We start from the raw sequence: 55,920 nt of genomic DNA, 5'->3' as shown, positions 1-55,920 counted from the left end.
TCAGGATCGTCCTTCCCATTCACAGTTTCGAGCCCGGCGGCGTCGAGCGGGTCGCGTTGGGACTGGCGCGCCATTGGCAGGATCTGGGCCACGAGATCGTGGTCGTGCTGGGGCGGGACGAGGGGCTGGACCGGGCCAATGCACCCCGGACGCTGGATTACCGGATCCGTCCCAATCGATCTCCGCTCCGGTTTCCGACCGCGCGCCTCGAAACGCTGTGGATGATATGGTGCCTGTTCCACCATCTCCTCCGCAACCGCGCAGACGTGATCTTCTGCCCCGGCAATACGTACACGATCGTCTGCGTGGTGATGAAACTCTTGCTGCGCGGGCGCTGCCCGCCGGTAGTGGTAAAAGTCAGCAACGACCTTGTTCGGGCGGACAAGACGGCGTTTCGGCGCCGATGGTATCGGTGCTGGCTCAAGATCAACGGCCTGCTGCTCGAACGCTTCGTTGGGCTTGCCGAGCCGATGTTCGAGGAGATCGTCGAGGGCATGGGCGTCGGCGATCACCGGGTCTCTACCATCCACGATCCGGCGCTTGACCGGGCCCGTCTCGAACGGCTGCTCGCCATCGAGCGGGAGCGCAAGCAGGGTCACGGCCATCGCTTCGTCGCGGTGGGGCGATTGGCGGCCCAGAAGAACCTGCCGCTGCTGCTCATGGCCTTTGCCGAGGGTTTTCGACCCGGTGACCGGCTCACCATCGTCGGCGAGGGCTGCGGCCGGGCCGCGCTGGAGCGGCAGGTGCGGCAACTGGCTTTGCAGAACCATGTCACGTTCGCCGGTCACGTGGCCTGCCCCGATCCTTTCCTGCGCGATGCCGATTGCCTGATCCTCTCATCCAACTACGAAGGCGTGCCCGCCGTGGTGATCGAGGCAATTGCGGCGGGCCTGCCGGTGATCGCCACCGATTGCTGTTCCAGCATGAAATCGCTGCTCGGCCACGGAACGCGCGGCGTGATCGTGCCGGTGGGGGATGCGCAGGGGCTGGCAGCGGCGATTGCCGGTTGCGCGGCCCTGCCCAGGCCCTGCGCCGTGGAGCGCGGCTATGCGGCGCACTTTACGCTCGAACGCGCCGCCGCCGCCTACCTCGCGACGATGCGTGAGGCTATCGCGCAAGGGCGTGAAGCCCGCTTCGCCGCCGCGGCCGACCCGGCCTAGCGGTCTTGTTGCGGCATATTTCAAAAAAATTTCGGACCCGGGTGCGGAATCGGTGAGGGCGCGGCGTCCCTGCACCATGCGCATCGGATTCCTCTTCAACCACGACCAGATTCACCAGGTCGCGCACAGTCTGCCCATTGCCCTGGCCATGGCGGACGGCGGATTTTCGGGCGAACTGGTGGTTGCGACGACCAACGCCGCGCTCGCGGCCGAAGTCCGCAGGCTGGGCGGGGACCGCATCGGCACGCGCATCGAACATGTCGAGCTTTCGCCCTCGGCGTTTTCGAAGCGCATGGATTCGCTGCTCGGCCGGGTTGTCCCGGCGGCGAAGATCCTGATCTATCGTGACAATCTCGATTTCTTCCGCAGCCTCGACGTGCTGGTGGTGGCCGAGAAGACCTCGCTGATCCTCAGGAATCGCTATGGCCTGCGCAACCTTGCCTTCGTCCATACCCGCCACGGTGCGGGCGACCGGGCGATCGGCTTCGACAAGGCCAGCGCCAGCTTCGATCACGTGCTCTGCTCGGGCCCCAAGATCCGCGACCGCCTGATTGCCGAAGCGGGAGTCGACCCCTCGCAGATCAGCATGGTCGGCTATCCCAAGTTCGACCTCCAGCGCGATGCCGCGCCCAAGCGGTTCCTTCCCACGGCCGAAAAGGTCGTACTCTACAATCCGCACTGTTCGCCGCACTTGTCGTCGTGGTATCGCGACGGGCATGACGTTTTCGAACACTTTCTGGGAGACGAGCGGAACGGGCTCCTGTTCGCGCCGCATGTCATGCTGTTCCAGCGGCAGTTCGTCGTGACCATCGATAAGCTGACCGTCGAGAAGGCCGGGACGATCCCGCCGAAGTTCCTGCGCGGCGAGAACATCAAGATCGATCTTGGCAGCCGCGCCTCTACCGACATGACCTACACGATGTCGGCGGACATCTACCTTGGCGACGCCAGCAGTCAGGTCTATGAATTCCTGCTGCGGCCGCGTCCCTGCATCTTCCTGAACAGCCACGGCCATGCCTGGCGCGACGATCCCAATTTCCATCACTGGACCGCCGGAGAGGTCATTTCCGGGCCCGAGGAACTGCCCGGTGCCATCGCGCGCGCGGAAGATCTGCACGAAAGCCATTACCGCCGCGTGCAGGAAGACCTGTTCGCAGAGAGCTTCGACTTGCAGTCCACTCCCTCTTCGGTTCGCGCGGCGCGGGCCATCGTCGATTTCGCGAACGGTTGCGTGCGAACGCTCAGGCCGCTTCAGCGCGCTTCGGCCTGAGGCGGGCGATATCATGTTCGCCAGACGAATGGCCCGGTCACAGGACGAAATCGTCCCGAACGATGTTGCGCACGAGGTAGGGCATGCAGCCCGGCCGCACGGAATCGTCGGCCGGATCTTCACATCGCTGGGCCTCGTGCTGGGCGGCAAGGCTGGGGCGGGGATCATCAGCCTTGGCTATCTGCTGTTGGCCACCCGTTTCCTCGGCCCGACCGAATATGGCGTGCTGGTGCTGGTCCATGCTTATGTCACGACCGTCTGCGGCATCGTCGAGTTCCCCTCATGGCAGGCCGTCGTGCGCTATGGCGCGGAGGCCCAGCAGAAGAACGAGCCGCATCGTCTGGTCCGGCTCCTGCGCTTCGGCGCGAAAGTAGAGCTGATCGGCGGGGCTCTGGCCATTGTTTCGGCCATGTTGTTGGTGCCGCTTGTCGGGCCGCATCTCGACTGGCCGCCCAAGGCGATGGCGTTCGCGCCGTTTTATGCTTTCGCGGTTCTCGGATCAGTGCGCTCGACACCGGCAGGCTATCTCCAGCTATGCGGTCGTTTCGACCTGCTGGGGCTGCACAATCTCGTTCAGCCGGTCGTCCGGTTGGGCGGGGCCCTGATCGTGATCGCCTTCGGCTGGGGCCTGCGCTCGTTTCTGGTGGCATGGCTGCTGGCGGCGCTGGCCGAATTCGCGGTGCTCTGGGCCATGGGCCTGTGGGTTGCCGCGCGTGAGTTGGGCAGCGCCTTGTGGGATCCGGAACAGGGTGACCCGGCAGAGGAAAATGAAGGAATCTGGCGCTTCCTGATCGCCAGCAACGCTGATGTCACGCTGGGCGAGTTGACCGGCAGAGTGGCGCCGCTGGTCGTGGGTTGGGTGCTTGGTCCGGCCATGGCGGGCCTGTTCTCGGTGGCGCAACGGGCCACCGTTATCATCGCGCAGCCCGCGCAGATCCTGGGCAATACTGCTTACGCAGAACTGTCCCACGTCGTCGCGAGCGGGCGGGGCGGCAAGGCACTGCGCCGTATTCTCGGCAAGATCGTGGTGATCGGGCTGCTGGCGGCGGCTCCGGTGGTGCTGGTCGTGGCGCTGTTCCCGCAGCAGATCCTGCATCTTCTGGCCGGCAAGGCATTTACCGAGGCGGCCGGGGTGATGATCGTGCTCGTGCTGGCCCGCGCCATCGCGCTGATCGGCCCGCCGTGCAGTTCGGCAATCTCCGCGCTGGGCCATCCCGTCCGGTCGATGAGTGCGAACCTGTTCGCCAGCCTAGTCTTCCTCTCGGCCATGCCGTGGCTGCTCCACCAGTATGGCCTGATGGGCGCGGGTATTCAGGCGCTCGGGCAGGCGATCCTTGCGAGCGGACTGCTTGTTTTCCTCGTATGGCGCAGCAGCCTGCAACGGTGAGCGCGATGCGGATTGCCTATATCATCAACTCGGTGGAAGGCGGCGGGGCGGCGCTGCCGGTGCCGTCGGTCGCGCGCGTGCTGGCCGAGGCGGGCGCCGAAGTGCGCGTCTTTGCGCTTACCCGCCGGGACGGCCGTGCCTTGCCGGCGATGGAGGCGGCGGGCCTCGATCCCCGTGTTCGCGACGGCGGAGAAAAGGACCACGCCCGGGCCCTGCACTGGATGATGCACGAGGTGCGCGCCTGGCGGGCCACGCACTTGTGGACCTCGCTCAGCCGCGCGACGCTGCTGGGCCTGATTGCCGGACCGTTGATGAACCTGCCGGTGATTTCATGGCAGCACGCCGCGTTCCTGAAGCCGTGGAACTTGCGCCTGCTGCGCCTGCTTCAGTCGCGGGCTTCGTTGTGGGTGGCGGATTCCCGCTCGGTCGCAAGGTTCGCGACGCAGCGCCTCGGCGTATCGGAACAGCGGCTGGAGACCTGGCCGATCTACGCCGTCGATCCCGCCATGCCGGTTGCGCAGGGCTGGCGTCCGGGTGAGGTGCTGCGCCTCGGCAGCCTTGGCCGCCTGCACCCGGTCAAGGGCTACGACGTGCTGATCGAGGCGCTGGCGCGGCTGCGGCAGGGCGGTTTCGTGCCGCCCGTCCCTTGCGAGGTCGTGATTGCCGGCGACGGCGCCGAGCGCGAGCGGCTTGAAGCGCAAGCCCGGACGTTGAGTGTCGAGAACCTGCGCCTTGCCGGATACACCGAGGAGCCGAAACGCTTTCTGGCCGACTGCCACCTCTATCTCCAGCCCTCGCGTTCGGAAGGATTCTGCATCGCCGGACACGAGGCATTGACGGCAGGGCTGCCGGTCGTGGCATCGCGCGTCGGGGAACTGGCCCATTCGATCCGCTCGGGCGAGACCGGCTGGCTCGCCGCGCCCGGAGACGCCGGAAGCCTTGCCGAAGGCCTGCGCGCCGCGCTGGGCGATCCGTCGCGGCTATCGGCGCTGGGCCGTTCCGCCCGCGCCGATATGCTGGACCGCTTCTCGCCTGAGCGCTTTTCGCGCGCCGGCAACGCTATCTATCAGCGTATCGCCCAAGGCTCCGCCTGAGGTCGAGCGCGATCCCGGCCAGCGACCGGTCGATGGTCTTGACGTCGAACAGCGTGACATCGCCCCAGCCGCTCAGCGTGTGCATGCCCTCGAACTGCGCGGGAAAGGCCAGCGGATCGCCTTCGCGCGCTTCGAAGGCGGTTTCGTCCAGCCGGTCGATCCACAGCGGCCGGATCGCCCCGCCGTAAGTCCGCGTGCAGTCCTGCGTGGGCAGCACGATCGTCCCATTCACGAGCACCGGTACGCCGCCCGGCCGAGCCGAAGCGCGGCTGCGGCGCACCGGATTGCCGGGATGCGGGGTCCATGGCCCGGTTAGCCGTTCCGCCCATGCCACGTGGAGCGAGCCGAGCTTGGTCTCGCGGCTCTCGCCTGAGGAATAGAACAGCCACCAGCGCCCGTCGTGGCGAAGGATCGATGCGTCGACCGGTAGGCAATCGAGTTCGATCGCGCATTCGGCCCGCCATTCGTCGAGCGCCGCATTGCCGCGATAGAGCGTGAGTTTCCCGGAGCGATGCGCCTCGGGCAGCATCCAGACCGCGCCTTCGCCCTCGAACACTTGCGGGTAGGACAAATGCCACGGCTCGCGCAGCACCAGCCGCCGGTCGACGAGGCTGAATGCGCGGTCGAAGCTCAGGCGCTCGATCGCGCCGTGGCGGGTGCGATAATCGTACTGTTCGGCGAAGACGTGAAAGTGCACGCCATCGTCGAAGCCGAACGGGTCGGCCAGAAAGGTGAAGGCGGGCTCGGGCGGAAACCATATCGCGCTTTCCGGTGAGAAACCCCGGGAAAGCACCTCGTCGAGAGGACGGGTAATCAGCCCGCACTGCCAGATATCCTTGCGTCGCGGCATCGGGCTCTCATAGCCTGATGCCGCGCATTGACAACCGGCATGACACCCGGACGAAGGCGGCACTCCCTTCATCATCGAATGACGCGACCTGCGCTTTTCCGTTGCTCGAAAGTTTTGGCTTATATTTCAATCTGTAGCGAAAGCGTCACACGCGCATGGAATAGGCGCCCCCCGAGGCGCCGCGGGCTCAGGGTCACGCGGCGCTTTCCAATTCCATGGGGGCATTCGTGTTACAAAAATCGGTTCTCGCCCTGGCGGCCGCCGCCAGTTTTACGGTTTCCGCTCAGGCAAAGGCAGAAGACGCCGCGCCGGCGGAGACGGACAGCAATGAAGTCCGCGATATCGTCGTCATCGGCAGCGGCCAGACCCGCTCGGTTTCGACGCTCCTGCCCGCGAACCTCGATGTCCTGCCCCCGGGTACCAGCGTGCAGAAGGCGCTGAACTTCCTTCCCGGCGTCAGCGCGCAGTCGATCGACGCACTGGGTCTCAACGAGCAGTCGCTGTCGCTTCAGGTGCGCGGCTTCAGCACCACGCATCTCGGCTACACGCTCGACGGCATGCCGCTGGGCGATGGCGCCTACAACAATTACAACGGCCTCTCGATCAGCCGCGCGCTGATTTCGGAGAACCTCGGCGAGGCCAATCTCGCGACCGGGATCGCCGGCCTTGGCATCGCGTCGACCAGCAACCTTGGCGGCGCATTGATCTACCTCAGCAGCGCCCCCCACAAGGAAATGGGGCTGATGGCCAGCCAGAGCTTTGGCAGCCAGGACAGCCTGCGCACGTTCGCGCGCTTCGATACGGGCGAGCATGGCGGTTTCTCGGCCTATGTTTCCGGACAGTACAGCGAGCAGGACCTGTTCGTGAACCAGCGCGCGTGGAACCGGTCCACCGGCAAGCAGCTCAACGGCAAGGCGCAGTACGAATTCACCGGCGGAAAGATCACCGCCTTCGCGGACATTTCGCGTACGAATCAGGCCGATGATCCCTATCTGTCGAAGGACATGCTTGGCCGCCTCGGCTGGGATTGGGGCGGTTATGCGCCGGACTGGCAGTCCTACCTCGGCGTCGCCTATTGCACGGTGACCGGCCCGACCGCACCGGGCAAGTGCGTCAATGCACCCAAGCCGCAAAAGAACGCCGACGTTACCTATACCAACGGCCAGATCCTGCGTAACGACAACCTGTTCTATGTTGCCGGGGACTTCGACGTCACCAAGTCCCTAACCGCCCATCTGCAGGTCTATCACCACACCGACAAGGGTGCGGGCAACAACTGGATCGTCGGCTGGTCCAAGCAGGGCACGGCGACCACTGACGACGACGTGCCGGTCCAGATCCGCGACACGCGCTACACCATCAACCGCACCGGCGGGCTCGGCAGCCTCACCTGGGACGTCGGCTTCAACCAGTTCCAGGCGGGCTTCTGGCTGGAGGAAAACAAGAGCAGCGCTGCGCGCTATATCTGGGCGAATGTCACCGGTCCGTTCGATCTCGGCCAGTTCCTGCAAGGCCAGCCTGACACGGCCCAGTGGGTGCAGGAAACCAAGTGGAAGACGCGCCAGTTCTACGTGCAGGACACGATCAAGCTGCTCGATGACGCGCTAACGATCGATTTCGGCTTCAAGGGCACCTATTCGCGGTCCGATGCCGAGGCGCAGGACGGTATCGCCAAGACGCCGCCGCCGGCCTCCAGCCAGTTCGCGACGGGTTCGCTCACCGCCAAGGACTTCTTCCTTCCGGAGGCGGGTGTGCACTGGCAGGTTGCGGACCACCACGAACTCTATGCCAGCTATGCCGAGAACATGGCGATGTTCCAGGGCGGCTTCAAACTCGGCCCGCAGTCGGTGACGCAGCCCGTCTGGGACGCGCAGGGCAAGACGCTGAAGCCCGAGACATCGCGCAGCTTCGAAGGCGGCTATCGCTATGTGAACGGCCCGGTTCAGCTCGCACTGAGCGGCTACTGGGTCAATTTCGACAATCGTCTGCTGCAGTACAACCCGTGCCCGACCAACCAGCAGCAGAATCCGGGCTGCGGCAATTCCTTCCACAATGCCGGCGGTGTCACCAGCCGGGGCGTGGAACTGGGCGTATTGTGGAAGCCGGCGCCGTGGCTGACCTGGTACAACTCGGCATCGTACAACAAGTCCACTTATGATGACGATCTCAACTGGTGCACGACCACTTGCGTCGTCAAGGCAACCGCCGGCAAGCGGCAGGTGGATACGCCGAAGGAGATGGTCTCCAGCGTGCTGACCGTGCGGCAGAACGGCTTCTCGGCCTCGCTTCAGGGCAAGTATACCGGCCGCCGTTACTACACATACACCAACGACCAGAGCTTCGGTGGCTACACCACCTTCGATCTCGGCGTGGGGTATGACTTCGGTTCGGTCGGCGTGGTGAAGGGCGCGAAGCTTTCGTTCAACGTCACCAACCTGACTAACAAGCGCTATGCGTCGAACTTCGACAACAGCGTGTTTGCACCGGATGACGCTGCCGGGACGCTGCTGGTGTTCCACTCGTCGGCGCCGCGCCAGATCTTCGGAACGCTGGGCGTTGCCTTCTAAGCCTTTGTAATACCCTCTCCACCCTTCCCCGTCGCGACAGGCGGGGAAGCGTCGACATCAGGCCGAACGAGTGGGCCGGGTCTCGGGGATCATCGCAAAGACCGGCAAAACGCCGAGGGCGACAGCGGCGATCATCAGGCCCGGAACGGCTTGCCACCCGGTCAGCGCAACCAGCCAGTGGGCAACGAATGGCGCAAGACCGCCGAATATCGCCGTTGCCGCAGTTGCTCCAAGGGCAAGCCCCGAAAGCCGGCCTTCTCCGGGAAACAGTTCGGCCGTAGCCACTGCCCCTACGGCGCTGACCGCACCGCCCAGCGCCGCCAATATCAGCGCGCCGATCAGGGCAGCGCCGTATGAGCCCATGCCCATCGCCGCGAAGCAACTGGCGGGCGCCAGAACCGAAAGCACGCCCACTCCCAGCAGCACCGGCCGCCGTCCGATCCGGTCGGAAAGGGCGCCCACGAAAGGCGTCACGAAAATCACCATGACCGCCGCCGCCGTAGAGAGCCACAGCGCCTGGCTCTCTACCATCACGCCCGTTCCCGTGATGAACACGGGCACATAGGTGATGCCGACATAGTAGGTGATCGAACCCAGCGCGGAAATGGCGAAGCCGCGCGCGATTGCCGCGCGGTGGCGGGAAAGGACCTGACGCAGCGGCTGCTCGGGAACTGTGCGGTGGATGACTTGCCGCTCGAACTCGGGCGATTCTTCCAGCGTGGCGCGCGCCAGCAGCACGGCTCCGGCCAGAACCGCGCCGAACAGGAAAGGTATGCGCCAGCCCCATGAATCGAGTGCGGCCGGAGCCAGTGCATTGACCACCAGTGCGGAAAGTCCCGCTGCCAGCAGCCCGCCCAACTCGCTCGCCGCCGCGGCGGAGGAGGTAACAAGCCCGCGCCGCCCGCGATGCGCGCCTTCCATCAGGTAGGCGACCACGCCGGTATATTCGCCGCCCACCGAAAATCCCATTATGCAGCGCAGGAACAACAGCAACCAGCCAGAGGCCGGGCCGATGCTCGCATAAGTGGGCAAGGCAGCAGTGGCGAGCATGGCCGCCGTCATCAGTGCCATGGACATCAGCATCATTCGCCGTCGTCCATATCGGTCTCCGACATGGCCGAAGACTGCGGCGCCGAGGGGGCGCATCAGATAGGCAATCGCGAAACCGCCCAGTGTGGTCGAAAGCGCGGCTTCATTGCCACCGAAGAACACCCGCGACAGGACGGTGGCCAGATAGAGATAGAGTGTGAAATCGTACCATTCGACGATCGTCGAAAAGGCGGCGATCGCCATGGATTGCCTCGACAAAGGCGCGTGTTCGCGTGCCCCGTCTCCAGCGTTCATCGGCCGGGGCGGCCCGTGCGATTTCCAAACGACATGAAGGGCATGATAACCCGTTGCCCGGTCTTGGCAATCGCAGGACTTCAGTAGCTCAGAGGTGTGGCCGCGAGGGAATAGTCAGAGCGCGCTGGCAAGATGTCCCAGCGTCAAGGCGACACCGGCGCAAGAGATGACCGCTCCCAAACCAAGCTGCACGGGATTGGACAATTGCCGAATGGGCAGGGCGAGCGTGTTTTCCAGTGTTTTCATGCCCTTTTTGTAGTCCGGTTCGGGGTGGGCAATGAGTGGGAAATGCCGCTCACTCTGATTGCCCATGGCGATTTCCGCAGGTCGCAGCCAACGGCTGTCGGTCGGCGCAAAACTAAATATCCGAGTATACGCCGCGAAATCAAAGACAAGGACAGTCTTGAAGCGCCCAGGTCATTGTTGAGAGTCGTTCGCGTGGAACAAGGGGGCGGCCATAGTCATTGAAGGCGCAAACATCCATGACAGGAACTCCACCATGGCAGGCAAAGTCGAGGAACGCAGCGCCTTTCTGACCGACGTCAAGACTCTGCGCGCACGGGCGCGCAAGTCGCTGGACGATGGCGCGGTGATGCCCAGCTATCACGGCGATGTCGCAAAGACGATCGAGCTGTTGCAGAACGTGGTGGCGACCGAACTCGTCTGCGTGTTGCGATACCAGATGCACGCGATCACGGCGGACGGCATCACCTCCAAGAGCGTCGCCGCCGAATTCGAAGAGCACGCCGCGAGCGAGCACGAGCACATGATGATGGCCGCGAACCGCATCGACCAGCTTGGCGGAGTACCGAACCTCAACCCCGAAGGCTTGGCCTCGCGCGCCGCTACGGAATACGGAAACGGCGGCAATCTGGTTGAGATGATCAAGCAGAATCTCGTGGCTGAGCGGCTGGTGATCGAGCACTATCAGGAACTGATCCGCTATTTCGACGATCACGATCCCACCACGCGCATCATGCTGGAACACATTCTGGCCGACGAGGAGGATCACGCCTCGGACATGCACGATCTGCTCGTCGCGCATGAGGGCCGCCCATTTTTGTAATATGACGTCACCGGCCTTGTCGATGACGTGCCCGCAAGTCGGGGGATGGAAAGGCATCAGTCATGGCCAATGGCTGGGCGCCGGACGGCGCCGTTCAGGACCAGATAGAAGACAGCCTGAAGGACGCGATATCGGCCGCGAGGGCGCGAATGCCTTATGGCGAAGGCCTCGCGGAATGCGAGGACTGCGGCGATCCCATCCCGGACGCGCGGCGTCAGGCAATGCCCGGTGTCCGCACTTGCGTTGTCTGTCAGGCCTGGCGCGACAAGGTGCCGGTCCATGGGGGCATCAATCGGCGCGGGAGCAAGGACAGCCAATTGCGTTGAATGGAGGAAGGGCCTCCGGGGGGGCGGAGCGGTCCAACGGGAACGCGTCAGGCCTTGAGTAGTTGGGGGAACACGATTGCCATCTTTCGAAACGGGAGCTTTTTCATGAAAAATGCCGCTCTGTTCGCAATCCCGCTTGCGGTTCTCGCCTTGGCGGGGTGCAAGAAAGAATCGCCCCAGCCCGCCGAGGCGACCTCTCCCGCGGCCCCGGATACCGCGATGCCGCCCGCCGTGGTGCCCACCGCTACAGAAACCGTTGCAGAGGTCGTGAGCCCGGGGCAGGCCTTCGCCAACACCGCTGCCGCCAGCGACGCCTTCGAAATCGCCGCATCCAAGCTTGCCGCGACGCACGCCCAGTCGGCTAACGTCAAGCATTTTGCCGAGCAGATGATTACGGCCCACACCAAGTCCACCACCTTGCTGAAGACCGCTGCCAGCGCTGCGATTCCGGCGATCACGCCCGATCCGACGCTCAGCCCCGCGCAGCAGCAGACGCTCGACACGCTCGCCACCAAGTCGGGTAAGGACTTCGACGAGGCTTTCGCCAAGGCGCAGGTGGATGGTCACCAAGCGACGCTTGATGTTCTGAAGGCCTATTCCTCGACCGGAGACGTGCCTTCGCTGAAGGCTTTCGCGGATCACGTGATTCCGATCGTGGTTGCCCATCTCAACATGGCCAAGGCCCTGTAAGGCGGCGCTGGTTGTCCGGCTACGCGGCGAATGCGCGGCGTAGCCGGATAAGCGGTCAATCCCCGAGGAACAGTTCCGCGACGGCATCGATGATCGCATCGGCATCGAGGCGATATTCGCGGTAGAGATCGATCAGGTCGCCGGTCTGCCCGAAGCGGTCGGTTCCGAGCGGACTGACCCGCATTCCCCTGACCCCGCCCAGCCATGAGAGCGCCCCTGGCGATCCGTCGAGTACGGTCACGAGACCCGCGCTAGGCGCGAGTGCCGACAGCAGTGTTTCCGCATGGCAGGGCCGAGCCTCGCCGCCATTCCAGCGCGCTGCCCGGCGCTCTGACCAGCCGCGATGCAGCAGGTCGGGCGATGTGACGTTGAGCAGCCCGATCCCGGGCAGGTCGTCGGCAAGCTGCTCCCACGCGGACAGCGCTTCCGGGGCGACGACGCCGGAAAAGACGATCGCCGCCTCTGCGCCGGGCCCGGGTTTCCGCAGCCAATACCCGCCCTTGAGCGCATCGCCCTCCCATGCCGCGTCCTCGCGCGTCACTTGCGGAATCGAGCGCGTCGAAAGGCGCAGATAGACCGAACCGCCGTCCGCCTCCTGCATATGTGCGAAGGCCCAGCCCATGATGAGCGCAAGCTCGTCCGCAAAGGCGGGATCGAAATAGGTCAGGTTCGGCTGCCCCATGCCGATCAGCGGTGTGTTGATGGACTGATGCGCGCCGCCTTCCGCCGCCAGCGTGAGGCCGGAGGGGGTGCCGACCAGCAGGAACCGCGAATCCTGATAACACCCGTAATTCAGCGCATCGAGCCCGCGCGCGATGAAGGGATCGTAGACCGTGCCCACCGGCAACAGTCGCGTGCCGAAATGCGGCGCGGCAAGCCCCAGCGAGGCGAGCATGATGAAGAAGTTGTTCTCGGCAATGCCCAGTTCGATGTGCTGTCCGGCGGCATGTCCCTGCCATTTCTGCGCGGAGGGGATTTTCGCTTTCTGGAACACGTCCACCAGTTCCTGACGGCGGAACAGCCCGCGCTGGTTGACGAAGCCGCCCAGATTGGTGGTCTGCGTCACATCCGGCGCGGTGGTGACGATGCGGTCGCCCAGTTCCTCACCGGACTTGGCGATGTCGAGCAAGATGCGCCCGAACGCGGCCTGTGTGGATTGCTCGGTGCCATCGGGAGTGATCAGTGCCGGAACCGCGACGGAGGGCGCCACCGGCTCGGCAGGCTTTCTTGCGAGCGCGGTGGTCTCGATGAAAGCCTTGAGCCGGGCTGCAACATTATCGCCCAGACCGCCCCACGGCTCCCATTCCTGCCCTTCGGCAATGCCCATGCTGGCGCGGAACTGCTCCATCTGGGGCTTGTTCATCATCCCCGAATGGTTGTCCTTGTGCCCGGCGAGCGGCAGCCCGTGCCCCTTGACGGTATAGGCGATGAACAGCGTGGGCCGGTCATCGTCGCAGGCATCGAATGCGCTGGTCAGAGTGTCGATGCAGTGGCCGCCGAGGTTGGTCATCAGCGCGGCCAGACTGTCGTCGTCGAAGCTCTCGATCAGTTGGCGTACATGGGCCTTCTCGCCGATATCGGCCATGAGCCGCGCGCGCCAAGCCGCTCCGCCCTGATAGGTGAGCGCAGCGAATTCCGCATTGGGGCAGCCGTCGATCCATTCCTCGATCGCCTTGCCACCGGGCCGCGCGAAAGCCTCGCGCTGCAACTTGCCGTACTTCAGCGTGACCACGCGCCAGCCGCAAGTCTCGAAAATGTCGTCGAAGCGGCGGAACATGCGGTCCGCCGTCGTGGCGTCCAGCGACTGGCGGTTGTAGTCGACGATCCACCAGCAATTGCGCAGATCGTGCTTGTAGCCTTCGATCAGGCACTCGTAGATATTGCCCTCGTCCAACTCGGCATCGCCCATCAGCGCGATCATCCGGCCTGCGTCTTCCTCGCGCACCTGGCCGTGGGCGATCAGATAGTCCTGCACCAGACTGGTAAAGGCCGTGACTGCCACGCCAAGACCCACCGATCCGGTCGAGAAATCCACCGGGATCGCGTCCTTCGTCCGCGAGGGGTAACTCTGCACGCCGCCCAGCCCGCGAAAGCGCTGCAAGTGGTCGAGGCTCTGGTTGCCCAGCAGATAGTGAATCGCATGGAGCAGCGGTCCGGCGTGCGGCTTCACCGCAACCTTGTCTTGCGGGCGAAGTGCATGGAAATAGAGCGCAGCCATGATCGCCGTCATCGAGGCGCAGCTTGCCTGATGGCCGCCCACTTTCAGTCCATCGCGCTTCTCGCGAATGTGGTTGGCGTTATGGATAGTCCAGGCGGAAAGCCACAGCAGTCGCTTTTCCAGCGCCTCAATCGCGCTGACGATTTCGGCCCGATCATGTTCGACGATAGCCGCCATATTTCCGTCTCTCCCGTACTTATTGCGAAGGAGAATAGGCCGGATCGCTGAGGCAGGTCCTTGCAAAACCATGCGCGATGCGCTGCACGGGTGGCAGATAGTGCCAAATCTAGATAGCCGGAGAGAATTATATGCCAAATTCGTCGCTCGATCACTTCGACAGGCGTATTCTCGACGAAGTGCAGATCAATGGCCGCGTGACCAATCAGGACCTGTCGGATCGGATCGGGCTGTCCCCTTCGCCGTGCCTGCGGCGCCTGAAGCAGCTCGAAAGCGACAACGTGATTACCGGCTATGTTGCGCTGGTCGATCCGGAGGCTGTCGGCTTGTCGGTAACCGCCTTCGTCCGCGTGCGGCTCGATCAGCAGGACGATCACCATCTGGCATTGTTCGAAGACGCGGTGACAAGCTTTCCGGAAGTCATGGAATGTTATCTGATGACCGGGGAAGCGGACTATCAGCTTCGCGTTCTGGTGCCGTCGCTGAGCGCGTTCGAGGATTTCCTGCGCGCGCGGCTCACCCGGATCAAGGGCGTGGCGCAAGTGACGACCAGCTTCGCGCTGCGTCCCGTCGTATACCGGACCGCGCTGCCGACCACGGCGTGAGCCTGCCGGACAGGGGCGAGCGGTTCATCCTCCGCGAGGAACGGAATGTCTTTGCGCTGGCCCACAGGCCAATCGTGGATATTCTCCGCACCAAGGAGAACCACGATGCCGACCACTTCCGAGAAGCGAGCCGCGTTCCGCAAGCTGCATGAGAGCGGGTTCTTCATCATCCCCAACGCCTGGGACGGGGGGAGCGCGGTGCGTCTCGCCAAGCTGGGTTTCAAGGCGATTGCCTCCACCAGCGCGGGCGCCGCGTGGGCTGCCGGCAGGGACGATGGCCAGCTCAGCCGTGACGAAGTGCTGGACCATCTCGGCATGCTGGTCGCCGCGACCGACCTGCCGGTCAATGCCGACTTCGAGAACGGTTTTGCCGACTATCCGGACGAGGTGGCCGCGAACGTCGCGCTGGCGGTGGATACCGGCGTTGCGGGCCTATCCATTGAGGATTGGTCGGGCCATAGCATGTACGACCTTGGCCTTGCGGTAGAGCGCATTGCCGCCGCGCGGGCGGCAATCGATGCGATCGATCCGGCTGTCATGTTGATCGGCCGCAACGAGAATTTCCGGGTGCCGGGCATGACTGCGAAGGAGAGTATCGCCCGAGCGGTCGCCTATGCCGAAGCCGGCGCGGATTGCCTGTTCGTGCCGTTCATCCTCGATCTGGGCGCCGTTGCCGAACTGGTGTCGGCCGTTGCGCCCAAGCCGGTCAATGTCGTCATCCACGACTACGATGCGAGTATTCGCGCTTTCGCGGATCTGGGCGTGCGGCGGTGCAGCGTCGGGGGGAGCCTTGCCAAGCGCACCTGGACGGCATTCGACGAAGCCGCCGCAGCGCTCAGACGGTGCGAGCCGTAAGCGCCCCGAACACATCTCCTCAGCCCGAAAACATCGCCGGAACAATCCGAAACGCGCTTCCTGCCCTTGCGTCCGCCTGCGGGGCAAGTTAGCAGGCGCCGTCTTTCCGCGTCCTGTGGACCGGAAGGGCAAGATCGCGCCGGTGCCTTGAAAGAGGCTTAATAGGGAACGCGGTGAGGGGGCTCGCCCCTGAATCCGAGGCTGTCCCTGCAACTGTAAGCGGCGAGCGCGATGCACATCGCGGCAGGGCAAGGACGCCTGCCGCAGCCACTGGGCCGGACGCTAAGTCATGCGGGGCCTGGGAAGGCCGTGCATCGTGCCGTGACCCGTGAGCCAGGAGACCTGCCGGCGTCTGGTCGCTCTCGCTTTGGCCCAGGGGATGGCCGGGGCCCGGTGATTTTTCCGTCTGAGCGACGAACGAGCGGTGGAGACCGCATCGGTTCGCGTAACGGTCGCCTCGGGCGTCCGGCCGTCCACGCGCGCCGACCGTCGCAGGCGGCAGGTCTCTGCCGGTAGTCGCAAGACGCCGGGGAAATATTGATGACTTTCCGTATAACTGCATTTTGCGCATGCGTGGCCCTGTGCGCGATTGCTTCCACTCCTGCCCTTGCGGAGGACGCGCCTTCCGCGTCGGACGCTGGAACCGCCGAAGAAATCGTGGTCTTCGGCCGCGGCGAGGCGAAGATCGGTGAGGCCCATGCCGCCAGTGAGGGCAGCGTGGCAGGCTCGGACTTGCTGGTCCGCCCCCTGCTTCGCGTCGCCGAATTGCTGGAAGCCGTGCCGGGCATGGTCGCCGCCCAGCATTCGGGCAGCGGCAAGGCAAACCAGTACTTTTTGCGGGGCTTCAACCTCGATCACGGGACCGATTTCACGACCTATATCGACGGCGTGCAGATGAACTTGCGCACGCACGGCCACGGGCAGGGCTATCTCGACCTCAACGGCCTGATCCCCGAGATCGTCGCCCGGGAGGATTTCCGTAAAGGGCCCTATCGCGCGGATGGCGGCGATTTTGCGCTGGCGGGCGCGGCCTACATGACCACTATCGATGGGTTCGACCGGCCTTGGGTCTCGGTGGAAGGCGGTTCCTACAATGCGGGGCGTCTCGCAGCGGGCGGCACGATCAAGGATCTGGGCAGCGGCGATCTCACCCTTGTCGGGCAAGCCAAGCGCTATGACGGGCCCTGGGAAGAGGCCGAGCATCTGCGCCATTACGCGGTTTTCGCGAAGTACGCGGTGCCGCTTGGCGAGGGAAAGCTGGAAGCCTCGCTCCACGCCTATCACGCCACCTGGCGGCCGACCGAACAGATCCCCGAGCGCATCATCGGCTCGGACATCTGCCCCGATGTGTTTTGCTCGCCCGATCCTTCCGCGCGCGGGCGGACCACGCGTTTCGTCGGCAATGTCGGCGTGACGCAGGCCAGTTGGAGCGCAAACCTCTACGCCCAGTACTACGACTGGAACATGTACTCGAACCCCACCTACAGTGACCCGGACGGCACCAGCGCGCAGATCGAGCAGTACGACAAGCGCTGGGTCACCGGCCTCACCGCGCGCAAGCAGTGGGAGCTTGCAGATAGCCTGCAATTCACTGTCGGAACCGAAAATCGCTACGACCACATTGGCAGCGTCGGCGTGAATCGCACGGCGGATCGAGAGCTGCTCTATTCGCTCGGCCGCTATCATGTCGAAGAGCTTTCCGGTGCGCTCTACGGCGAAGCGATGTGGAAGCCGCTGCCCGGCCTGCGCCTGACCGGCGGGCTGCGCGGCGATTACTATCACTATTCGGTGCGCGCACGCGATGCGGCGGCCGCCGCGCTCGGCGAGGGCAACGGGCACGATTCCATCGTTTCGCCCAAGTTCTCGGCCGCGTATGAAGTGACGCCGCAGTTCGAAGTCTATGCTAACTGGGGCCGGGGCTTCCATTCGAACGACGTGCGCGGTGCGGTCAATGTGGATACGCCGGTGCCCGTGCTGGTGCGCGGCACCGGCAAGGAACTGGGCGGCCGCCTCCAGATCGGCAAGTTCTCGCTGACGGGCACGTATTGGTGGCTCGATGTGGCCAGCGAATTGCGCTTCGTAGGCGATTCCAACGCGGTGGAGCCCACCGGCGCCAGCAAGCGCCATGGCTACGAGGTGGTCGCCTTCTGGCGTCCGCTGCCGTGGCTGGCGCTCGACGGCAACTATACCGAGAACCACTCGCGTTATGACAATGGCGATCGCATTCCCAATGCCTTCGAGAACGCCGCCTCGGCGGGGGCCTCGATCGTGCTCGACCCGTGGGAAGCCAGCATCCGCGTCCGCCATCTCGGGCCCTATCCGCTGGTCGAGGACAACTCGGTGCGCGACCAGGGCAGCACCGTCGTCAACGCCCGCGCCGCGTGGAAGGGCAAGAAGATCGAGATCTATGGCGAAGTGCTCAACATCTTCGACAGCCGGGACAAGGACATCGCCTATTACTACGAATCCTATATTCCCGCATTCGACGCCGACGGACCGACCGATGGCCGATTGAGCCGTGTGATCGAACCGCGCACCTTCAAGATTGGCGCGCGCTACACATTCTGAATGCAAGGCGTACCGCGGAGTTTGCTCCGCGGTACGACGCGCCCGTCATGCCCGTCATCCTGAACTTGTTTCGGGATCCATCTGGCCGCCAACGTGGGTGTTTCGGGAACCAGCCGATATCCCGGCCTGCCAAGGCGACGGCGGTGCGGGCGGAGAGATGGACCCTGAAACAAGTTCAGGGTGACGATGTGTGGAGTACAGGTTGTACTTCCTGTCGAATGCGGAATTGCCGGATTTGAGCCCGCGATTGATCGGCAGGGCGGTGTCATCACGGTTGTGGCAGGTTCGCGTCTGGACCCCGTCCCGAACGCAAACTACCCCCTGACCGAACGAACCGAGGGGACATCGAATGAAGCGCGCAAGAGCGATGCACATCCGCCAACCGGCGGGGCTGGATCACCTGGAACCGGGCGAAGTCGATGTCGTTTCGCCCGGTCCCGACGAGATCCTCGTACGCCTTCGCGCGGCGTCGCTGAATTTTCGGGACGATCTTGTCGTGCGGGGCGTGTTCCCCGCGAAGGACGGGCTGATCCCCTTGTCCGACGGCGCGGGTGAGGTGGTCGAGGTCGGCTCGGCGGTCTCCGGCTTTGCCGTGGGGGACGCGGTCGTCAGCACTTTTCATCCCAACTGGCGCGACGGTCATGTCGAGCGGGCGGAGCTGAACAATTCTCCCGGCGGTCCGGCAGACGGTTATGCCTGTGAATTCGCGACCCGGTCAGTGTCTCACTTCACGCGTGCCCCCGCCGGTTACACGCATGCCGAAAGCGCGACGCTCACTTGCGCCGGTGTCACCGCCTGGCGCGCGGTGGTGACCGATGGGCAGGTCCGCCCCGGTGAGACCGTGCTGGTGCTGGGCACCGGCGGCGTGTCGTTGTTTGCGTTGCAATTCGCCAAGGCTGCCGGCGCCACAGTGATCGCGACCTCTTCAAGCCGCGAAAAGCTGGACCGCTTGCAGGAACTGGGCGCGGATCATGTCATCAATTACCGCGAGGATCCCAACTGGGGTGCCGCAGTGCTTGAGCTTACTGGCGGGCTGGGCGCCGATCATGTCATCGAGGTCGGCGGGCCGCACACGCTTCCGCAATCGTTGGTGGCGGCGAGGACGGGCGGTCACATTGCTATCATCGGGGCAGCGGCAGGCTTCGATATCGACACGATGCCGTTCGCGATCGTGCAGGCTAAGCGCCTGCGGCTGCAAGCCGTCACCGTGGGTAGTCGGCGCGATCAACTCGACATGGTGCGCGCGATCGAGGCGCACGGAATACGGCCGGTGATCGACCGGAGCTTTCCGCTGGAAAAACTGCCCGACGCTTTCGGCTATCTCAAGACCGGGCAGCATTTCGGCAAAGTGGTGATTGCCATCTGAACGGCGGCACTGGCTCGCTCATCCATCCGATCTTCCATCAGGGTATACTTGTGGGAGGTCGGGTGGGGGAGCGGGCCGGTGCCGCAAAATTCGCCCGTGGCGAATTTTCAACCGGGCTCATCCGTGCTTTTGTATGAGCGGTGTCTGTGCCCGGATCGCGACAAGGAGACCGTCAAGATACTTCTCGGCCTCGGCCGCGTCACTTTCGGGATAGGCGGCGGTCAGTCGTCCGCTCCAGTAGCCGTAGTTCGCGGTGGTCAGACTGAAGCGCCAGGGAACATTGTTCCGGTTACCGCTGAAGATGCCGCGATAGGCATCGAGGTTCGGGTTGTTCGGCACGGTGACCGGGCCTTCGGAGACGATCTGGGGCGCCGAGAAGTGCGACATCGTCTGCTGCCGCATGATCGTGTAGTGATCCTTGGCAGGCATATCGTCGATATGCACCACGGCCATTCGCACGATGAGGTGGTCCTTGCCCTCGTTCAGCAAGTGATCGTAGCCGATCGCGACATAGTCTCCGCTCGTATCGAAGGCCTGTTCCTTGAGACGGGTGAAGCCTTCCACTTGTGCCGGGAAGCGAAGCCCACTGGAGACGTGGATCAGCGTGGTTCCGTCAGGCGCGAACTTGAAGCCTTCCGGCACTTCGCTTCCGGTCACTTTCTTGGCGGCGGCCTTGGTCGTGTGCACTGCGTTGGCGGGCGAAGAAGACGCCTGAGCCGCCGATGGAGCGGTGAGCAGAAGGCCCAGAAGGGCTACCGATGCAAGTGGCAAGGGCGACATCGCGTTGGCTCCTGTGATCGAGAGACTGAACGAACAGATTGCCTTGAATGAAACAGGCTTCCGGAATTGTGAAGAGTATTATGACGCGGCCATGAAATTCGATGTCGATAAGCGATCATTTGGTGGAAAATTCACCGAATGATCGCAGGTCATGCGGGGTGCGATTGCGTCTCCGGTCCCAGCGCGGCGCAAAGTTCTTCGCCCGAGGTCGGCCGCCCGAAGTGCCAGCCTTGCAAGCGGGTACAGCCCGCCGCGCGCGCGATCCGCGCCTGTTCCTCGGTCTCCACGCCTTCGGCCGTGACTTCTGCGTCGAAGGCATTGGCCAGCGCGACGATGGAGAGCATCATCTCGCGCGAGCGGGCATCGCGGCTGAGCGGCGCGACGAAGGCCTTGTCGATCTTGATCCGATCCAGTTTAAGCCTTTGCAGGTAGCCGATGCTCGCATAGCCGGTGCCGAAATCGTCCAGCGCGATCCGGACGCCGAGTTCGCGCAGCCGGTTGATCACTTGCGCGGCCTTGTCGGGACGGCGCAGCAGCAGGCTTTCCGTGATTTCCAGCTCCAGCCGCTCAGGCGGGAACTGAGTTTCCTGTAGCGCATTGCGCACGTCGTCCAGCAGGTTGTGGTCCCAGAACTGTACCGGCGAAATGTTGACCGCCAGTTCGAGTGCGGTCTCCCGCATGGCCAGACAGGCCTGGTAGAGCACCTGACGGCCGACCGCGTTGATCAGGCCGCTCAGTTCGGCAATGGGAATGAAGACATCCGGCGGAACGTCGCCGTGTTCGGGGTGGCGCCAGCGCACGAGCGCCTCCACGGCCACGATCCTTGCATTGTCGGACGCGACGATGGGCTGGTAATGGACATAGAGTTCCTTGCCGGCGATTGAGGCCTGAAGGTCCCGCTCCAGCTTCATTCTCAGCAGGTGGCCTTCGTCCAGATTGACGGCATATTTGCGGGTGCAGTTCTTGCCGTCCCCCTTGGCCGCGTACATAGCCACGTCCGCGCGGCGCATCAGTTCGTCCTGTCCTTCCGGCCCCACATCGGCCGCATCGGCACAACCGATGCTGATGCCCAGCGTGACGCGATAGGCGCCGATGACGAACGGGGCCTCGAACGAGCGGATGATATTCTCGCAGATGCAGTCCGCCTCCCGCGCCATGTCGCGGGAGAGCAGGACCGCGAATTCGTCTCCTCCGGCCCGCGCCACGAGTTCGCCCTCGGCAATGCTGCGAACCCGCGCGGCGGCTTCTTTCAGCAGGAGGTCTCCGGCGGCGTGGCCGTAGACGTCATTGGCGTCCTTGAACCCGTCGAGGTCCATGAACAGGAGCGTGAGATCGTCCCCTGCGGCGAGGTGGGCGGAAATCTGGGATAGCAGGGTCCGCCGGTTGGGCAGCCCGGTCAGCGAATCGTGACCCGCGTGGTGGCGAGCGCGCAATTCGCTTTGCCGAAGCGCTTCGATCGTGCGGCTGTTGTTCTGGAAGATTAGTATCGCCGCCGCCACCGAGAGCAGCCCCAGCGCGACGATGGCCGGCGCCACTTCCCGCAGCAGCCGGGTTCCCGGTTGATGGGGCGCCCACGCCAGCCAGCCGAGTGTCGTGCCATCGGTTCCCTTCAAGGCAACCGATGCGGATGACGGCTCTGGCGGCGCGAGGCTCAACTTCACGGTCGAAAGGCGCAGTTCCTGTGCGATCCGGGCCAGAGTCGCAGCATCGATGGCATGGGCGATCACCAGCATGAACGTCGGCTGGTCGGCCGGGATCGAGACTTTGGGTGTCAGGGGAACGATGGCGGCAGTGGAATAGGTGACGATGCGATTGCCCTGGCGGCTGAAGCCCGCCTCGATGGGGCTGCCTTCGCGCGGCATCTTTCGCACTTCGTCTATCGAGCGGGTGAATGCCGGGCCGAGCGTTTCCTGCGCGGCGTGCGCGGGGGCGTGAGGGTGCCTGAAGCTGTAGATGGTCTCATCCCGGCCATTCAGGATGAAGATGTCCTCATAGCCCTGAATTCGGCCGAGATAGGCAACGACGTTGTCGTCAACCCAACCTGGTTGCAGGCCCATACTGATATGGCGGACGGCATCGTCCCACTTCGCATAGTCCTGCAAATCGTGCTGGACCCCCACCGTCAGAGTGCGCACGGCGCCTTCCACGGCCTGTTGTTCGCGTTGCTGTTCCAGACCGTCCTGCGCGCGCGTGGTGAGCGCGATCAGGAACAGAACAGATCCGAAACAGGCGAGGAGCAGCAGGATGACCGGCCAAAAATGCCTTGCCTTGAGCGTGAAACTCAGACGTCTCAGGACAGGATGAGTCATGAAGGACATGTTTCGGAACTAGAAATCACCTCTTAAATTATAGTTCCACTTGGCCTCGGTTGGTCGAATTCGATCAGGTTTCCTGCGCGGGCGAGCGGCGCCAAGTTAGGCGCAATTATGTTTTGCATGATTTTTCGGCCGCAACTGATTGAGTCGGAAGTGTTTTGGACTGCCAATCGCCGGGATGCTATTGCGATTTTTCGGAGGGTGCGTGCCGCGATTGGGGTTTCCGCCTGCCGGTGCTGGCGCCGGGGAGCCTCTTCGCGAGGCGCCGGTTGCCGCAAGCCATGCTCCCCGCACCCGCTCAGGCTGAGCTTGTCGAAGCCACTGCGGGCGTGGTGGGAGGTCCGGATCCTTCGACAAGCTCAGGATGAGCGGGGTGGGGAAGGAGAGAAGAGGGGGTATCTATTCCGCTGCGGCGGCAAATTCCGTTGCGCACTCGATTGTCTTGCGCACCACCATGGAGTCATGTTCGAGGAAGACGCGCTCAATTTCTGAGCGTTTCTCGAAAATCAGCTTCGCCACGCCTGCCGTCATGCCGCCTTCGTCACCGACGCGGCCGAGCACACCCGCGAGATCTTCGAGAGTCGCTTTTTCGGGGCTTCCGTGAAGCCCTCCCTTCGAATCGCGATAGGCTACGCACTCGGTTGCCATTGCTTGCCCTCATGACAGTAATAAATTGAACGAGATGCGGCGAATTCCGGAGCCGAGCCACCGAGCGGATTTCGGGAGGATACCCCAAGGAACATGCCTGTTTGTCTCAAATATGCAGGTATAATTCCAGACATAACTGCGGCTAAAATTGATGATGGATAGACAAATTTGATCCATCGGCGGTCGCCGTTTGTGCTGGTGAGCGGAAGTTTACCATTGCGATGGCAAGTAATTCAGCGGCTTGCACTTTTTTCCTTTTCGTAACACCCACGAACCACCCCGGCGGATGCATGTGGATAAAACACCGCATCGCTTCGGCGTGCCGGGGACCTGTCAGCCGTGGAGAATGGATTGACGGAAGGCCTCATGCCATTCGCATCAAGGGGTTCCTGCCGCTGGGGCAAGGGGTCCGCCCGGCCGTTCATCCGGATAAACCCCGATGGCAACGGATGGCGCCGTGGGAGAGGCTGGGCACCGCTCAAAGCGGAGGCCTTGCATGCGATCAACTCATTCTGGTGCGGCTGTCGGAGCCCCGGCGCTGACTGCCGTTCTGACAGTGGCGCTGGCCCTGTCGGCCGTCCCGGCAAACGCGCAGGACAATGCCACTGCCGCGCAAGACACCCCATCGGCGGCTCCATCTTCGGGTAACGACACGCTCGTACTCGATCCTGTCGCGATGTCCGCGCTCAAGGGGATGGGGGCCTATCTCGCCTCTCTCCAGAAGTTCGAACTGCACACACATGCCACCGTCGAGACCACGCTTCAGGACACCGACCTGTCGGTGCATTTGGGTTACGAGGGGACGTACTACGTGCAGCGGCCGACCGGATTCTTCGTCCAGATGAAATCGGACCGGACCATCCGCGAGTATATCTATGACGGCAAGACTTTCACGGTGAACGTGCCGCGGCAGAAGTTCTTCAGCACCGTCGCCGCGCCGCCAACGATCCGCAAGACGATCGACAAGGTCTATCTCGATTATGGCATCAGCCTGCCGCTGGCGGACTTGTTCTACTGGGCGGACAATCCCACTACGGACGGGATCCGCAAGGCGGTGCGTATCGGTTATGCCAACGTCAACGGGCAGGACTGCGACCAGTTCGCCTATCGCGGCGATGACCTCGACTGGGAGCTGTGGATCGCGCGCGGCAAGGCGCCGCTGCCGCTGCGTATCGTCGTGACGCACCGCGATACGAACCCGCGCGGTTCCTACAGCGCGGACCTGACGTGGAATACGTCTCCCAGCTTCGATGCAAGCCGCTTCAAGTTTACGCCGCCCGATGGCGCGAAAAGCATAAGCCTTGCGGCCGCAACAGGGGAGCAGTGACATGCGCAAGAAAAGGTCCTGCCAGCTCATCGCCGCCACCAGCGCGCTGCTGCTGGTCGCGACGGCCCTGACTCCGGCTGAAGCCCAGCGCCGTTTCGGCGGCGGGGGCGGCATGCGCGCCGGCGGCGGCTTCCATGCCGGAGGCGGCATGCGCGGCGGCATCTCTCCGGGCCGCGCGCCGGACAATTTCCATGCACCCGGAAGCGGGGGTGGGGGCATTCACAACCCCGACATTCCCCGGGTGCCGCCGCCGTCGCCGGGACCCCATCCCGGACCTGGACCCAATCCGGGACCCAATCCGGGCCCAAATCCGGGACCGCATCCCGGACCGGGCCCCGGTCCTGGCCCTCATCCTGGGCCAGGACCCGGACCTGGACCTGGACCTGGACCTGGACCTGGACCTGGACCTGGACCACATCCGGGCCCCGGCCCCGGCCCTGGACCGCACCCTGGACCGCCTCCTCCTCCTCCGCCGCCCGGTTGGGGCTGGGGTTGGGGCTGGGATGACGATCCTTACTGGGATGCCGTGGGCGTGGGGATGATCGCCGGCACGACGGCGGCCGTGGTCGCCAGCAGCGCTGCGAACAACAACACGACCGTGGTGATCAACACCATGCCCGTGGGCAGTGTCGTGGCTGTGCTGCCGCCCAATTGCGCGCAAGTGACGCGGGCGGACGTGACGTACTATTCCTGCGACAACGTCTGGTACAAGCCGCAGTACCAAGCGAGCGGCGTCACTTACCTGATCGTGAACCCGCCCGAATAAGGCCCAAAGCACAGGGTTGGAGGCGCTGCGAGCCATTATGCTCGCAGCGCCTTTTCTTTGTGCGAATGTTAGCCCAAGAGCCCGCCATCTCGGCGTTTTTTTTTGGGGGCGACGAAGCGGGAAAGGGGTAGCGAAGAGCGTTAACCGCACTCTCGAAACGGCGCGCGTTCATCCGGCGCCGCTTTCTGCCAGTTCTTCAGGCGAGACTTCCGGCGCTCTTTCTGCTGAGATAGTGCAGGAACGGAATGCCGATCAGGGTCGAGACGACCAGCGACAGCACCACCGCTGCCGGAACCAGCGGCACATTGGGTATGGTCTGGGTAACGATGGCAAGCGCGACGCCGGGATGGCGCGTCGATGCGGCCAAAGAGAGTGCGGCCTTGTCGCCGCGATCGGGGCCGCCCAGCCAATAGCCCGCAGCAAGGCCGACCACGGCCATCACCGCAAAAGCGACCAGCGTTCCGTTACCCACCAGCCTCCAAAACGCGGGTGCGAGAATGATGACGAAAGCGACCACCACCAGCAACAGCAGAATGGTGCCCACCTTGCTGACGATTGCGCTGACGCGCGGCACCGCGCAGCCGAACAGGGGCTGCGCCAGCAGGCCGAGGACGAGCGGGATCAGCACCGAAATCGCCAGCGGCTTGACCAGCGCCAGCGGCGATATCGAAACGTCGAGCGAAAAGATGCGCGAGGCGATGGCAATCCCGATCGGGGCGACGAACAGCGAAACGATCGTCGCCCCGAACAGGAGGCCGGTTACATAACAGCTCTCGCCGCCGGCCTTGATCTGCTTGCCGGGCAGGATCGGCGGCAGCGGAGAGAGCGCCATCGCCGCAACGGCGATGACCACCGGCCGGGGCAGATCCACAAGGTAGATCATCAGGAACGCGGCGGCCGGGACCAGCACGAACATGGCCACGAAAGCACCGAGGCCCAGCCGCCAGTGAATGACCAGATACATCAGGTCACTCACTTTGGCGCGCAGGGCCAGCGCGAAGAGCAGGAGCACCACGCTCAGGACGGTGGCGAGCTTGACGACGACGAGAAGGCTCATACCGTTGCTCCCGTAGCCTTGCGCGGAGCGGCGTCAGGGCCCTCAGCGCGGCGGATTGACGACGACGTACTGGACCGACGATCCCGCATATTGCGGTTGATACCAGGTGTTGCCGCATTGCGAGTAGCTGATACCGTTGACCACGACGGTCGAGCAGCTCGGCGGAACCGACCGTACGATGCTGCCTACGACGGCGGCGGTGACGGCGGCCGTCGCGATCGTCGCGGCCGGGTGCCAGTGATCGTCCCAATCGTCCCAGTCGCCATGACCGTGATAGTCATTGTGGACGTTGACGTTGACGTCGCGATTGACGTTCCGGTTGACGTTGCGATTCACGTTCCGGTTGGCGTTGTGGTTGATGTTGCTTGAAGCCCCGCCGCGCGCGGCGGGACGGCCGCCGCCGCCCATGTTCGGATGTGCGCCGCCGCCGGCATGGCCGCCGCCGCCGGCAGGTCTCCCGCCTCCGGCATGTCCGCCGCCGCCTCCACGCTTGGGAGCAAGCTCGGCAACCGGCAGGGCGCCCGCGCCGTCAAGTGAAGTTCCGACGGCATGGGAAGCGGGCGCGGCGAGCGGCGCTCCCTCGAAGGCCAGCGCAAGCGATGCAGCCAGTGCCACGCCGCCGTTCAGCATCATGCTCATTGTCCTTCTCCCTTGGCAGGCGTCATCTTCGAGACATCCGCAATGTTGATGCGATTGGCACCGGACGGCGGCACGAAGGTAAAGTTCTCACTCGCCGAAAGCGGAGTCAGGTCCCAGGTCAGCAGGGCCGTGTACTGCGGCATCGTCGGATCGTCCTTGTTGGTGATCACGATCTTGCAGGGCAGACCTTGCGATCCCTGATCGATCCACAGTTGCCAGTCGACGTGTTCCTGCCGGAACGCATAGTGCATGCACTGCTTGCCGCCGACCTGCTCAGGCCGGACGATCATCGCCTCCTGAATGCGGGAGCGGATCTTCTGGTCGGTGCTCCAGGTGAACAGGTCCGCCAGCGGGATCTCGATATCGAATTGGGACTGCGCCTTATCGACGGTCAGGCCGATCGTCGAAGGTGCGGCGAAGTCGGCATAATAACCCAGCTTCGGCGCGAAGATCGTGAAGATCTTGCCGTCATAATACATCTCGCGCGAACGGGTGTCGGCGGCGACGATGATCCTGAACGCATTGGGCCGGCGCACAAACGTGTCGACCGTTCCGCCGAACTGGATCTTCTGGCCGGTCACCAGCACCACTTCGGTGGTGACGTCGGACCGGACGTGGAACGAGGACAGCGCCTGAAGCGCGGCGCTCATCTTGTCGACCGCCGCCATGGCGGCCGGATCGATGGGGGCGCTGGCATCTGCGCTCGCCGCCGATGACGCGGCGCTTTGGGCCTGCGCGGGGAAACTCGCACCTGCCGCGGTGCCAAGCATCGCGATGATCAGAAGGCCGCGCCGCAGTGGACCTGAACGTAAAGAGCCGGAACGCAGTGAGCCGGGACTGGCCATGACCTCTTCCTTTCCTTGATCGGTGTTTCGGTTTCGATTTCAATATCGCGGGCCGGACAAAAGGAGCGAAGCGTGACAGACGCCGCGTGAACTCTCCCACTATCTGCGTTCCATCGGCAAACCCCATCGGGGTTTTTGCTGAGGCGGCAGGGTTAGAACCCTTTGGCCGGGGCCCGTTGTTTCCTTGTCAGGAGCGGATTTCTTCCGCTCTCGCCGCCGCGGCCATGGCTTCCTTTTCGGGCGCGAATTCGTCGATGTCGCGCTCAAGGAAAAAGCTGAGGCCTGTGCGGATCGCGGCGATCGCCGCCAGCTTGCCGACATCGTCCCAGGTCGGCGCGATGGCCGTCCTGATGATGTCGGCGCCCAGCGCGAATTCCAGCGCCAGCACGATCCACTGCGCGAACTGCATCCAGACCTGGCGGCGCGTCCATGCGTTGGGGCGGCGGGTGAGGCGTACGGCCATGCGGACCAGCGCCTCGGCCGCGCCGTAGACCACGATGAGCGCGACCACCGTCTCCAGAATGAGCGCGGAGGATGAGGCAAAGAGGCGAAGTGTGTCTTCCATCTGCGGCGTCCTCCGGGCCTTTATTGCTTGGGGATGTTCATTTTCAGCGGGATCGAGAAATCCAGCCAGAACGAGTCGCCCTTGAGGCGGTTGGTGGTGTCCAGTTCGTGAAAGATGCGGGCGCGGAACGTCGCGGGTGTCCGCGCCATCATGACATTGAGCGCGGCTGTACCGCCCACGGCGACCGCCTCGCCCTTGAACGATCCGAGCGGGCCGACGTCGCTACTGACCTGCTTTTGGTAGTAGGTCTGGACGCCCAGCGAGAACTTCTTCGACAGCGCCTTTTCCACGGCGCCTTCCAGATGGATCTCGTCGCCGCTGCTATAGTCGGTCACATCGTTCCGGCCATTGAACGTGTAGCCGCCCTTGGCCGAAATGTCCCAGCCCGACTCAGTATCGTGCCAGCTGAGGGCCACGGACTGGTCCACGACCCAGCGGTGCAGCGAAAGGTTGGCCAACTGGTTCTCGCGGTAATTGCCGACCGGGACGCTCACCAGGGTGGATAGCTGGGCGTGCAACTTCTTGCCATGCCAGCCGAGCATCACCGTTCCCACCGGGTCGCCGGTGGTAAGCGCGGTATCGCGCCGGTTCGCCGAAAAGACCCCGCCATTCGGGCCGGTCAGCACCGCGTCCGCGCTCATCATCGGCGCGCCGAAGGGCATGATCCCGCCGATGGCGATCGTCCCGCCGAGGAAATGCGTCGAGGGCACGAGGAGAATGGTTTCGAAGTCGGCGACGATCGTGGCATCGAGACCGGCGACGATCTTGCCGTTCAGCGGAAACTCGCGGTTCGCGCCGATGCTGCCGTCGTAGACGTAGATCGTCTTGTCGTAGAAAACGCCCTCGACCGGGGGCATCACGGCGGTTCCGGGACCGCCGGACCCCAGGAGGTAGAGCGAAGTTCCGCCCTCGGTCGCGTGCGCCGCTCCGGGCAGCCCGAGCGACAGGACCGCCAACGCGGCCGATGCCCTGTATAGTGCCCTCATGTTTGTTCTCCGCAGACCTATCTTCGGCTGCGAATCTACACACTCGAATAGTGCTGCTTTATCGGGATAAACCCTTGGGAACCCCGCCGGGCGTTCCCCGGCCCGCAGCCGTGACGATTACGGGGTATCGCGGACGACATGCCGGGATTGCATGTGGTTTTCCGTAGCGAATGCGGGCGCCGGGCTTAGGGGCTTACCCTAGGTAGTCCTAGGGAAAGCCCCGATACGCGCGGTGCCGGGCGGAACATATTCTCGTATCAATCAAGAACTCTTGAGATAGCTTCAAATTCTTGGCTTTGCCTGATAAATTGCCACCGTGATCAAGCGTCCATTTCCAGTTGCCCCATCCTGTCAGGAGCCGACCATGGGAAACGAAATAGTCGAAGTGATTTCCAACCGCTTGCGTCCAGTCGGCGTGGCGACAAGTCAGGCGCGGTTTGCGGTGGCCCGTCGCCGGCGGGCGGCAGGCGTGCTCGGTGCGGTCGTGGCGACATGCGCGTGCCAGCTGCCCGCGCATGCGCAGACGCTCGATAACAATTACTGGATCAGCGGGATGGCCTATTTCCCGCGGGTCGCCACCAATGTCCGCGTTTCCACGCCGGCGCAGGTCCTTCCCAGCACCGACATCAGTCTGGAAAAGGATCTCAAGCTGGACAAGAACGATGTGCTGCCGTCCTTCACAGGCGGTGCCCGGTTCGGCAGGTTCATCGTCGGCGCCGATTACTACAAGCTCAAGCGCAATGGCGAAGTCTCGCTGGCGAACGACATAACGTTCGACGGCGTAACCTACCCGACAGCCGCGCACGTCAGCAGTGGTTTCGACAGCACGATCTATCGCCTGACGATTGGCTATGCGATCGTCAAGAAGCCGGATCTCGAACTGGGGGCGGGGATTGGTCTGCACGCCACCGATTTCGTCATCTCCATTGCGGGTGAGGGGTCTGTCGGGAATGAGACCGCCCAATCCGAAGTCCGGCGGCGCAAGGCTCTCGCGCCATTGCCGACACTTGGTCTGTTCGGCACCTACAAGGTTGCCCCGCGCGTCGAGCTGAATGCAAGGGCGGACTATCTTTCGCTCAACATCGGCGATTACGATGGCCGTCTGCTAAATTTTCAGGCCGGCGCGAATTACAATGTCCTGAAGAATGTCGCGATCGGCGTGGCCTATCGCTACGTTGACTACCGGCTGGGGGTCGACAAGGACAGCTGGAACGGCCGTGTGCGCTACAAGCTATACGGTCCCGCCGTGCAGCTTCAGGCCTCTTTCTGACGCTGAGAGGCCTGCCAGCGATTTCCGGAGCCGGGCCTATGGCCCGGCTTCATTTCATTTCGGAAACAGGAACGTGACGACAAAGCGCGCGCCCCACTCGGGGCCGCCCACCGGGCGTTCCGCATAGTAGCGCGCGCCGACCGTGAGGTTGACAGGCTGCTTGCCGAACTTGACCACATGACCCACCGAGAAATTGATCGGGACTACCCAGTTCTTCGCCTTCCAGTCGTACGTGGTCTCGGTGTTGAGCGTGAAGCTGGTGGAATCCGGCATGGTGTGCGTGACAAACGGCTGGAGGAAAGTCTGGCTGACGTCCGTGCCGGAAGACTGGCCGGCAAACGACCAGATGTGGTTGGCGAGAATGCCGAAGGTCAGGCCATGTCCCTGCTTGAGCACGACGGCGGTCGGACCGGCGCCGAACTTGCGCGCGCTGAAGGCGTCGGCCCCGGATGGCCACAGGATTGCCGGGCCCACGCCCCAGACCAGGCCGTTTCTGGCCTGCTTGGGGGACAGGAAGAAGCTCTGCGTAGTATCGCCGAAGCCTGTTGCGCCGTCCTCGCCTCTGACAGTGGAACCCTCGCTGATGAACGGCAGGATGGTCCGGATGATGAGGTTCCAGTTGCTGCCCACACTGACGGGAATCACCGGTTGAAAGTTGAGAGTGAAGCGATCGCCGCCACGCGGGCCGTAGCAGCAGTCGTAGTTCGTCTGGAACGGCACCGAAATGAGGTTCGAGACGGGGTTGGCGAGTTGTTGGGCCAGCGCGTGGGCATCGGAGGCCGGTGTGGCGGCATTGTCGCTTACGGTGGCGGGCGCGGGCTTATCGTCCTGCGCGTGCACCGCCACAGGGGCAAGGCCGATTCCCGCAAGCGCAAGGAGTGCAAGTCGTGACGTCCATGTATGCGATGTCATCTGCACCTCCCTAGATCCCTGAGGCGGCCATGTTTTTGGCCGATTTTCGATCCGCCATTGTCCGGCACCGGTGCGGACATGCCATTGGTGTTTTCCCTAGGCTTGGGGGGATGGAACCCCGCGCATTGAATCGGCGGCATTTTCGCGATTGCGACAGAAGGCCGGCTTTAAGGGCAAGCCCGCCACGGGCTGGGGAATTACCCTGATTGTCGAGCCAGTTCCCTGAGGGGAAAAGTGCCTAGTCTCGTGCCAACTCAACCCCCAACGACATCAGGGAACGCACACGCATGGCCCAATCACCCAAGGAAACGCCGCTCATCCGCCCGGATCGATTCACGGAAACGCCGGTTCCGCCGATGCCGGATGTCGGTACGGCGAAATCCGAAGAAGCGTCGACGATCTATTCGCACTTCCGCACTGGCCTGTCGCGGCATCGCACCGGGCTTTCCGAGCATCGCACCGATCTCTCGGAATACCGCACCGACCTTTCGCGGCACCGCACAGACCTGTCGGAAAACCGCACTGAGATGTCGACGCGGCGAACCGGGATGTCGATCCAGCGCACACGGATGTCGGCGGATCGGACGCTGATGTCGGAAATCCGTACGTCTTTGTCCATGATCGGCTTCGGTTTCACGATCTTTCAGGCCTTCAAGCGACTCGCAGACGCCGGGACCATCACCAATTCCCGCGCGCCCGGAAACTTTGGCGGCACCCTGATCGTTCTCGGGATGATTATTCTTGTCGGCGGGATCTGGCGGCACATCCAGTTCGCCAACGAATTGCGGGCCCGCCGGAAGGAGATGATCGCTGACGGATTGCTGCACGGAGACAGCGCCTATCCGATCTCCGTCACGCTCGTTGTGGCGATTGGATTGATGATTGTCGGGCTCTTCGCATTGGTGAGCGTGGTATTTGATATCTCGGCATTCGGATGATCCGTTCCCTGAGTACGTCGAAGGGAAAAATGCAATCGCGTCAATTGCGGTCTAGGGGTTATTACCGATGACAAAGGGCAATTACTGATGGTAACACTACTGAAATTAGGTCCGCGTACTTAGGGTGTACCGTGGGCCTTGGGTAAACCATCAGGAGGATTTCGGTGCGGGAAGCTTCCGATACGGCCATGCAGGCCCCTGCCGCAGTGGCCACTGACGGAATGGTCTTCGTGCCCGGAGGAACCTACTGGATGGGTTCCGACGAGCACTATCCCGAAGAAGCGCCCGCCCATCCTGTGAACGTCGACGGTTTCTGGATCGACGCGACGCCGGTCACCAATCGGGACTTCGCTGCTTTCGTTTATGCGACGGGATATGTCACGACGGCGGAAATCGCGCCGAATTCGGCCGACTACCCGGGCGCTATTCCGGAAATGCTGCGGCCCGCCTCGCTTGTGTTTTCGCAACCTGACCGGCCGGTACCCCTCGACAACATCGGTTATTGGTGGGACTACCGCTTCGAGGCGGACTGGCGCCATCCGTTGGGGCCTGGCTCATCGATCGAGGGGCTGGAAAACCACCCGGTGGTCCACGTTTCCTATGACGACGTTCTGGCTTACGCGAAATGGGCGGGCAAATCGCTTGCCACCGAGGCTGAATGGGAACTGGCCGCGCGCGGTGGCCTGGAACGCGCCGAATTCGCTTGGGGCCACGAACTGATGCCCAATGGGCGGCCGATGGCCAACACCTGGCAGGGGAATTTCCCGAGTGAGAACCTGCTGGAGGACGGCTATCTGCGTACCTCGCCGGTGGATGCGTTTCCGGCCAACGGCTACGGCATTTTCGACATGATCGGCAACGTCTGGGAATGGACGAGCGATTACTTCGCGGCAGTGCATGAGGTCGTGACGACCAAGCCTTGCTGCGCCCCGCGCAATCCGCAAGGCGCTGCACGTGAACGCAGTTTCGATCCGGCGCAGCCCGAGATTCCCATTCCGCGCAAGGTGCTCAAGGGGGGCTCTCACCTCTGCGCACCCAATTATTGCCGCCGCTATCGGCCCGCCGCGCGCCATGCGCAGCCGATCGACACGTCGACCAGCCATGTCGGCTTTCGCTGTGTCGTGCGCCCGGTCGATGACACCGCCGTGTAGGCAATTCGGCTCCGCGGCTATCCATCGGGAAATTTGCAAAGGGACTGGAAAATGACTTAATTTTTGATCGTTGGGTGGGTGATGTAAAAGTTGCAATAGGAAAAAAATCAGGGGTCGCGCTGTCGATTGTGATGTGATTTACAACATCGAGGCGCCCAAATGGCTTTCAGCGAACTCTCTTATCTCATCGAGCGTCTGGCCGGCGACATGTCGGTCGATGCGCTTGCTGCCGAAACCTGCACGCCGGAAGACGTCCGTGTAACCTTGCTAAGGGCACGCGACGATGAACGACGGCGGCTGGCGCGCGATCTTCATGACGTGCTGGCGCAGAACCTTTTCATCCTGGAACTCGAATTGCAGTCCCTGCACGACGGCAGGGCCGAGTATCGCGAGCGTGCACACCGCAGCGCGAAAAGCACGATCGGTGAACTCCAGCGGCAGATCCGCTGTTTCAGCTACCTACTACATCCCCCCGAACTGGAGAAATTGGGACTTGCCGACGCGCTGGATACACTCGTCTCCGGCATGGCCGCACGCACCGGGATCGACGTGGAATTCGACACATGTGGTTATAAACCTGGCGCCTGCCATGAAACGGAGCTGTCGCTGTTCCGCGTGGCACAGGCAGCGTTAATGAACGTCTTCAAGCATAGCGGCGCCTGCAGTGCGCAAGTGCGCCTTACATCCCGGCGCAACTGGATCGTCCTGTGTGTGCGGGACTATGGACCCTCGGATGGTCATGGGACGAAGCCGCCGGTGGATCCGCGTGACTGCGGAGTCGGCCTGAACGGGATGCATGCCCGCATGGCGGGCCTGTGCGGCCGCTTCACGGTCCGTTCGAGCCACGACGGGACCGTGGTCACCGCGATCGCGCCGCGACGGCTTGGCAACGATTGCGCGATGGACGCTGCCCTGTTCGAAGACCGGGATGCGTTCCCGCTTCGCGCGCAAACCGTGCCGCGTCAGGCCGATGTCTTGCGCGTTATGAACGTCATGCCCGCGATCGCGGGCAGTGGCTAAGGGCCACGTAGAGTGCGCTGATCAGGGCCCCGCGATCAGGGCTCGATAATGTTGTTGCGCACGGCATAGCGCACCAGCCCGGCGGTAGTCTTGATATCCAGCTTATGCATGGCCGAGGCGCGGTGCGTCTCGACCGTCTTGATGCTGAGCCCCAGAATTCCTGCAATCTCCTTGTTCAACCGCCCTTCGGCGATCAACTGGACGATCTCCCGCTCGCGCGTGGTCAGTTGCGAGCTACTGGAACTGCGCGTGGACGCCTCTACGAAGCGGTCGAGCAGTGTCTGCGAGACATTCCCGGAGAAGTAAGGGCGTCGCACTGCCAGCGCTTCGACTGCCGAGATCAGGTGCTTGGTCGCATCCGACTTGAGCAGATAGCCGCGCACACCGGCCGTCAGTAGTTCCGCCAGAATATCTTCGCGATCATGCATGGTGAAGATGAGTATTTCGACACGTGGAAGTTCCCGCTTCACCGCTCTTGTTATTTCGAGGCCGTTCATCATCGGCAGTGAAAAGTCGAGAATGGCGATGTCAGGCTGTGTCGATCTGATCAGTTCAAGTGCATCCCTCCCATTGGAAGCCTCCCCGACGATCCGCCAGTCGGGATTTACGGACAATGTGGATCGCACACCGAGACGAATAGCCTCGTGGTCGTCCGCTATTACGATACGCCTGACTGGGCTACTCATCGCCTCCTCGTGGATGCGGCGCGCGGTGCGGGCCTGAACTGTTCGGAAAATGTTTCATCGGACAATTGAACTGTGTCGCCTATCGGGAAAACCCCTCATCCCGGCCTGCGCAATCCCCGGCCGCATCTGAAAGAAACAGGGAGAAGAGCTGAGCTGACTTGCTGAAGTTGCGATGGTGTCGATGCTGTTTTCCCTCACGCCTCTTATGTTTTTGAACGGCGCTATCCCTTCTTGGAATTTCCCAGGGTTTTTACGGATATTGAGGGAATTGGGGGAGTGTCAAGCTGTTACTTCTGACAACGGAGCACAGCTATGTCGGTAATAGGCCATTGGTTGCTTGTCACCCCGATCTGGATCATCGGCATCGTGCTCTACGGCGCGATGATCGTCGCGGCATGGAGCGGGTGGAAGCTGCGCAGCGTCACGCGCCGCGGGAAAGCGGCGGCTGCCGGTAGCGCCCCGGGAGACGAGGATGAGCAGGTCAAGGACGATCATGCCGAGCTTGGCTATATCGTTTCGGCCGTGATGGGCCTGCTGGCGCTGCTGGTCGGTTTCACTTTTGCCCTGGCGATCGACCGCTTCGATACCCGCCGCGCGATGGTTCTGGACGAGTCCAATGCGATCGGCACGGCCTACTTGCGCACCCAATTGCTCGACGAGCCGCATCGCACGAAGATCAGTACCTTGCTGCACAACTATACGGAGAACCGCATTGCGCTCGCCCGCGAACCTATCGGTCCGCGCCAGGTGGACCTGTTGGGGCGCAGCAATGCGATGATCACGCAGCTCTGGTCGGATACTGTCGATGCCTTCCCGACGATCGCCGGAAAGCCGTTCTCCACGTCCTATATCTCCTCGATTAACGAGATGATCGATGACGATGCCAAGCGCCAGCAGGCGCGCCGTGCGCACGTTCCGCTTGAAGTATTCATCCTGCTGGTGGTCTATCAGACCGCTGCCGGGGGGGTGCTGGGCTACGTGCTGGCCGGACGGCGGGGGCGGATCAGCGCCGCGATGCTGCTCTTGCTGTTCGGCGGGGCCTTGCTGCTTGTCATCGATATCGACCGTCCGACATCAGGCGGCATTGTCGAGGATCAGGAGCCGATGATCCAGTTGCTGGACATGATGAAGGCGCAGCCGCCGGGCAGCTTCGGAAGCGCGCCCGCCGCGGCAGCGGTGCCGCAGGGACACTGACCCTTTGCAGGGTCAGTCGAGTCCGAAGGACCAGGCGTGGCCGAATTGCAGGTAGAACACCGCGCCGCCCGGTCCGTAGGCCACGTCTATGCCTGCATCGAGGCCCAGTTTCCGGGCAAGGCGATAGCGAAAACCACCGCCACCGGCGAAGATCGCGCCTGAATTGTCGAAGGTCCGTTTGCCGCCGTCATCGGTAAAGCCAAGCCCGGCAAAGGCCAGGATCGACCATCGGTCGCTCAGCCGCCGCGTCACTTCCAGTTCGCCGCTATAGGCGGTGGCGCCTTGGTAGCGCGAAGCCTCGACCCCGCGAATGTTGATGGCGGGCGCGAAGAACACCGGATAATTGTTGCGCGCGGCATCAATCTCCAGCTTCGCGCCGACGTCCCAAGCCGGCGAGAGCCGGTGAAAGCCGTAGCCGTGAAGCTCGTATATCTGAAAGTCACGGTCGCTGCCGAAGGCACCCGTATTGAACTTTCCCTCTGCGTAGACATTCAAGCCCTCGGTTGGCGACAGCACATTGTCCCGACTGTCGAAATGCACCCCGAAGCCCAGCGCGCCAGTGTTCAGCTTGTGGTCGAAATCGGGCGCGAAGCTGTCGGGCAGCTTCGGCCCGTCCGGATTCTGCTGGAAATCGAGGCTCGAATGGAGCTGGCGGAAGTCGAAGACCGGCCCGAACGAGAAACGCCGGTCGGCCAGATGCAGGCGAAACGAACCGACTGCGCCGTAGTCGTAGCGGTTGGTATATTCGATGCCGTCGGGCAGGAAGGCGGGGTAGATGTTGAGATTGATCTTGCCCCGGCCGACACCGAATTTGTAGCTTACTTTGCCGTCCCACCACGATCCGGAGCGGAAGAACCCGTAGCCGTAGGAGCCGTTCCCGGTCTTAACCGCGCCGACCATCGTACGCGTTATACCGCTCTTACTGTCCTTCGGCAGCTTGATGAACTGGGCGATGAGGCCGAAGCCGCCGTCCACCGCCGGTTCGGTGATGATGACCGGCATCGGTAAAAACCCGCCCTTGGCGAGCGTGTTCGAGAAGTCGAACTTTCCGTCCTTCTCATCGAAGAACTTCCGGTGGAACTTCGATTCCTTCTTGGGTTGCGGGGCCGCGCCGTCGGCTGTGGTATCGGCCGCAGTGTCGGCAGGTGCTGCGGTCGTGGCCGTCACCGGCTGTATACCGGGGGCAGGTGCCTCCTGCGCCCACGCGAGGCTTGCGGGAAAGACGAGAAGCGAACCGGCGCCAAGCCGGGCGAGCACTCGTACGAGCGAACGGTGTTGCCATGGTGCCATGCCGAAATCGTCGCCCCCTGCCGTGGATGAAGCTGCGGAACTTCAAAGCTTAAGGCGCTTGGGGCGGCGACCTATCGGTAGTTCACCTGAGATTGCGAGGTACTGGCATGACCTTTTGCCGCATTGCGGCGATATGCCCGGCAAGCTCAGGGTAATTTCCGATTATATGGCCTGCGGGAAGGGCCTAGGCCGATAAGCGGGATGCCAGCCAACCAGCCATCGCCGGGCCCACGCGCGTGGGCCCGCATTCGCGGAGCCCTCGCGCCGCGCCGGGGCTTGGGCTGTCTCATCGTGCCGATGCTGGTCTGCGTCAGCACGCCAGCGCTGGCCGACGGACCGGGCGACCAGATCGACGATATGGACGAACAGGCCGAAGCGGTCGCCAGAGCCGTGAGCGGTAAGGAAGCCCCCGGCAAGAGCGGAAAGGACATCCTTGCCGTACCGTTGCCGATCACCAATCCCACGCTCGGCACGGGACTGGTCGTGGCCGGTGTTGCCTTCTACAACCCGAACAACGCGCCGTCGCCGTGGATCACCGGTGGCGCGGCGATGAAGACCAGCAATGGCAACTGGCTGGTGGGCGGCTTTCACAGCATGTCGCTTGACGGCGATCGCTACCGCCTGAGTGCGGCCGTGGGCGCAGGCGATCTGGTCATGGACTACTACGGCATCGGCCCCGAGGCGGGGGACCGCAATATCTCCACGAACTTGCACCAGAAGATCGCGGTGGTCCGGCTTCAGGGGCAGGTTCGGGTAGCGCCGGGGCTCTATGCCGGGGTGCGGATGTTCTACGCCAGCGTCGATGCCACGCAGAAGGACCTCGATCCGACCTATCCGGATCTGGCGATCCCGCCGGGTCAGGAGAATACCGACCTTGCCCAGATCGGCCCCGTCGTGACTTACGACACGCGGGACAATTCACTCAATCCACGCCACGGCGTCTATGCCCATGCCGAATGGCTGTTGAGCCTGAAAGTGCTCGGAGGAGACTTCACTTCGCGCAAGTTGACGGCCGGCGTCAGCTGGTACGTGCCGAGCGGAAGCAAGACGGTCTGGGCGCTGCACGGCGGCCTCTGCGGCGCTTCGTCTGGTGCGCCGTTCTACGACTTGTGCCTCTATGGGCAGAAGAACGACCTCAGGGGCTACAAGACGGGCCGCTACCGCGACCGTGCGAGCTGGGCCATGCAGGTCGAATGGCGGCGGCAACTGTTTGGCCGGTTCGGCGCGGTGGCTTTCGGCGGCATCGGCGGAACCGCGCCGCGTCTTGACCGGCTGGACGATACCAAGTTCCTTCCCGCCGGTGGCGTGGGTCTGCGCTATCAGCCCTCGCGCAAGACCAATATCAACCTGCGTCTGGATCTGGCGGTCGGCCGGGATTCCAGAGCGGTCTATCTGGGTATTGCCGAGGCCTTTTGAGCAGCGGCCCCGCCGCCGTTCTACTTCGCAGGTGGGGGCGGGAATTTGGCCAACACGGCGCGCACCGCCGTATCGATCTTTTCCTGCGTCACCGAACTCTGCGTAACCTGCTGGGTCGCCGTGCCATGCCAGACGGGCGCCTTGGTGCGCGTGTCGTAGATGTCGATCACGAGCGTACCGTCGGTCACGTTCCGCACATCGACGCGCGATCCGCCCCAACCGCTCCAGCCGCCCCAGGGACGGAAGTAGGGCCCGTAAGAACCGAAGTCTGTCACTTCCACGCGGTCTCGCGAGCCGATGGTGAAGCCCACGGCGAAATCGCCGGGGTCCGCCTGGGTAAAGCCTCGGTTCGCCAGTTCGGTGTCGATAGAGGCGCGGATCCGCTCCGTCAGCAATGGGTTCATGCCGTTCGGCACTTTCCGGTAGGCCCAGCTATAAGTCCGGAACGAGGCGAAATTGGCGTTGGGATCGGAGTCGAAGTTCACGGTGGGCGTCGAGGCACACGCGGTCAGAAGCGCGGCCAATGCCAGAGTGGCCATCCGTCTGCTCATGGTGATTCCTCCTGTGGACATAGGCGGATAGTCGCCGAGTCTCAGGGATCATGCCATCAGGGCCGCCCCTAGGACGGAAGGGGGCTCGCCCCGAGTATACTTAGCGGGCAGCGGGCAAAGTCAGCACGACCAGCAGGCCGGGGCCGTCCTGACGATCCACCAGCTCAATAGACCCCCGCGCCAGCGTCATGGCCTTGACCGCTATGGAAAGCCCGAGACCACTGCCGGAAGACGGCGCTGCGCCGCGCTCGAAGCGGCGCAGCAGGCGGTCGCGGTCTTCGGCAGGGACGCCGGGCCCCCGGTCGCCGATGGTCACGACGAGGTGATCGGATGTGCGGATGATGGCGATGTCGACCTGTCCGCCCTCCCGCGCATGGCGGACGGCATTGTGGATCACCGCCGCCAGCGCGATCTGGAGCGATGCGGGATCGCATGTCCAGCGCACCACATGCTCGGGCAGGACGGTAAATTCGATCTCGTCGGGTGGCAGGTTGATAAGGGCCTCAGCCACGACATCCGCCACCAGCGCGTGGATATCCACCGAACGCACGGATACCGCCGTCGCATTGAGGCGGGCAAGGGTCAGCATGCCGTCGACAAGGTCGTTGGCGCGCTTCACCACGGCCAGCAGGCGGTTCACGTCCTCCACGATCGGCTGGGGTGCGGTCTTGCGCAGCAATTGCGCCTGCGCCCGGATCGCCGCCAGCGGCGTGCGCAATTCGTGCGCAACATCGTCGGTGAAGGCCTGCTCCAGCTCGTAGGCCTGCTCCAGCCGCGCGAAGAGCTTGTTCAGCGCCACGATCAGCGGCCCGAGATCGCGCGACCAGTCCTCGGGCACCAGCGGCATCAGATCCGCCAGCGTGCGCGCGTTGAGCGTCGCGGCGAGCCGCTCGACTTCGGACAGGCTCTTGCGCAGCGTCCACCAGAGAATGACCATGGCAGCGGTAAGCAACAGGAACAGCGGCAGCACGAGCCTGCGCACGACGGGCCCGATCGAGAACTCGCGCATGGCGTCGCGTTCGGCCACCACCACCAGCAGCCGGGGATCGCGGCCCGGAAGGCCATAGCTGCGCCAGCGTTCACCCAGCGCGGTAAAATCGTGCAGGCCCGGCTGGCGCGGGACCAGTTCGACCGGCGCGCCCCAGCTCGACTGCGCGACCGGCTGGCCTTTCCAGAACACCGCGAACATGCACCAGTCATAGGAGGCGCGGAACGCCTTCTTTTCCTCGGCCGACAGCAGCGGATCGGCCTTTCCGGCAAGATCGTTGCTCCGCGCCACCATCACGCCGGCGGTCAGTTCGTCCTGCATCATCATGTACAGCAGGCGCGAGGCATTCACGAGCTGGGCGTCGGAAGAGCGCCCGATCTCCACGCTGGCGACCGAATAGAGGATCGCGCCCATGGCCAGACCGGTGATCGCCAGCAGCATCAGCACGCGGCGGTAGAGCCGGGTGGAGAGCGAGGAGCGCTTCACGCCTCCAACCCGCCGACCATGTAGCCCAGCCCGCGCGCCGTGCGGATGAAGTCGCGCCCGAACTTGCGCCGCAGCGAGGAGATGGCGACCTCGATAGTGTTCGATTCCACCCACTGGTCCTGATCGTAGAGTTCGCCCTCCAGATCGGTCTTGGAAACGAAACGCCGGCTGCGCCGCATCAGTAGCGCGAGAACGCGGAATTCCTTGGCGGTCAGCAGCACTTCCTCGCCGTCCATGCTGGCGACATGTCCGGCGAAGTCCAGCGTGACCCGGCCAACGCTGAGGCTATCGTCATGCCGGCGCTCACGGCGGCGCAATTGCGAGCGGATGCGGGCGGCCAGTTCCTCAAGATCGACGGGCTTGACCACATAATCGTCCGCTCCCGCATCGAGTCCGGCAACGCGGTGCGGCGTGCGATCGAAGGCGGTAATGACGATGACCGGCGTCTCGTCGCGCCGCGCGCGCAAGGCGCGCAGCACTTCGAGGCCGGTCATGTGCGGCAATCCGATGTCGAGCAGGATGACGTCGTAACTGCCCACCCCGACAGCGACGAGCACGTCGTCGCCGCGCGCGAAAAGATCGACGACATAGCCGTCGAGTTCGAGCGCCCGCTTCATCGCCGGGCCAAGATCGACATCGTCTTCCGCGATCAGCAGGCGGGGCAAAAGGGGACTCCACGTCGGTTTGCGGGATAGCCAGACGGATCGCCGGATGGTTCAGGCGCCCCATCGGAGGCGGACGAACCGGGACTACGCCAGCTTTCGGGCGACCGTCAAACTGGCCCGAAAACTTTTGTCGCCATCAGCTTCGCGTCAGCTTCGCAGGCTAGGAAGCAGGGCTCGACCTGAACCCACGAGCTTTTCCCGCAGCCCCCCGCTTCGGAAGAGCGGCAGGAGCGGCCAACGAAATCATGACGATACAAAAGTCTCCACGCGAGATCGCGTCCTGCACTCCGTTGGATTCCTCTTTCGCGCAGAGACCGGCTCTGTCGCTCGTCACTGCGGATGATTCTGCCCTGGCGCCCTGCATCGCGCTGGTCGGCTGCGACGGTTCGGGCAAATCCACGCTTGCCCGCGATCTGGTGGCACTGCTGGAGCAGCAGGCTCCCACGCGTTCGATGTATCTCGGCCTCGGCACCGGGGACCTTGGTCGCAAGATCGGCCAGGTGCCGCTGATCGGCCGGATCGTCGAGCCGTTCCTGACCAGCAAGGCCAAGCGCGCGCATGAGGGAGACGCACGGGCGGCGGAGCGCAAAGCGTCCGACAAGCGCCTGCCGGGGCTGGTCACGGCGCTGGCGATGTTTGCCTTCTCGCTTGCCCGGAAGCGGCGTTTTCGCAAGGTTCTCGATTACCGGCGGCAGGGCGTGCAAGTGGTCACCGATCGCTACCCGCAGGCCGAAATCCCCGGCAGCTTCGACGGACCGGGCCTGTCGTGGATGCGCAAGGGCTCGGCGCTGGTCGAACGGCTCGCCTCGCGGGAGCGTGCATTATACGACGGCATGGCAGCCTATCGCCCCACCGTGGTGATCCGGCTCAACGTCGATGTTGACACCGCGATGGGCCGCAAGGCCGATCATGAGCGTGCGATGCTGGAAAAGAAGCTTGCCGTGATGCCGACTTTGCGCTTTGGCGGCGCGCAGATCGTCGATGTCGATGCCACGCGGCCCTACCGTGAGGTGCTCGACACCGTTCGCGGCGTGCTGCGGCGGCACGGCCTGCAAACATGACGCATACCACCACGCTTTCCTAATTCGGGCCCGACGATGAATTCTGCTTCCCTTCCGCCCCTCATTGCTGTCGTCGGTTGCGACGGTTCCGGCAAATCGACCGTGACCGAGGCGCTTCGTGCCTGGCTGGACGAGCAGCGACCTGCGCGGATTTGCCATCTGGGCAAGCAGTCCGGCAATATCGGCCGCGCCATCGGCCGCCTGCCGCTGCTGGGCGGCAAGCTCGACAAATCGATCCACGCCAAGGCGCAGAAGGCACAGACCGACAAGGGTCCGGGGCTGGGCGCCGCGCTGGTGATCTATCTGTTTTCGATGCGGCGAGTGCGCCGTTTCCGCCGCATGATGCGCGCACGCCGCGATGGCTACGCGATCATCGCAGACCGTTTCCCGCAAGTGGGTGTGCCCGGTCCGATGGACGGGCTGGGCCTCGCACATGCCGGAGCCAAGGGCCTTGTCGGCATGCTCGCACGGTCCGAACGGCGGCAGTATGAGGCCATGGTGGCGACCCGTCCCGATCTCGTGCTGCGGCTCAATGTCTCGCTCGACGTGGCAGTGGCGCGCAAGCCCGACCACCGTTTGTCGTCGCTCGCGCGCAAGATCGCCGACGTGCCGCGCCTGACCTTCGAAGGCGCGCCGGTCGTGGAGATCGATGCCGAAGCCCCGCTTGAGCAGGTCCTCGCAGAGGCGAAGGCTGCGATTGCCGAGCGGCTTGCCGCCATGGGCGCTGCCCCGGCACGAAAGGCCGCGTGATGAAGGCCGTGAAACACTGGTTTTCGGACGGCGTGTTCCGCACGATCCTGCGCAATGCGTCCTATCTCGGCTCGACCAAGCTGATCGCCGCGCTGCTGGGCTTGATCGCACTGGCCTGCGCCGGGCGCGGCATGTCCCCGGCCTTGTTCGGTACGCTCGTCATCATCCATTCCTACGCCAACGGCGTGGGCGCGCTGGTCAAGTTCCAGACCTGGCAATTCATCGTCCGCTACGGCACCCCCGCACTGGGCCGGGGCGACCTTGACGAACTGCGCGACGTGACCGGCTTCGCCTTCGGGCTCGACCTCGCCAGCGGACTGGTGGGGCTGGCCGGGGGCCTGATCCTGTTGCCGTTCCTGGCCAACTGGTTCGACATCCCGGCAGAAGATGTGCGGCTGGCGATGCTCTATTGCACGCTGATCCCGACGATGACGGCGGCCACCCCGTCGGGCATCCTGCGCGTGCTGGACCGGTTCGACCAGATCGCCCTCCAGCAGCTCGTCACGCCGGCCTTGCGCGCCCTTGGGGGCGCCATTTCCTATTTCGGGAACTTCGGTTTCGTGGGCTTCGTGCTCACCTGGTACATCGCGGACCTTGCGGGCGATTTGTGCCTCTGGGCAATGTCGGTGCAGGAACTGCGCCGCCGGGAAATCCGGGGCGCGCTGCGTCCGGGCCTGCTTGGGCCGGGGCGGCGGCTGTCGGCTGCGTGGGACTTCGTGTGGACGACCAATATCGCCCATTCGATCTGGGCGGCCTGGGGGCCGGTCAGCAACCTCATCGTCGGCGCCATGCTGGGCCCGACGAGCGCGGGCCTGTTCAAGATTGCCGCCACATTCTTCGATTCCGCCAGCAAGCCGGCTGACCTTATGTCCCGCAGCTTCTATCCGGAAATCATGCGGCTCGATCCGACCAGTCGCCATCCGTGGCAACTGGCCATTCGCAGTGCCGTAATGTCCGGTGCGATCGGCGCGCTGATCCTGCTGGTGGTCATCATTGGCGGCGAGCCGGTCATCGGCCTGGTGTTCGGCAAGCGCTATGTCGAGGCATACGACCTGCTCCAGCTCATGACCGCGTCGCTGATCGTCACGATGGCAAGCTTCCCGCTGGAATCGCTGCTCTACATGGCGGGGCGCCAGCGCTCGGCACTGGTGGCGGAAGGCACGGCGGCGGCTGGTTATGCGCTGCTGCTGTTCGTTCTGATCCATTTCTACGGGTTGACCGGCGCGGGTCTCGCCTATGTCGCGGGCGTTTCGCTCAAGGCGCTGTTCATGCTGGTACCCACGCTTTGGGCCTACCGTGAGCGGCAGAAACTGGTCTACGTGATGACGGGCGGAGCGCGGGCGTGAACGGGGGCCGGACTTTCCCGGCAGAGACGCTGGATGCGCTGTTTCAGGCGGTCGAGGTGAACGACGTGGTCGATCCCGTCGTCAGCCTTCCCGATCCGATCCCGATCGCTTGCAGCGAGGAGGAGATGCGTCGCTGTCTGGATCTGTGCATGCAGTTCTGGAGCAAAAACGCAGACCCGGTGCAGATGCGCGCGCTCGCCCATACGCTGATCGTTTCCGGCGACCTGCCGCCGGACGCGCGGGTGCGCTACAAGAATATCCGCGCTGCCTACAAGCAACTGCGCTTCGCGCTGGTGCTCCACGGCAAGCGGCACAAGGCGCCGCGGCTGTTCCGCTGGACCGTTGCAGTCATGGGGCATCTTCAGGATGCCTTTCGCAACCGGCGGCGCATGGCGGTATTGGGCTATGGCCTGATGCTGCGATTGCTATTGTCTCGGCCGCTATGGATGGCGGTGCGCCGGGAAGTCGAGTCCGTAGAACTCGACACCTCCGCCGGGTTCCTCGCCTTCCGGCGCGAGGAATTCCACCGGCTGAAGCGCTGGCTGGAAAGCGGTTCGCTTAGCGGCCATCAATTTCACATGATGCGCAAGGTCGTGAGCCGTCAGGTCTCGTTCTACGACGTGATGCGCACGCTCCAGCCCGATGAGCAGGTCTACCGCATGTCCCGTTTCCTAAGCGCGATCAACGGGCTTATGGGCGGCATGCACGACGATCTGGTGGAACAGGCCGGGGCCGGGCAGCGGAACTATCACCGCGACAGCGTCGCTATTCCCGGCGATCTTGGCGACCGTCTGCGGACACTCGTGGCGCGCAATCCCTTCGTGGCGGCCTGACCGGCGCGCCTTGCGTCAGTGGCTGCTGCGGGCGCGGGGGAGACTTTCTCCGGACATCTCGTAGCGAGGGCGGGGTTCGCACAGCGACATCTCGCGCGCCATGACGGCAGCCTGAGTCCGGTTCCGCGCACCCAGCTTGGTCAGGATCGACTTCACGGTCGCCTTGATTGCGGCTTCGGTGACATTGAGGTCGTAGGCGATCGTCTTGTTCTGCAAGCCGTTGCGCAGGCTGGCGAGGACATCGAGTTCGCGGGTGTTGAACTTGTAGTCCTCCACGCTCGAACTGTGCGGCGCGCTCCGGCTTGTGACGACCAGCATGTTGTCGACCATGTCGATGATCTCGGGCGGGGCTACCCGCTGTCCGATCGCCACCATCTGCATCATCGAAACCAGCGACTGGCAGGGCGAGTCGATCAGGAAGTAGGCATGCGCGCCCGCCATGTAGAGCGCTGCCATTTCCGAGAATTCGAAAGATTCGACCAGTACGACGATGCGGAGCCGGGGATAGCGCAGCAGGAGGTTACCCAGCGTGGCTGCACCGTCGGCGCCGCAAATCGACCTGTCGATGACCAGAATGGCCTCTTCATGGCGCCCTGCCAGCGCGGGAGCGAGAGCGGCCAGACTGCGCAGGGGCTCGGCGGTTCCAAGGGCGGAATCGGCCAGGATCCGGCACATTCCTTCCTGCGCGAGTGAGTTCTTCATCGCGACGAACATCGTGATGGACATGGTGGATGCTCCTTGCTTGCGGCGTTCGACCTCGAAAGTTTGCCGGGGCCGTCGTGCCCGGCGGAAAGGGACTGCGGCCGCTTTTCAGGCGGCGAAACGGACGGCGGAGCGCTGGGGGGATTTCGGTGAACAACCGCGTCGATCTAATGGATTTCGCTGTTAACCAGATGCAGCGAGGGTTTGCCGGTGCAAGGCGATGCACCGTCGGGATATTCGATATTGCCGTCAGGTCGAAGGATGAAGAACTCGGTGGTGTCGACGGAGCCGTTGATGGTGATCGGCCAGATCGTCGAGATCGGCACTTCGTCGCCCGCGATGCGGAAAGTATCGATGCGCCAGGCGATGACCTGATCCATCATTTCCGGTGCGGGAGATTCTCGTCCTCGTCCATGCAAGTTCGGTGACACGTAGAAGCCGTCACCCGCAGATACACACGTCGTAGAAATAAGCTCGTGGGTCATGCTACCCCCAGCCAATGGCGCCAGGCGCCGGGACATTCGCCTTGCAAGATCGGAACGGAATATTCCAATGATGACTTGCCTGTTTACTATGTCTCGTCCCGGCTTACGGCGACCTTACAAGCACAGCCGGATAAGATGATGTTGCGCTTGCCGTATTGTGTCACATTGGTGCAGTGTGGCGTGCCGGTCGTATGCGGTTCCCGCATCGCCGCAGCATGAAAGATGTTTGAGCATTTTCAAGTCAGGTGGGATCACCTGACGACTCGGAAAATGCGCCAAACAAACGATAAACAGAGCGCAATCCGGTTCGGAACGAACGGAATACGCTCTGAGCAACCACGGCAACGGCATGCCGGCTCCGGCTGAGATGCCTGAAGCCTTGCGGGGAGCGGGGCATGCGGCTGCTGATCGTCGAGGACAATCCCGAACTGGCAGAGCTTATCGGCCTCCATCTGGCCGAGGCGGGGTTTCCCAACGACATCGTTTCTACAGCCGATGAGGCGCGCGCCTTCGTCGAAACGGGACATTACGCCGCCATGCTGCTCGATCTCGGCCTTCCGGACGAGGATGGCATCGTGCTCCTGCGCCAGTTGCGTGCGGCGGGCCATTTCCTGCCGGTGCTGGTGCTGACGGCGCGATCGGCCATTGCGGACCGGGTGGCCGGGCTCAATGCGGGGGCGGACGATTATCTGCCCAAGCCCTTTGCCGCCGAGGAACTGATCGCGCGCGTCGCCGCGCTCTTGCGGCGGGCCACGGGCGATCAGGGCGGCGCGATCGCCTGCGGCCAGCTTCGGTACGATGTCGCCTCGCAGACCCTGCGTGTGGACGATACCACGATCGTACTCGCCCCGCGCGAAGTGCAGCTTCTGGATCTCCTGATGCGCCACCGGGACAAAGTGGTGCGCAAATCGCAGATCGAGTCGGCGTTCTTCGGCCTTGGCGAGGAATTTTCCTCCAACGCCGCCGAAGTGAGTGTGCACCGGCTGCGCAAGCGCCTGATGTCGCTGGACGTCGGCGCCGAGATCGTGACCGTGCGCGGGCTGGGATACCTGCTGCGGTCCGCGCAGGAGAAATGATGCGCACACCTTCCGTCCTGCGCCGGATTCTCGTCCTTCACGCCGCCGCCACGCTGATTACGGCCGTGTTCGCCGCATTGGGTGCGTGGCTGCTGATCGACAGCACGGGAGACCGGCTCCAGCGGCAGGTCCTCGACGAATATGCGCAGAAGATGCAGGCGGGGCTGGAGCGCCATTCGAAAGGCTGGACGATCTCGGAAGAGGCAGCCGTGGCCCTGCGCGGCGGGGGCAGCAGCTTCAGCTTCTGGGTCGAGGACCGGGGGCGCCGCATCGCCGTGGACAACCTGAAGTCCTCTCCCTCGCTCGCCGTGCCGACCCGGCCGGACGTCACCTATTTCAGGCGTGTGCGCGGCTCGAAGATCTATTCGGGCATCAGCATGCCGCTTGTCCGCGAGCCGGGAAGCTGGCTGGTGATCGTCCAGAACCTCGATCACCCCGACGTGATCTTCGACGATCTGCGCGCCCAGATCGTGATGGTTGGCGGCGGACTTCTGGCGATTTTCCTGGTCGGGCTGCTGACGGTGGACACTTACATCGTGCGGCAGTCGCTGGCGCCGGTCAAACGCGCCTCGCGCGAGGTCGAGCAGGTCTTTCCCCACCAGTTGCAGCAGCGCGTGGATACCGAAGGCATGCCGGAAGAAGTGCTTCCGCTGCTGCGCGCCTTCAACGCGGCGCTGGACCGGGTGGAGGACGCCTATCGGATCGAGCGGGAATTCGCGGCGGATGCAGCGCACGAACTGCGCACGCCGCTGGCCATTCTGCGCCTGCTGGCGGGGCAGGGCGGGCCGTCCGAAGTGCAGATGCGGATGCTTCGCCAGATCGATGTGGTCGAAGCGATTGTCGAGCGCCTGCTGCTGGTGGCGGAAGTGGACGCCATGGCCTGCGATCCGGAGGAAATGGTCGAACTGCGCTCGGTCGTGGAAGACCGCGTGGCCGCCATCGTGCCGCTGCTGATGGCGAAAGGGCAAGTCGTCGAGATCGTCGGCTTGCCGCGCATGGAGGTCTTCGCTTCGGAATATCTGGTCGGCCGGGTGCTGGATTCGCTGCTGGAAAATGCTGCGAAACATACGCTGCCCGGCACCCGCGTCACGGTTGCCGTAGGGCCGGGATCGGAAGTCCATGTGGCCGACACGGGGCCCGGGCTTCCCACTTACGATCCGCAGATATTCGCGCGTTTCGAGGCGGCTCGGCGGGATCTTTCGCGAAGTTCCGGATTGGGTCTCGCGATCGCCAGCGAATTGATGCGCAAGGTGGGCGGGAAACTGGAATCCCGCGCGAACGTCCCGAACGGCGTGATCTTCACGCTGCGATTTCGTTCGGTCTGAACGCGCGGGATAAGGATCAGGCCGCGAAGCCGCCGTCGATGGCGTAGAGACCGGCGGTAACGAAGCCGGCTTCCGCGCTCGCCAACCAGGCGACGAGGCTGGCGACTTCATCGGGCTGGCCATGGCGGGCAATCGCCATGAAGCTGTGCATGCCATCTGCCATCGGCCCATTTGCCGGGTTCATGTCGGTATCGACCGGGCCGGGCTGCACGACGTTGACGGTGATGCCGCGCGGGCCAAGATCGCGGGCAAGGCCGCGCGCCATGCCCTGCATGGCCGACTTGGTGAGCGCATAGGCCGCTCCGCCCGCGAAGGGCATGCGGTCGCCATTGGTGGAGCCGATCACCACGATCCGGCCGCCCTCGGGCATCGTGCGCGCCGCTTCGACCGAGGCGAAGTAGGGCGCGCGCACGTTAACGTCGATCATCCGGTCGATCGCGTCGGGATCGAGTTCGAGCGCATCGCCGATAACCAGCACGCCCGCGCTGACGACCAGCACGTCGAGCGGCCCGGCATCGCGGACAGTGGCGATCACCGCGTCGCGATCCGCTGCGTCGGAGCGCACGGCGGTCGCGCCGGTCTCTGTGGCAAGGGCTTCGGCCGCGTCCTTCGAACCGGCGTAGGTGAAGGTGACGGAGGCGCCTTCCACGGCAAGTCTCCTGACGACAGCGGCACCGATACCGCGGCTGCCGCCGATGACGAGGGCTTTCTTGTTGGTGAAGCGAGTCATGAGTTCGGTTCCTTTCGAATGGAGATCAGGCAAGTTCGAGCGCCTGCGCGGGGAGAGGGAGAGTATCGATAGCGGCCTCGGCAGCGGCGACGACAGTGCCGCGCGCATCGGGGGAGAGGGCCAGCCCTTCGGCGTGGACCACGGTGACATCCGTGATGCCCACGAAGCCGAGCACGGCCTTGAGATAGGGCGTCTGGAAGTCCATGCCGTCAACCGGCGATCCGGGAACGAAAGCGCTGCCGCGTCCGGTGACGAGGTAGACCGGCTTGTTGGCGACCAGTCCCACCGGGCCCTGCGCCGTATAGCCGAACGTCACGCCGGCCTGGCACACGCGGTCGATCCAGGCCTTGAGCTGGCTGGAAATGCTGAAGTTGTACATCGGGGAGGCAATGACGATGGCGTCGGCAGCAAGGAATTCGGCGATCGCGGCATCGCCAAGCGCGATCTCCGCCGTGAAGTCGGCATCAGTTGCCGCGCCGCTCTTGGCCGCCAGATAGGCGCCGCTCAGGTGGGGGATCGGATCGGCGGCGAGATCGCGATAGGTCACATTCGCGCCGGGGTTCTCGGCAAGGAGCCTTTCGACAAGGCGGCGGCCAAGCGGGCGGGTAACGGAAGCGTCGCCCAGAATGCTCGAATCGATGTGCAGAATGTTCATGGGGGCTATCCCTGTTCGGTTTCGTTGATCCTGAGATACGCTGCCGCCGACATTCCGATTAGCGGGCTGATGGGCATCTGATTGTTGCCTTCCTGATGCGTAATCGCTGCCCATTATGTTTGGAAGACAAGGCGGGCCCGGAGCGATTTCGCGTGACGGATCATTGTGCTAGCCTTGCCTTGTTCAATCGCGTGAAGGGGCACGCATGCCGCATCTGCCGGATTTCGAGGCATGGGCCATCTTCGCGAAAGTCGCGGAAAAGGGTTCGTTCAGTCACGCCGCCGAAGAACTCGGCCTTGCCAAGACCACCGTTTCCAAGACCGTGACCCGGCTTGAGGAGCGGATGCGGACCACGCTGCTCCACCGCACCACGCGCAAGCTCTCGCTAACCGAGACGGGGCGGCTGTCGCTGGAGCGCGCGATGCGCATCCTGGCTGACGGCGCGGCGATAGAGGCCGATATTCTGGAGGAGGCGGCAGTGCCGCGCGGATCGATCCGGCTCGCCTCGATGTCGGGCTTCGGCACCGACGCGCTGGCCTGTGCGCTGCCGGAGTTCCTCAGGGCCTATCCGGAAGTGCGTGTCGATCTTACGCTGCGCGAAAGCCATGTCGATCTTGTCGGGGAGGGGTTCGATGCCGCGATACAGGTCGGGGCGGGCGTCGATTCCAGCCTCAGGACCAGCCGCCTGTTCTCGTTCCGCCGCCCGCTGCTTGGCGCGCCGGCGCTGCTCGAAGCGAGGGGCATGCCCGCCCACCCTTCGGAACTGGCGCGCTATCCGGCGGTGATCCCGACCCATGTTTCATGGGGGCAGGACTGGGTGTTCGAACGGGAGGGGCATGAGGCGGTCGCGCTGCGAATGGACGGCTGTTACCGGGTGAACAACCCGATCGCCATGATACCCGCGCTCGTCGCCGGGATCGGGCTGGCCATCCTGCCCGAGTTCTACGTCTGGAAGCAGCTTGAAGAAGGCTCGCTGGTGGAACTGTTGCCCGACTGGCGGCCGCCGTCGGGCCCGGTCTTTCTGGTGACGCCGCCCGGCCGCGCGCGCCCGGCGCGGGTGCGCGTCCTGCTCGAATTCCTGCGCGAGCATTTCGCGCGCCAGCCCTGGGCGCACGGCATCGAGAGCTGATCAGGTCACGTCGATGCGCACCTCGACATTGCCGCGCACCGCTTTCGAATAAGGGCAGCGGGCGTGGGCACTCGCCGCCAGTTCCTCCGCCAGTTCGGGGGGCAGGCCGGGCAGGTCGAGCGAAAGGGACACGGCCAGCACCGGCCCCGATGCATCGCCGCCGCGCAGCCGGACCGTCGCGGTGACATTGCTGTCCGACGCCAGTGCGACGGCGCGCTCCTGCGCTTCCATCCGCAAGGTGGCGAGGAAGCAGGCGGCATAGGCAGCCGCGAAGAGCTGTTCGGGGTTGGTGCCGCGCCCATCGTCGCCGCCAAGGGCGGCCGGGGTCGAAAGATCGACCCGCAGCCGCCCGTCGCAGCTTGAAACGCAACCGGAACGTCCGCCAAGGACAGTGGCCTGCGCGGTATAGATCGGGTCCATGGGCTCTCTCACGCCGCCCCGGTCAGCTTCGCGACGGCGGCAGGCGCGGCGCGGAACGAGATCGCAAGGCGGTTGTAGGTGTTCATCAGCCCGATCGCGATGGTCAGATCGGACAGCTGCTTGGCATCGAAGACGCGGGCGGCGGCCTCATATTCGGCATCGGGCACGGCCGTATCGGCAACGCGGGTGACGGTTTCCGCCCAGGCGAGGGCGGCCTGTTCGACTTCGCTGAACAAGGGCCGTGCCTCGCGCCAGACGGGCACGAGCACCAGCTTCTCCGTGCTGACGCCCTTGGCCAGCAAGTCGCGGCTATGCATGTCGATGCAATATGCGCAGCCGTTAATGAGGCTAACGCGCAAGTAGACCAGATCGACCAAGGCGGGATCGAGTCCGCTTGTCATCACATAACCGTAGACGTGGCCCAGTGCCTTCATTCCGGCGGGGGCGGCAAGATTGTGATCGATGCGGTGGGTCATGGGAACGTCTCCATCGTGATCGTGAACTCGGGGTATGCGGCCCTGAATAGAGCAATGTGGGAAAGCCGATTAGGCACCGCGTCGTCACCTGATTGGTGCCTGCGAAGGGCATAATCGATGCCGGCCCGCGCCCTCGGCTCGTGTCAAATCATTGCCGGACACCCCTGCAAGATTGACGCGCTCCCCCTGTGATGAGAGGCCTTGCAAGAGGCGCGGCAAGCACAGGAACCGCAGGCGCCCGCCGAGAGAGGTGCCTTTGCCACGATTACGCTCCTCGCGCCTTCCGGTGCAGGCCGCGATCCTGCTTCTGCTGCTGGGGCTGGTCCAACTGGCTGGCAGCCTGCTGTTCTATCAGTCGATCGACCGCCAGACCCTGCGCGAGGACCACGCACGGCGGATTGCCGAACTGTTGGTCGTGAGCGAGCGCATCCATGGCATCGACGCGGGGCAGGTGGTGAAGGTCATGTCCACCCGTCATCTCGACGCGCACGTTGCCGCCGCACCGCTCGTGACCGGCGCCGAGATGGCGCGCCCGCTGCGGTCGATTGCGGGTGAAGTCGTCCGGTGGGAGCCGTCGCTGGCGGGCCGTGAATTCCATCTCGCCTATTCACCGGGGCCCCAGGGAAGGCGCGATCTGGTGGGTTCGATGCGGCTCGCCGATGGAACGTGGCTGAACTTCCGGTCCAGCGACATCGGCGGCACCTGGCCGGTCGCGGCCCGCGCGACCGTGCTGACGCTGCTGACCGCGCTCGCCTGTCTTGCGGTCGGTCTTCTGGCGCTGGGCGTGCTCACCCGGCCCTTGCGGCGGCTTGCGCGCGCGGCCGATGCGATCGGCCATGGCCAGCGTGTAGAGATCGACGAGCAGGGCTCTGCGGATCTGCGCGATCTCGCCCATGCGATGAACGTGATGCAGGAGCGCATCGCCCGGCTCGTCGAGGATCAGGCCCGCTCGTTCGAGGCGATCAGCCACGATCTGCGTACACCGCTCGCGCGCCAGCGGGTTGTTGTCGATCTTGTCGAGGACCGGGAGCTTGCCGACATCCTCGGCGGCAGCATTGAGGAGATGGAGGCGCTGATCGCGTCGCTTCAGGGCTACCTTCGCGCCCAGCATATCGCCAGCGAGCCCGAAGAGGTCGATCTGGGCGCGCTCGTCGCGGGCGCGGCCGGGGCCTATGGCGACTGCGTGCAGGTTTCCGGTCCGGGCGATGCCAAGACCCGGACTTATGTCGAACCGGTCAGGCTGGCCCTCTCGGCACTGGTCGAGAACGCCGTGCGGTTCGGCGGCGCGGCGCAAGTGCGGCTGCTCAAGACGGCCGATGGATGGAACATCGAGGTGGAGGACCCGGGCGCCGGCATTCCGGCCCGCCACTTCACGGACGTCCTCGCCCCGTTCTTCCGGATCGATGAGGCGCGCAGTCGGGACGTGCCCGGCTTCGGCCTTGGCATCCCGACGGCGCACCGGCTGATGATGCGCTTCGGCGGCGCGCTGTCTTTCGAGGACAGGGCGCAGGGCGGCTTTGTCGCGCGCATTCGCGTGCCCGCCGCCCCGCATTCCTGATCGGCGCGGCTATCCCGCAATGGCCTTGGCGATCTGCTGGATACGCGCGCGGCGGGCGCTGGCCGAGGTTCCGGCATAGCCCACTTCCTCGTCCTCCAGCGCCCAGTTGCACACCGGCCCATGCGGCAGCCGCGCAAGGCCGAGCGCGGCCACATCCTCGGACGAAGCGCAATTGTCAGGGAAGGCGTGCCCCTTGCGCGCCATGAGTTCGCGGTGCGCGGGCGTGTCGGTGCGCCCCATGATGAGGTTCAGCACATCCACGCCGTGGGGATTGAGTTCGGCCCAGAGCCCTTCGCCGAAGACGAGATCGAAAGCCTTGCTGCCGCCATAGACGGTAATCCCCGGTAGCCCGCCATAGCACGCGCCCGAGCCGACCAGGATGATGCCGCCCCGCCCCCGCGCGCGCATCGGTCCGGCGAAGCGATGGCACGCCCGCATCGTGGTCATGACATTGCGCGTGACGAGCGCTTCCCAAGCGGCCAGTGCGCCGTCGAGGAACAGCGCGCCGTTGGAATCGGCACCGGCATTGAGTATCAGCAGCCCCACCTCGCGCCCGTCCGCAAGATCGACCATGCGATCCGCCGCGTCCTCAAGCGCCAGATCGATCGAGCCGGTGACGCAGTCGACGCCGTGGTCCCGCGCGATTTCGGCGGCAAGCTCTGCCAGCGGCCCCTCGCGCCGGGCCACGAGGATCAGGTTGATGCCCGCTGCCGCCAGTTGGCGGGCGAAAGCGGCGCCGGTTCCTTCCGATGCCCCCGCGACAAGGGCCCATGGTCCGTACCGTTCGCGCATGTCCAAAATATTCTCTCCCGCTTATCCGTTCGCCGGGAGGATATCGAAGCACGGCCATGCCGCCATTTCAAAATGCGGCAGACTTCTATCTCGATCCGAGATAGCCCAAGGGCCATGGAGATCAGACGCCTGCGCTACTTTCTGCGGATTGCCGAAGACGGTTCGCTGACGCGGTCCGCCGGAGTGCTGCGGATCGCGCAATCGGCGCTGACGCGGCAGATGCGGCTGCTCGAACAGGATCTGGGCGTGAAGCTCTTCGTGCGCTCCTCGCGCGGGATGGCGCTGACCGAGGACGGCGAGCAACTGCGGACGTCGGTGGCCGCGCCGCTGCGCGAACTGGAACTCGCGCTCGATGCGATCCGAAGGCAAGGTCCGCAAGCCCGCTCGACGGTGGTGATCGGCCTGCCGCCGGGCCTTGCCGACATGCTCGGCCTGACGCTGGCGCTCGAACTGGAACGGCGCGTGCCGGACATTGCCGTGCGCATGGTGGAAGGGCCGACCGGCAGCCTGGTCGACTGGCTCAATCGCGGCGTGGTCGATCTTG

General features: G+C 64.0%; 54 protein-coding genes and 1 riboswitch (2 of these 55 cut by a window edge). Of the genes, 29 read left to right on the top strand and 25 right to left on the bottom strand.

The window, feature by feature from the left end; genetic code table 11:
• The 4 genes from AC1VVM_RS20070 to AC1VVM_RS20055 form a co-directional block, all read left to right on the top strand.
• Positions 1-1,160: the 3' portion of a glycosyltransferase gene (locus AC1VVM_RS20070; RefSeq protein WP_482957215.1), read on the top strand. It extends 13 nt beyond the left edge of the window; only the last 1,160 of its 1,173 coding nucleotides appear in the window; its start codon lies beyond the left edge, outside the window; the stop codon is at positions 1,158-1,160.
• A gap of 76 nt (positions 1,161-1,236) precedes the next feature.
• A complete protein-coding gene (locus AC1VVM_RS20065; protein ID WP_482905510.1) occupies positions 1,237-2,430 on the top strand; it encodes a hypothetical protein in 1,194 nt (397 codons plus the stop codon).
• A gap of 13 nt (positions 2,431-2,443) precedes the next feature.
• Positions 2,444-3,817: a lipopolysaccharide biosynthesis protein gene (locus AC1VVM_RS20060; RefSeq protein ID WP_482905509.1), complete on the top strand. Its 1,374-nt coding sequence runs from the start codon at positions 2,444-2,446 to the stop codon at positions 3,815-3,817.
• Positions 3,818-3,822: 5 nt separating this feature from the next.
• The gene (locus AC1VVM_RS20055) at positions 3,823-4,911 is read left to right on the top strand and encodes a glycosyltransferase family 4 protein (protein WP_482906762.1); all 1,089 of its coding nucleotides are present in this window, start codon (positions 3,823-3,825) and stop codon (positions 4,909-4,911) included.
• Here AC1VVM_RS20055 and AC1VVM_RS20050 read toward each other — a convergent pair.
• Positions 4,877-5,761 carry a glucosamine inositolphosphorylceramide transferase family protein gene (locus AC1VVM_RS20050; protein WP_482957214.1) on the bottom strand — a complete coding sequence of 295 codons (885 nt, stop codon included), beginning with the start codon at positions 5,759-5,761 and terminating at the stop codon, positions 4,877-4,879. The genes AC1VVM_RS20055 and AC1VVM_RS20050 overlap by 35 nt on opposite strands.
• Positions 5,762-5,988: 227 nt before the next feature.
• On the opposite strand from AC1VVM_RS20050, the gene AC1VVM_RS20045 reads away from it, so the two are divergent.
• Entirely contained in the window at positions 5,989-8,328 is a 2,340-nt protein-coding gene (locus tag AC1VVM_RS20045; protein WP_482957213.1) for a TonB-dependent receptor, read from the top strand.
• 57 nt (positions 8,329-8,385) lie between these two features.
• Here AC1VVM_RS20045 and AC1VVM_RS20040 read toward each other — a convergent pair whose 3' ends face one another.
• Positions 8,386-9,621: an MFS transporter gene (locus AC1VVM_RS20040; protein WP_482905506.1), complete on the bottom strand. Its 1,236-nt coding sequence runs from the start codon at positions 9,619-9,621 to the stop codon at positions 8,386-8,388.
• A gap of 165 nt (positions 9,622-9,786) precedes the next feature.
• Entirely contained in the window at positions 9,787-9,984 is a 198-nt protein-coding gene (locus tag AC1VVM_RS20035) for a hypothetical protein (protein ID WP_482957212.1), read from the bottom strand.
• 187 nt (positions 9,985-10,171) lie between these two features.
• Here AC1VVM_RS20035 and AC1VVM_RS20030 point away from each other — a divergent pair, with 187 nt between their 5' ends.
• The 3 genes from AC1VVM_RS20030 to AC1VVM_RS20020 all read left to right on the top strand — a co-directional run bounded on the left by AC1VVM_RS20030 (position 10,172) and on the right by AC1VVM_RS20020 (position 11,754).
• Entirely contained in the window at positions 10,172-10,738 is a 567-nt protein-coding gene (locus AC1VVM_RS20030) for a ferritin-like domain-containing protein (protein ID WP_132386282.1), read from the top strand.
• 62 nt (positions 10,739-10,800) lie between these two features.
• Positions 10,801-11,064 (top strand): DksA/TraR family C4-type zinc finger protein, encoded by a 264-nt coding sequence (locus AC1VVM_RS20025; protein ID WP_482957211.1) that lies wholly within the window; start codon positions 10,801-10,803, stop codon positions 11,062-11,064.
• Positions 11,065-11,169: 105 nt separating this feature from the next.
• Complete coding sequence (locus AC1VVM_RS20020) at positions 11,170-11,754, top strand: DUF4142 domain-containing protein (protein ID WP_132386280.1); 585 nt, start codon at positions 11,170-11,172, stop codon at positions 11,752-11,754.
• A gap of 55 nt (positions 11,755-11,809) precedes the next feature.
• On the opposite strand, the gene AC1VVM_RS20015 is transcribed toward AC1VVM_RS20020, so the two are convergent.
• Positions 11,810-14,149: a transketolase gene (locus AC1VVM_RS20015; RefSeq protein ID WP_482957210.1), complete on the bottom strand. Its 2,340-nt coding sequence runs from the start codon at positions 14,147-14,149 to the stop codon at positions 11,810-11,812.
• A gap of 131 nt (positions 14,150-14,280) precedes the next feature.
• Here AC1VVM_RS20015 and AC1VVM_RS20010 point away from each other — a divergent pair, with 131 nt between their 5' ends.
• From AC1VVM_RS20010 to AC1VVM_RS19995, 4 genes are all read left to right on the top strand, one after another.
• On the top strand, positions 14,281-14,754 hold the full coding sequence (locus AC1VVM_RS20010; protein ID WP_132386278.1) for an Lrp/AsnC family transcriptional regulator: 474 nt from the start codon (positions 14,281-14,283) through the stop codon (positions 14,752-14,754).
• A gap of 105 nt (positions 14,755-14,859) precedes the next feature.
• Positions 14,860-15,609, top strand: coding sequence for an isocitrate lyase/PEP mutase family protein (locus tag AC1VVM_RS20005; RefSeq protein WP_482905499.1), 750 nt, complete (start codon positions 14,860-14,862; stop codon positions 15,607-15,609).
• Between the two features lie 123 nt (positions 15,610-15,732).
• Positions 15,733-15,973: riboswitch (cobalamin riboswitch) on the top strand.
• A 176-nt stretch (positions 15,974-16,149) separates the two neighbouring features.
• Positions 16,150-18,177, top strand: a complete 2,028-nt coding sequence (locus AC1VVM_RS20000; protein ID WP_482957209.1) for a TonB-dependent receptor — start codon at positions 16,150-16,152, stop codon at positions 18,175-18,177.
• A gap of 349 nt (positions 18,178-18,526) precedes the next feature.
• Entirely contained in the window at positions 18,527-19,543 is a 1,017-nt protein-coding gene (locus AC1VVM_RS19995; RefSeq protein ID WP_482905497.1) for a zinc-dependent alcohol dehydrogenase family protein, read from the top strand.
• 117 nt (positions 19,544-19,660) lie between these two features.
• On the opposite strand, the gene AC1VVM_RS19990 is transcribed toward AC1VVM_RS19995, so the two are convergent.
• The 3 genes from AC1VVM_RS19990 to AC1VVM_RS19980 form a co-directional block, all read right to left on the bottom strand.
• Positions 19,661-20,323 carry a hypothetical protein gene (locus tag AC1VVM_RS19990; protein WP_482905496.1) on the bottom strand — a complete coding sequence of 221 codons (663 nt, stop codon included), beginning with the start codon at positions 20,321-20,323 and terminating at the stop codon, positions 19,661-19,663.
• Between the two features lie 149 nt (positions 20,324-20,472).
• On the bottom strand, positions 20,473-22,632 hold the full coding sequence (locus AC1VVM_RS19985; RefSeq protein WP_482957208.1) for a putative bifunctional diguanylate cyclase/phosphodiesterase: 2,160 nt from the start codon (positions 22,630-22,632) through the stop codon (positions 20,473-20,475).
• A gap of 405 nt (positions 22,633-23,037) precedes the next feature.
• Complete coding sequence (locus tag AC1VVM_RS19980; protein ID WP_132386273.1) at positions 23,038-23,286, bottom strand: hypothetical protein; 249 nt, start codon at positions 23,284-23,286, stop codon at positions 23,038-23,040.
• 496 nt (positions 23,287-23,782) lie between these two features.
• Between AC1VVM_RS19980 and AC1VVM_RS19975 the strand changes: the two genes are divergently transcribed.
• Together AC1VVM_RS19975 and AC1VVM_RS19970 are read left to right on the top strand one after the other, a co-directional pair.
• Entirely contained in the window at positions 23,783-24,613 is an 831-nt protein-coding gene (locus tag AC1VVM_RS19975) for a DUF2092 domain-containing protein (protein WP_482957207.1), read from the top strand.
• Positions 24,614-25,145: 532 nt separating this feature from the next.
• A complete protein-coding gene (locus AC1VVM_RS19970; protein ID WP_132386271.1) occupies positions 25,146-25,379 on the top strand; it encodes a hypothetical protein in 234 nt (77 codons plus the stop codon).
• 196 nt (positions 25,380-25,575) lie between these two features.
• Here AC1VVM_RS19970 and AC1VVM_RS19965 read toward each other — a convergent pair whose 3' ends face one another.
• From AC1VVM_RS19965 to AC1VVM_RS19945, 5 genes are all read right to left on the bottom strand, one after another.
• On the bottom strand, positions 25,576-26,436 hold the full coding sequence (locus AC1VVM_RS19965; protein WP_482957206.1) for a bile acid:sodium symporter: 861 nt from the start codon (positions 26,434-26,436) through the stop codon (positions 25,576-25,578).
• A gap of 42 nt (positions 26,437-26,478) precedes the next feature.
• Positions 26,479-27,075, bottom strand: coding sequence for a hypothetical protein (locus tag AC1VVM_RS19960; protein WP_482957205.1), 597 nt, complete (start codon positions 27,073-27,075; stop codon positions 26,479-26,481).
• The gene (locus AC1VVM_RS19955; RefSeq protein WP_482957204.1) at positions 27,072-27,920 is read right to left on the bottom strand and encodes a DUF2092 domain-containing protein; all 849 of its coding nucleotides are present in this window, start codon (positions 27,918-27,920) and stop codon (positions 27,072-27,074) included. The genes AC1VVM_RS19960 and AC1VVM_RS19955 overlap by 4 nt, the downstream gene beginning before the upstream one ends.
• Positions 27,921-28,107: 187 nt before the next feature.
• A complete protein-coding gene (locus tag AC1VVM_RS19950; RefSeq protein WP_132386267.1) occupies positions 28,108-28,485 on the bottom strand; it encodes a DUF1622 domain-containing protein in 378 nt (125 codons plus the stop codon).
• A gap of 20 nt (positions 28,486-28,505) precedes the next feature.
• Entirely contained in the window at positions 28,506-29,471 is a 966-nt protein-coding gene (locus AC1VVM_RS19945) for a SphA family protein (RefSeq protein WP_482957203.1), read from the bottom strand.
• Positions 29,472-29,835: 364 nt separating this feature from the next.
• Between AC1VVM_RS19945 and AC1VVM_RS19940 the strand changes: the two genes are divergently transcribed.
• Positions 29,836-30,741 (top strand): hypothetical protein, encoded by a 906-nt coding sequence (locus tag AC1VVM_RS19940; protein WP_482957202.1) that lies wholly within the window; start codon positions 29,836-29,838, stop codon positions 30,739-30,741.
• Between the two features lie 54 nt (positions 30,742-30,795).
• Here the strand turns inward: AC1VVM_RS19940 and AC1VVM_RS19935 are convergent, their stop codons facing one another.
• The gene (locus tag AC1VVM_RS19935) at positions 30,796-31,653 is read right to left on the bottom strand and encodes a hypothetical protein (RefSeq protein WP_482957201.1); all 858 of its coding nucleotides are present in this window, start codon (positions 31,651-31,653) and stop codon (positions 30,796-30,798) included.
• 287 nt (positions 31,654-31,940) lie between these two features.
• On the opposite strand from AC1VVM_RS19935, the gene AC1VVM_RS19930 reads away from it, so the two are divergent.
• The 3 genes from AC1VVM_RS19930 (at position 31,941) to AC1VVM_RS19920 (ending at position 34,762) form a co-directional block, all read left to right on the top strand.
• On the top strand, positions 31,941-32,591 hold the full coding sequence (locus tag AC1VVM_RS19930) for a YidH family protein (protein ID WP_482957200.1): 651 nt from the start codon (positions 31,941-31,943) through the stop codon (positions 32,589-32,591).
• A 221-nt stretch (positions 32,592-32,812) separates the two neighbouring features.
• Entirely contained in the window at positions 32,813-33,742 is a 930-nt protein-coding gene (locus AC1VVM_RS19925; protein ID WP_482906761.1) for a formylglycine-generating enzyme family protein, read from the top strand.
• A gap of 159 nt (positions 33,743-33,901) precedes the next feature.
• Positions 33,902-34,762: a sensor histidine kinase gene (locus AC1VVM_RS19920; protein ID WP_482957199.1), complete on the top strand. Its 861-nt coding sequence runs from the start codon at positions 33,902-33,904 to the stop codon at positions 34,760-34,762.
• Positions 34,763-34,797: 35 nt separating this feature from the next.
• On the opposite strand, the gene AC1VVM_RS19915 is transcribed toward AC1VVM_RS19920, so the two are convergent.
• On the bottom strand, positions 34,798-35,448 hold the full coding sequence (locus tag AC1VVM_RS19915; protein WP_482957198.1) for a response regulator: 651 nt from the start codon (positions 35,446-35,448) through the stop codon (positions 34,798-34,800).
• A gap of 312 nt (positions 35,449-35,760) precedes the next feature.
• Between AC1VVM_RS19915 and AC1VVM_RS19910 the strand changes: the two genes are divergently transcribed.
• On the top strand, positions 35,761-36,642 hold the full coding sequence (locus tag AC1VVM_RS19910) for a bestrophin-like domain (RefSeq protein WP_482905484.1): 882 nt from the start codon (positions 35,761-35,763) through the stop codon (positions 36,640-36,642).
• A gap of 12 nt (positions 36,643-36,654) precedes the next feature.
• On the opposite strand, the gene AC1VVM_RS19905 is transcribed toward AC1VVM_RS19910, so the two are convergent.
• Positions 36,655-37,932, bottom strand: a complete 1,278-nt coding sequence (locus AC1VVM_RS19905; protein WP_482957197.1) for a BamA/TamA family outer membrane protein — start codon at positions 37,930-37,932, stop codon at positions 36,655-36,657.
• A 276-nt stretch (positions 37,933-38,208) separates the two neighbouring features.
• Here AC1VVM_RS19905 and AC1VVM_RS19900 point away from each other — a divergent pair, with 276 nt between their 5' ends.
• A complete protein-coding gene (locus AC1VVM_RS19900; RefSeq protein WP_482905482.1) occupies positions 38,209-39,348 on the top strand; it encodes a BamA/TamA family outer membrane protein in 1,140 nt (379 codons plus the stop codon).
• A 20-nt stretch (positions 39,349-39,368) separates the two neighbouring features.
• Here AC1VVM_RS19900 and AC1VVM_RS19895 read toward each other — a convergent pair whose 3' ends face one another.
• From AC1VVM_RS19895 to AC1VVM_RS19885, 3 genes are all read right to left on the bottom strand, one after another.
• Positions 39,369-39,899 (bottom strand): DUF4136 domain-containing protein, encoded by a 531-nt coding sequence (locus tag AC1VVM_RS19895; protein WP_482905481.1) that lies wholly within the window; start codon positions 39,897-39,899, stop codon positions 39,369-39,371.
• Positions 39,900-39,999: 100 nt separating this feature from the next.
• Positions 40,000-41,373, bottom strand: coding sequence for a sensor histidine kinase (locus tag AC1VVM_RS19890; RefSeq protein WP_482957196.1), 1,374 nt, complete (start codon positions 41,371-41,373; stop codon positions 40,000-40,002).
• Positions 41,370-42,038 carry a response regulator transcription factor gene (locus AC1VVM_RS19885; RefSeq protein ID WP_482905479.1) on the bottom strand — a complete coding sequence of 223 codons (669 nt, stop codon included), beginning with the start codon at positions 42,036-42,038 and terminating at the stop codon, positions 41,370-41,372. The genes AC1VVM_RS19890 and AC1VVM_RS19885 overlap by 4 nt, the downstream gene beginning before the upstream one ends.
• Before the next feature lie 245 nt (positions 42,039-42,283).
• On the opposite strand from AC1VVM_RS19885, the gene AC1VVM_RS19880 reads away from it, so the two are divergent.
• Genes AC1VVM_RS19880 through AC1VVM_RS19865 form a run of 4 tightly spaced genes read left to right on the top strand, consistent with a single transcriptional unit; the run spans position 42,284 to position 46,028 of the window.
• Positions 42,284-43,099, top strand: coding sequence for a nucleoside/nucleotide kinase family protein (locus tag AC1VVM_RS19880; RefSeq protein ID WP_482957195.1), 816 nt, complete (start codon positions 42,284-42,286; stop codon positions 43,097-43,099).
• 36 nt (positions 43,100-43,135) lie between these two features.
• The gene (locus tag AC1VVM_RS19875; RefSeq protein ID WP_482905477.1) at positions 43,136-43,849 is read left to right on the top strand and encodes a nucleoside/nucleotide kinase family protein; all 714 of its coding nucleotides are present in this window, start codon (positions 43,136-43,138) and stop codon (positions 43,847-43,849) included.
• Positions 43,849-45,195 carry a lipopolysaccharide biosynthesis protein gene (locus AC1VVM_RS19870; protein WP_207904663.1) on the top strand — a complete coding sequence of 449 codons (1,347 nt, stop codon included), beginning with the start codon at positions 43,849-43,851 and terminating at the stop codon, positions 45,193-45,195. The genes AC1VVM_RS19875 and AC1VVM_RS19870 overlap by 1 nt, the downstream gene beginning before the upstream one ends.
• Positions 45,192-46,028 (top strand): hypothetical protein, encoded by an 837-nt coding sequence (locus tag AC1VVM_RS19865; protein WP_482905476.1) that lies wholly within the window; start codon positions 45,192-45,194, stop codon positions 46,026-46,028. The genes AC1VVM_RS19870 and AC1VVM_RS19865 overlap by 4 nt, the downstream gene beginning before the upstream one ends.
• Positions 46,029-46,043: 15 nt before the next feature.
• Here the strand turns inward: AC1VVM_RS19865 and AC1VVM_RS19860 are convergent, their stop codons facing one another.
• Together AC1VVM_RS19860 and AC1VVM_RS19855 are read right to left on the bottom strand one after the other, a co-directional pair.
• On the bottom strand, positions 46,044-46,754 hold the full coding sequence (locus AC1VVM_RS19860; RefSeq protein WP_482957194.1) for a LuxR C-terminal-related transcriptional regulator: 711 nt from the start codon (positions 46,752-46,754) through the stop codon (positions 46,044-46,046).
• A 143-nt stretch (positions 46,755-46,897) separates the two neighbouring features.
• Entirely contained in the window at positions 46,898-47,215 is a 318-nt protein-coding gene (locus AC1VVM_RS19855; RefSeq protein ID WP_482957193.1) for a hypothetical protein, read from the bottom strand.
• A 395-nt stretch (positions 47,216-47,610) separates the two neighbouring features.
• Here AC1VVM_RS19855 and AC1VVM_RS19850 point away from each other — a divergent pair, with 395 nt between their 5' ends.
• Together AC1VVM_RS19850 and AC1VVM_RS19845 are read left to right on the top strand one after the other, a co-directional pair.
• The gene (locus tag AC1VVM_RS19850; RefSeq protein WP_482957192.1) at positions 47,611-48,291 is read left to right on the top strand and encodes a response regulator; all 681 of its coding nucleotides are present in this window, start codon (positions 47,611-47,613) and stop codon (positions 48,289-48,291) included.
• Positions 48,291-49,616 carry a sensor histidine kinase gene (locus AC1VVM_RS19845; protein WP_165912140.1) on the top strand — a complete coding sequence of 442 codons (1,326 nt, stop codon included), beginning with the start codon at positions 48,291-48,293 and terminating at the stop codon, positions 49,614-49,616. Before AC1VVM_RS19850 ends, AC1VVM_RS19845 begins: the two co-directional genes overlap by 1 nt.
• 16 nt (positions 49,617-49,632) lie before the next feature.
• Here AC1VVM_RS19845 and bdcA read toward each other — a convergent pair whose 3' ends face one another.
• Positions 49,633-50,346, bottom strand: a complete 714-nt coding sequence (gene bdcA, locus AC1VVM_RS19840; protein ID WP_482957191.1) for an SDR family oxidoreductase — start codon at positions 50,344-50,346, stop codon at positions 49,633-49,635.
• Positions 50,347-50,371: 25 nt separating this feature from the next.
• On the bottom strand, positions 50,372-51,001 hold the full coding sequence (locus tag AC1VVM_RS19835) for an FMN-dependent NADH-azoreductase (protein ID WP_482957190.1): 630 nt from the start codon (positions 50,999-51,001) through the stop codon (positions 50,372-50,374).
• Between the two features lie 205 nt (positions 51,002-51,206).
• Between AC1VVM_RS19835 and AC1VVM_RS19830 the strand changes: the two genes are divergently transcribed.
• The gene (locus tag AC1VVM_RS19830) at positions 51,207-52,130 is read left to right on the top strand and encodes a LysR family transcriptional regulator (protein WP_482905471.1); all 924 of its coding nucleotides are present in this window, start codon (positions 51,207-51,209) and stop codon (positions 52,128-52,130) included.
• On the opposite strand, the gene AC1VVM_RS19825 is transcribed toward AC1VVM_RS19830, so the two are convergent.
• Entirely contained in the window at positions 52,131-52,550 is a 420-nt protein-coding gene (locus AC1VVM_RS19825) for an Ohr family peroxiredoxin (protein WP_482905470.1), read from the bottom strand.
• An 8-nt stretch (positions 52,551-52,558) separates the two neighbouring features.
• Entirely contained in the window at positions 52,559-53,026 is a 468-nt protein-coding gene (locus AC1VVM_RS19820) for a carboxymuconolactone decarboxylase family protein (protein ID WP_482957189.1), read from the bottom strand.
• A gap of 250 nt (positions 53,027-53,276) precedes the next feature.
• Between AC1VVM_RS19820 and AC1VVM_RS19815 the strand changes: the two genes are divergently transcribed.
• Positions 53,277-54,584, top strand: coding sequence for an ATP-binding protein (locus AC1VVM_RS19815; protein ID WP_482957188.1), 1,308 nt, complete (start codon positions 53,277-53,279; stop codon positions 54,582-54,584).
• Between the two features lie 9 nt (positions 54,585-54,593).
• Here the strand turns inward: AC1VVM_RS19815 and AC1VVM_RS19810 are convergent, their stop codons facing one another.
• On the bottom strand, positions 54,594-55,376 hold the full coding sequence (locus AC1VVM_RS19810) for an SDR family NAD(P)-dependent oxidoreductase (protein ID WP_482957187.1): 783 nt from the start codon (positions 55,374-55,376) through the stop codon (positions 54,594-54,596).
• A 114-nt stretch (positions 55,377-55,490) separates the two neighbouring features.
• Here AC1VVM_RS19810 and AC1VVM_RS19805 point away from each other — a divergent pair, with 114 nt between their 5' ends.
• Positions 55,491-55,920, top strand: the 5' portion of a protein-coding gene (locus AC1VVM_RS19805; RefSeq protein ID WP_482957186.1) for a LysR family transcriptional regulator. It continues 467 nt past the right edge of the window; the window shows 430 of its 897 coding nt (coding positions 1-430); it begins with the start codon at positions 55,491-55,493; its stop codon lies beyond the right edge, outside the window.

Source organism: Novosphingobium sp. BL-S-33, assembly GCF_056857025.1.
This window is presented reverse-complemented; position numbering and strand designations above follow the sequence as displayed.

Bases quoted from the DNA above. Each gene is read 5' to 3' on its own strand.
- AC1VVM_RS20065 (WP_482905510.1), top strand. From the start codon at position 1,237: ATGCGCATCGGATTCCTCTTCAACCACGACCAGATTCACCAGGTCGCG.
- AC1VVM_RS20060 (WP_482905509.1), top strand. From the start codon at position 2,444: ATGTTCGCCAGACGAATGGCCCGGTCACAGGACGAAATCGTCCCGAAC.
- AC1VVM_RS20055 (WP_482906762.1), top strand. From the start codon at position 3,823: ATGCGGATTGCCTATATCATCAACTCGGTGGAAGGCGGCGGGGCGGCG.
- AC1VVM_RS20050 (WP_482957214.1), bottom strand. From the start codon at position 5,761: ATGCCGCGACGCAAGGATATCTGGCAGTGCGGGCTGATTACCCGTCCT.
- AC1VVM_RS20040 (WP_482905506.1), bottom strand. From the start codon at position 9,621: ATGGCGATCGCCGCCTTTTCGACGATCGTCGAATGGTACGATTTCACA.
- AC1VVM_RS20035 (WP_482957212.1), bottom strand. From the start codon at position 9,984: ATGGGCAATCAGAGTGAGCGGCATTTCCCACTCATTGCCCACCCCGAA.
- AC1VVM_RS20030 (WP_132386282.1), top strand. From the start codon at position 10,172: ATGGCAGGCAAAGTCGAGGAACGCAGCGCCTTTCTGACCGACGTCAAG.
- AC1VVM_RS20025 (WP_482957211.1), top strand. From the start codon at position 10,801: ATGGCCAATGGCTGGGCGCCGGACGGCGCCGTTCAGGACCAGATAGAA.
- AC1VVM_RS20020 (WP_132386280.1), top strand. From the start codon at position 11,170: ATGAAAAATGCCGCTCTGTTCGCAATCCCGCTTGCGGTTCTCGCCTTG.
- AC1VVM_RS20015 (WP_482957210.1), bottom strand. From the start codon at position 14,149: ATGGCGGCTATCGTCGAACATGATCGGGCCGAAATCGTCAGCGCGATT.
- AC1VVM_RS20010 (WP_132386278.1), top strand. From the start codon at position 14,281: ATGCCAAATTCGTCGCTCGATCACTTCGACAGGCGTATTCTCGACGAA.
- AC1VVM_RS20005 (WP_482905499.1), top strand. From the start codon at position 14,860: ATGCCGACCACTTCCGAGAAGCGAGCCGCGTTCCGCAAGCTGCATGAG.
- AC1VVM_RS20000 (WP_482957209.1), top strand. From the start codon at position 16,150: ATGACTTTCCGTATAACTGCATTTTGCGCATGCGTGGCCCTGTGCGCG.
- AC1VVM_RS19995 (WP_482905497.1), top strand. From the start codon at position 18,527: ATGAAGCGCGCAAGAGCGATGCACATCCGCCAACCGGCGGGGCTGGAT.
- AC1VVM_RS19990 (WP_482905496.1), bottom strand. From the start codon at position 20,323: ATGTCGCCCTTGCCACTTGCATCGGTAGCCCTTCTGGGCCTTCTGCTC.
- AC1VVM_RS19985 (WP_482957208.1), bottom strand. From the start codon at position 22,632: ATGACTCATCCTGTCCTGAGACGTCTGAGTTTCACGCTCAAGGCAAGG.
- AC1VVM_RS19980 (WP_132386273.1), bottom strand. From the start codon at position 23,286: ATGGCAACCGAGTGCGTAGCCTATCGCGATTCGAAGGGAGGGCTTCAC.
- AC1VVM_RS19975 (WP_482957207.1), top strand. From the start codon at position 23,783: ATGCGATCAACTCATTCTGGTGCGGCTGTCGGAGCCCCGGCGCTGACT.
- AC1VVM_RS19965 (WP_482957206.1), bottom strand. From the start codon at position 26,436: ATGAGCCTTCTCGTCGTCGTCAAGCTCGCCACCGTCCTGAGCGTGGTG.
- AC1VVM_RS19960 (WP_482957205.1), bottom strand. From the start codon at position 27,075: ATGAGCATGATGCTGAACGGCGGCGTGGCACTGGCTGCATCGCTTGCG.
- AC1VVM_RS19955 (WP_482957204.1), bottom strand. From the start codon at position 27,920: ATGGCCAGTCCCGGCTCACTGCGTTCCGGCTCTTTACGTTCAGGTCCA.
- AC1VVM_RS19950 (WP_132386267.1), bottom strand. From the start codon at position 28,485: ATGGAAGACACACTTCGCCTCTTTGCCTCATCCTCCGCGCTCATTCTG.
- AC1VVM_RS19945 (WP_482957203.1), bottom strand. From the start codon at position 29,471: ATGAGGGCACTATACAGGGCATCGGCCGCGTTGGCGGTCCTGTCGCTC.
- AC1VVM_RS19940 (WP_482957202.1), top strand. From the start codon at position 29,836: ATGGGAAACGAAATAGTCGAAGTGATTTCCAACCGCTTGCGTCCAGTC.
- AC1VVM_RS19935 (WP_482957201.1), bottom strand. From the start codon at position 31,653: ATGACATCGCATACATGGACGTCACGACTTGCACTCCTTGCGCTTGCG.
- AC1VVM_RS19930 (WP_482957200.1), top strand. From the start codon at position 31,941: ATGGCCCAATCACCCAAGGAAACGCCGCTCATCCGCCCGGATCGATTC.
- AC1VVM_RS19925 (WP_482906761.1), top strand. From the start codon at position 32,813: ATGGTCTTCGTGCCCGGAGGAACCTACTGGATGGGTTCCGACGAGCAC.
- AC1VVM_RS19920 (WP_482957199.1), top strand. From the start codon at position 33,902: ATGGCTTTCAGCGAACTCTCTTATCTCATCGAGCGTCTGGCCGGCGAC.
- AC1VVM_RS19915 (WP_482957198.1), bottom strand. From the start codon at position 35,448: ATGAGTAGCCCAGTCAGGCGTATCGTAATAGCGGACGACCACGAGGCT.
- AC1VVM_RS19910 (WP_482905484.1), top strand. From the start codon at position 35,761: ATGTCGGTAATAGGCCATTGGTTGCTTGTCACCCCGATCTGGATCATC.
- AC1VVM_RS19905 (WP_482957197.1), bottom strand. From the start codon at position 37,932: ATGGCACCATGGCAACACCGTTCGCTCGTACGAGTGCTCGCCCGGCTT.
- AC1VVM_RS19895 (WP_482905481.1), bottom strand. From the start codon at position 39,899: ATGAGCAGACGGATGGCCACTCTGGCATTGGCCGCGCTTCTGACCGCG.
- AC1VVM_RS19880 (WP_482957195.1), top strand. From the start codon at position 42,284: ATGACGATACAAAAGTCTCCACGCGAGATCGCGTCCTGCACTCCGTTG.
- AC1VVM_RS19875 (WP_482905477.1), top strand. From the start codon at position 43,136: ATGAATTCTGCTTCCCTTCCGCCCCTCATTGCTGTCGTCGGTTGCGAC.
- AC1VVM_RS19870 (WP_207904663.1), top strand. From the start codon at position 43,849: ATGAAGGCCGTGAAACACTGGTTTTCGGACGGCGTGTTCCGCACGATC.
- AC1VVM_RS19860 (WP_482957194.1), bottom strand. From the start codon at position 46,754: ATGTCCATCACGATGTTCGTCGCGATGAAGAACTCACTCGCGCAGGAA.
- AC1VVM_RS19855 (WP_482957193.1), bottom strand. From the start codon at position 47,215: ATGACCCACGAGCTTATTTCTACGACGTGTGTATCTGCGGGTGACGGC.
- AC1VVM_RS19850 (WP_482957192.1), top strand. From the start codon at position 47,611: ATGCGGCTGCTGATCGTCGAGGACAATCCCGAACTGGCAGAGCTTATC.
- AC1VVM_RS19845 (WP_165912140.1), top strand. From the start codon at position 48,291: ATGCGCACACCTTCCGTCCTGCGCCGGATTCTCGTCCTTCACGCCGCC.
- bdcA (WP_482957191.1), bottom strand. From the start codon at position 50,346: ATGACTCGCTTCACCAACAAGAAAGCCCTCGTCATCGGCGGCAGCCGC.
- AC1VVM_RS19835 (WP_482957190.1), bottom strand. From the start codon at position 51,001: ATGAACATTCTGCACATCGATTCGAGCATTCTGGGCGACGCTTCCGTT.
- AC1VVM_RS19830 (WP_482905471.1), top strand. From the start codon at position 51,207: ATGCCGCATCTGCCGGATTTCGAGGCATGGGCCATCTTCGCGAAAGTC.
- AC1VVM_RS19825 (WP_482905470.1), bottom strand. From the start codon at position 52,550: ATGGACCCGATCTATACCGCGCAGGCCACTGTCCTTGGCGGACGTTCC.
- AC1VVM_RS19820 (WP_482957189.1), bottom strand. From the start codon at position 53,026: ATGACCCACCGCATCGATCACAATCTTGCCGCCCCCGCCGGAATGAAG.
- AC1VVM_RS19810 (WP_482957187.1), bottom strand. From the start codon at position 55,376: ATGCGCGAACGGTACGGACCATGGGCCCTTGTCGCGGGGGCATCGGAA.